We start from the raw sequence: 57,285 nt of genomic DNA, 5'->3' as shown, positions 1-57,285 counted from the left end.
TTAATGGTTGGATCAGCTCGTCATGTTCAACACCGACATTTGAAGTTATCACTAAAGCTTTTAAAGTCATGATTGACTCCTTGCAATGAGGATTGTCTACCACGCTAACAAGCTGACGGATTTGGGTATGTAATAATTTCGCAGGAAACTGTAAGAAGTTTTGACAGAGATGTTATGCGAAAGTTCTAGATTAGAGCGAACTTTTAAAAATCAGCTAGAAAAAGAAAACCCCAACATCCTGTTGGGGTTTTCTTCGTATTTCGTATTTTAGATACAACTCCATGTCATATCTCACGTCCTGATGCAGAAACTTATTGTTATTGTTTTATGTTTCGGAAACTTCCTGTTTCCTGATAACTGTAGATTAGGCCTGTTTGAATAAATTGAATAGCAGCAATTTTCTGCATGTCATGTAAGCCAAAACGTACAAAATTATTCTGTTACCTTTCCAAAGAAAAATCATCTGATTAATTGATTAGAATCAAATGATTATAAAATGGAAGGGAACAGTAAATGAAACAATGCATACAATATTTTCGAACGCCTAGTCTCATCGTTGGCATCCTGATGACAGCCGCATGCCATGCGGAAAACACCACAACTACAGCACAAGATCAAACACCAAGCCAAGCTCAAAAATTGGCACAAATCCAGCAAGGACAGCGCTTTAAAATACAAAAAATCGCTCAATTTAATGAGCCTTGGGCCATACAGCCGCTCTCAGACGGACGTTTATTGCTGACTGAAAGAAAAGGCCAGCTGATCATCTTTAATCCGCAAAACCAGCAGAAAATACAGGTGAAAAACCTTCCCAAAGTTGCCTATGGCGGACAAGGCGGCTTAGGTGATATTGCACTTGATCCGCAGTTTGAAAAAAATCATCAAATATACCTGAGCTATGCAGAAGCAGGACAGGGCGGTTATGGCGCTGTCATCGAAAAAGCCACATTAAACCTCAATGAAGCTGCGCCAAGTTTAAAACAGCGAATAATCATTTGGAGGCAAACTCCAAAAGTAGAAGGTCAAGGCCATTATTCACACCGTATGCAATTTGGAACAGATGGAAAATTATGGGTGAGTTCGGGCGAACGTCAGAAGTTTGATCCTGCACAAGATTTGCAGTCAAATTTGGGTAAAGTGCTGCGCTTAAATAGTGATGGAACGCCTGCTGCAGATAATCCATTTCAGACCCAAGGCGAAGTTGCCAAGCAAGTCTGGAGCTTCGGGCACCGTAATCCTTTAGGCATGGCATTTGATGCAAAACAGCAGCTGTGGGTGGCCGAAATGGGCCCGAAAGGCGGTGATGAGTTAAATCTCGTGCAGCGTGCGAAAAACTATGGCTATCCGCATGTATCGAATGGCGATCATTATGATGATCAACCGATTCCTGATCATCATACTCGGCCTGAATTTGAAGCGCCTGCCATCAGTTGGACACCGGTGATTTCACCGTCAAGTTTGATGTTTTACCAAGGGCAAAAGTTCCCATTGTGGAAAAATAAAGCGCTGATTGGTGGCTTATCTTCAGAAGCGATTGTGATTGTTGATACAGAGCTTAAACCTGTCCAAGAAATACAACGAATTGCCATGCCACAGCGTATTCGAGGACTAATTGAAGCCAAAGACGGCAGTATTTGGGGCATTGAAGATGGAGAAAAGGCATGGTTATTCAAAATTGAGCCTAAATAGTGGCTAAAAAATAAACAAAAAATTCAAAAAATAAAAAAAAGCCCCTACGGGGCTTCTCACATACAGGCCTACACGAATTTTAAATCCGTCAGCTAAGCCGCATAGTGCTCATCGGCATTAAATGCATTGGCTTGAATTTGAATTAATTTACGATTTCCTTGTTCTCCATTCATTCGCCAATGCGCAATTTTAATATTATCCACAATAGCAACATCGCCTTTATGCCACTGTAAAAGCAGGGCATCTTTATACATTGCATCAAAAAATTGCTGCTTTTCGGCATCGTTCCATTCAATTTGTTGACCTTCTAGCGTGTAAATTTCCCAAGTCAGTTGCATGCCATCCGCCGTCGAATCAATTTCAATGTCCCCTCGATTTTCAAAGCAATTTTTCGCGGCCTGATGGGCAAATGGATTGGTATTATTGGCAAAAGCCCATGGCTGAATCACATGCTTTTTTGTATCAGGGTGATGAATCACCAGTGGCGAACGCTGCAAGGTTAGTTTGGCTTTTTTATCTTGTCGAATCTCTAAACTAAACGGGCTCTTTTTCAGCAATAATCGGTCAAATAGTCCCACCTCACGTGCCGAAACATAAGAAAAATGGTTCCATGCGCCGAGATATTTTTCTTGTAGATATTTCGGAAAATTCTCCCAAATTTGCTCTAAGTTATTGAACCCAGTTTCTGCCAAATACGTCGAAGGTTCCTGACAGAATAAGGCGATATAACGCGAGCGTTCTGAGCGCACGCCACCTTCAACATGCGGGCCTTGTACCGAGTTTTCGACTGGACCCAATTGCACTGTGTTGCGGTCGATATAACGACGGTAGTCACCTGCGCCGAGCAATTTCTCGCTGTATTTTCGCATCCATGATGCAACCCAGCTGGGCATATTGGGGTTAAATGCATTCCATGGGGTAAACTGGAAATATTGTTCAATCAGTTGGTTAAATTGTTCGGGTTGCTCGATGTTAAAACCACGAAACAGTAAGATGCCATTTTCATGGATTTGTTGTAAAAGCTCTTGTCGATGCGCGCCAATATATTGTGCAAGATCTTGCGGGCTATTGTGTTCTGGAGCGGCATGAAAAATTCGGGTAAAACTATTCAGTTGTTGCTGTTGCAATTGCATAGGTCATTCTCTAATTTTTTAATTCAATTTTTATTGTTGTCGCCTAATCCCTAAGCGCTGACAGTTCGAGCTGCTGAACTCGCAGCCGTTATTCTGTCTAAATTCTCTGCCGATTATAAGTACAGTTTTACTGTTGCGATGTAAGTATTGTTGATAAATTGCGATTTTTCGACGAATAGAGCGCGATCGTTGAATGAATGACGACATGAAAAAAGCCCTCGACATCCTATCGAGGGCTTTTTAGATTCATTCTAAAGATATGACTCCTGTCATACCGATCAGCGTTCCTGCTGCATGTGCATTATTTATTTTTATTGCAAGACATCCTGTCTCTGTATGTTCTTACTATAGGCGCGTTGCTGTTGAGGCTACAGGCGTAAATACTGCAAGTGCTGTAGGTAAATGCCTACAGCAGAACGTCGCTAAATCCTGCTAGTGTAGTGATCTAAATAACAACAATGAGTTTCGCGCATGCCTGCAACACAAATCGATATACGGATGCAATACAGCATAGAACAAGAGCAACAGCTGATAAATGCTGTCTTTGACGCCATACAACAGAGTTTTCAATTGCCTCGATATGACCGCAATATACGTTTGCAAGTGCATGCGCCACATCGGTTTCAGGTGTTTGATCATTTGACGCAGCCTGAGCGCTTTACGCATATCACCATTGATTGTTTTGCGGGACGAACCTTAGCAACCAAGCGTAAGTTATATCAATTACTGGTGCAAAATTTGGTGGAATTTGGTATTCCAGCAGACCATATCATCATTACCTTACGTGAAAGCCCTCTAGAAAATTGGGGGATTCGAGGTGGTCAAGCCGCCTGTGAAGTTGATTTAGGTTTTCAGGTGGATGTTTAGTCTGTGCAAATACATGGATTGTTGCTTTCATGAAGCCTAAACGAAAAAGCCCCGACATCCTGTCGGGGCTTTTTCGGATTCATTCTAGCGGTATAACTCCTGTCCTACCGTTAAGCTTCCTGCTCATTGTCTTATCATTGTTGTTTTATGTTCAGTGACATCCTGTCGCTGTATGACCTTAATATAAAAGTAATCCAATAACGTGAATAGTGTCTATTATCCGCATCTGATGTAAGCCAAAACGTACAACACCTAAATTATCATTCTGTCCGTCGCGTCAATGTATTGCACAGCATTAAGGCTATCGACCGTTAGATCTATGCATCCATATTATCTAAACCGCTTTTAAAACAGCAGGAAGCTGGTTTTGATGTGATTAAAATCTTCATCAGCGGTGTTACATATTTTTGCGATTAATTGGTTGAATGGTGAACTAATTTATCAGACATTAAAAATTCATAATGAAAAATATACAGGGAATAAGATCGATGCTAAGAATACTTACACAACAACGGACGACATCAAAACTTCAGCTCACATTAGGCTGCGTTATTGCGCTTAGTGCTTCAGCAAGTTGGGCAGCATCTCCACAAGAGATTATGCAAATTGCGGAAAGTCAAAAGCAAAGTTATTTAGAGACCTTGAAAACCTTGGTCAATATTGAATCCGGCAGTAAAGATATTGAGGGTTTGAATCAAATTGCTAAGGTGGTCGCAGAGCAATTAAAAGCCACAGGGGCTGAGGTGAACGTGATTCAGCCCAAAGACATCATGAAACTCGATGGTGCGCCAGATCAGACAGGGCCGATTGTAAAAGCGGTACTGAAAGGCAAAGGTAAAACGAACATTATGTTGTTGGCACATAATGATACGGTGTATCAAAAGGGCCAATTACAAGGTCAACCGTTTCGTATAGATGGTAATAAAGCCTATGGTTTAGGTATTTTGGACGACAAGCAAGGTGTTGCTGCAGTGATTCATGTCTTGGATATGCTGAAACAGCTGAAGTACCAAGATTACGGCACCATTACGGTGTTAATTAATTCAGATGAAGAAATCAGTTCACCCGGCTCGCGCCAATTGATTATGGATACAGCTCAAAATCAGGACGTTGTCCTCTCCTTTGAAACCGGTGGTTTAGAGGGAAGTTTGATGTTAGCCACTAGTGGGATTGGTGCGGCTTATTTAGATATTAAAGGGCGGGGTTCGCATGCGGGGGTAAAACCTGAAGCAGGGGTCAATGCCTTGACAGAACTGGCTTTTCAGATTCAACAATTAGAAAATCTATCCAATCCGAAAACGGGTTTAAAGCTGAATTGGACTGTTGCGACGGCTGGAAAAACCCGAAATGTGATTCCTGACCATGCGACAGCGCAGGCAGATGCTCGTTCCTTAAAACCACAAGATTTTGCTGAGTTGGAAAAAACATTGAAGCAAAAAGTCAAAACCAAAAAATTGGCGGAAAGTCAGGTCGAGGTCAAATTTGAAGTCCGTCGACCACCTTTAGAAGCCAGTCCACAAGCCAAAAAATTGGCCGCGACAGCCCAGCAGATTTACACAAACGAATTAAAGCTGCCGATGAAAGTTGAAACGACCGCTTGGGGTGGTGGTACTGATGCCGCTTTTGCTGGGGTTAGTTCGAGAGCCGCGATCATTGAGGGACTAGGCATGTCAGGTGATGGATTACATTCAGATAAAGCTGAATATATTTTGACAGATTCTATCGTACCGCGTTTGTACTTGGTGACGCGTTTAATTGTGGAGAGTTCTAAAAAGTAATCGTATCCGATTGGGTGAGATCTAATGAGCCATTGCCCTGAGTTTGGTTGTGGCTCATGTTAGAGCTATTCTTATGTAGCATTTGAAATGAAAAAAGCCCCGACATCCTGTCGGGGCTTTTTCGGATTCATTCTAGCGGTATAACTCCTGTCCTACCGTTAAGCTTCCTGCTCATTGTCTTATCATTGTTGTTTTATGTTCAGTGACATCCTGTCGCTGTATGACCTTAATATAAAAGTAATCCAATAACGTGAATAGTGTCTATTATCCGCATCTGATGTAAGCCAAAACGTACAACACCTAAATTATCATTCTGTCCGTCGCGTCAATGTATTGCACAGCATTAAGGCTATCGACCGATAGAACTATTGACCCAAATCGATCTAAACCTGTTTTAAAACAGCGGGAAGCTGGTTTTGATGAGATTAAAATCTTCATCAGCGGTGTTACATATTTTTGCGATTAATTGGTTGAATGGTGAATTAATTTATCAGACATTAAAAATTCATAATGAAAAATATACAGGGAATAAGATCGATGCTAAGAACACTTACACAACAACGGACGACATCAAAACTTCAGCTCGCATTAGGCTGCGTCATTGCGCTTAGTGCTTCAGCAAGTTGGGCAGCATCTCCACAAGAGATTATGCAAGTTGCGGAAAGTCAAAAGCAAAGTTATTTAGAGACCTTGAAAACCTTGGTCAATATTGAATCCGGCAGTAAGGATCTTGAAGGCCTGAATCAAATGGCCAAAGTGGTGGCAGATCAGTTGAAGAATGTCGGTGCTGAAGTGAGTGTGATCGAAAGTACAGATATTTATCGCATGGACGATACACCTGAGAAAATGGGACCAATAGTTAAAGGGGTATTGAAAGGTCAAGGTAAAAGTAAAATCATGATGATCGCGCATATGGATACGGTTTATGAACGGGGAATGCTTAAAAACCAACCGTTTAAAATTGACGGTAATCAGGTCTATGGCTTAGGTATCATTGATGATAAACAAGGGGTAGCTGCAATTTTGCATGTTTTGAATACCCTTAAAAAATTGAATTATAAAGACTATGGCACGATCACTGTTTTGATGAATTCAGATGAGGAAATCAGCTCACCTGCCTCACGTAAGTTGATTACAGAAACAGCACAAGATCAGGATGTGGTGTTGTCTTTTGAAGGGGGCGGTAAAGATGGTAACTTACGTCTGGCAACCAGTGGCATTGGCGCAGCCTATTTAGAAATTAAAGGAAAATCTTCACATGCCGGTGTGAAACCTGAGGCAGGGGTGAATGCACTCACTGAGCTCTCTCACCAAATCGCACAAATGCAAAATCTATCTGATCCTAACACTGGGTTAAAGCTGAATTGGACTGTGGCGGAAGCGGGTAAAACACGCAATGTCATTCCAGAACATGCTGCTGCACAGGCGGATGTCAGAGCACTACGTGTCCAAGACTTTGAGGCCGTGGAAAAAACGTTAAATGAGAAAATCAAAAATAAAAAGTTATCAGATAGCCAAGTCAGTGTGAAATTTGAAGTCCGCCGTCCACCGTTGGCTGTAAATGATGCCTCTAAAAAGTTGGCTGAAAAAGCGCAAGACATCTATAAAAATGAGTTAAACATTCCATTGACTGTTTCTTTGACTCCAACAGGAGGCGGTACTGATGCTGCTTTTGCTGGAGTAAAGTCGAAAGCTGCTGTAATTGAGGGAATGGGATTATCAGGAGATGGGGCTCACTCAAGCAATGCAGAATATATTTTAAAAGACAGTATTATTCCGCGTTTGTATTTGGCAACACGATTAATTGTGGATGTGTCGAAAGCAAGATAATATTCTATATCGCAATGATTAGAAGGAGCCTACCTAGGTGGGCTTCATTATGATTAAGCATACAGAACGAAATGAAAAAGCCCCAACGTCCTGTTGGGGCTTTTTCGTATATTGCTAAGATTCAACTCCTGTCAAATCAATCGCTTCCTGCATGTTCCATTCTTTTTATTCTAGAAACTTCCTGTCTCTGTATGCTTTAACTTTATCGTGGATGATGCATAGCGTATAGCTGCCATCTGCCGAAAATAATCTAAGCCTGAACCTGCAAAAGGCGGCATTTATCACGCGAACGGCAACAATTAAGCACTCACATATTGCAGTAATTTTTTGAAAATCGCTTTAACTGCTTTGTTGTCAAATTCATTCGGTTCGAATTTATCTGCTTGATTGCGCGTGAAAATGTCACGAATTTCGACCACAGCATTACTGTCAATTAAGCCCAATTGGGTTGCCACTTGGCGAATTTGATCAATCGAACGTGAACCATTGGTGCCACCATAGCTAACGTATGCCGCAGGTTTTCCGGCCCATTCTTTACCGAGGTAATCCAATGCATTTTTGAGCGCAGGGCTGTAGCCGTGGTTATATTCAGGGCTAATGAAAATAAATGCGTCACCTTGTGCGATTTTATCTGCCCATGCTTGTTGTTTGGGTTGGTCATAAATCCCGGTTAATGGTGGATGTGCGCCTGCAAAAATAGGCAGATCCCATTCTTTTAAATCGACAATCTCAGTTTCTACGGTACTGTAGTCATAGCTTTCGATTTCTGAAAGTAGCCAGTTGGCAATCTTAATTGCCGTACGGCCTTCGCGGACACTGCCGACAATAATATGAAGTTTCATCGTATTTCCTGTCTTGTTTTAAAGTCTTGCATTAAATTAATATGAATTCGATCTGTTGCATATACAGAAAATGTATCGAGTCGATTGATAGTTATAATAAATAGTGATAAAAAAAGCTCCTGAAGGAGCTTTTTATTTGATGAAACTTAGATCAGTTTCACGCCTTGTTGACCGGCAGGGGTCACTTTGAAAATTTCAACTTCAAAGGTGATATTTTTACCGGCTAGAGGGTGGTTGAAATCCACTTCGGTAATGTCTTCACCCACAGTTTTGATCACCCCATACAGACTTTGTTTGGCTTTATCTTCAAACTCAATCATATGGCCTTCAACAGGACGTTGCTCAAATTTGACAGTATCAAACTTTTGTACGTTTTCTGGGTTCCATGGACCAAAAGCATCTTCAGGAGGAAGGCTCACAGTACGGCGGTCACCTGCACGTAAACCGAATAAAGCTTTCTCAAAACCCGGTAATAAGCTGCCATCACCCATGACAAGGCTGACAGGTTCAGCACGGCTACGGGTATTGTCAATTTCTACGCCATTTTCAATAGCAACAGAAAAGTGAAGGTCTACTTTAGAGCCTTCTTCAATACGAGTTTCCTCGTTAGGATTGATAAAATCAGTCATTTTGCGCTTCCGCACGTTGAATTCGGTGTTTTTCTAAGAAAAATGTATCGATAAGAAGCAGAATCGTGCCTAAAGTAATGGCACTGTCTGCAATATTAAATGCAGGAAAGTGGCTGTTGTTGTAATACACGTGAATGAAATCCACCACATAGCCTAAAGATACGCGGTCAATTAAGTTGCCGATTGCGCCGCCTAAAATCAGGGCAATGGCAATTGGAAGGACTTTCACGTTTTTTGGCATACGCATGAGCCAAAATACAAAAATGACAGACACAAGTCCTGCGAGTGAAGTAAAGAAATAACGTTGCCATCCACCGGCATCGGACAAGAAACTAAAGGCAGCGCCATAGTTATGTAGTAATGTCCAATTTAAAAAGGGCATGACAGGTACAGGATCTGCGTAGTTCAGATGTGTACTTGCAATCCATTTGGTCCATTGATCCAAAATAATGGCAACAATGGATAAGCCCACCCACACTAAATTGTGTGGGTAGAATTGAAAGAAGCCCTTTTTTTCTTGTGGATTAGGCATATTTTCTCTCTTCGCCTTGACCTGTAGGAAGGTTAATAATACAACGAGAACAAAGACCTGGATGTTCGTGATGTGTATTCACATCTGGCAATACATGCCAGCAGCGTGCACATTTTTCACCATCAGCAGCAGAGACTTTGACATTTAAACCATCAAGGTCAGAGGCTTCACCTTGCGTTGCATCAAACTCATTGACAATCACTTGAGAAGTGATGAGGACAAAACGCAGTTCTTCACCGAATTTGTCTAAAACAGCTTTCAGCTCAGCATTGGCCCAAAGTTCAACTTTGGCAGACAAGTTTGAACCCACAGTTTTTGCAGTACGTGCAGCTTCAATAAACTTGTTCACTGCAGATTTAACGGTGATCAAGGTTTGCCATTCAGCTTCAGTCACTAAATTTGCTGTAGAGGCTACAGGAATGTCATACCACTCCGCAGTAAATACATATTTCTCAGATTGCTCTGGAATTAGCGGCCAAGCTTCTTGTGCGGTGAAACTCAAGATTGGAGACATCCAACGAACAAATGCTTGAACCAAGTGATACAACGCAGTTTGCGCAGAATGACGCGCAGCTGAGTCTGCCTTAGTGGTGTACTGACGGTCTTTGATGATGTCTAAATAGAAACCACCCAAGTCATTAATACAGAAGTTGGTCAATGCGCTGGTCACGATATGGAAGTTCATATCTTCATAGGCTTGCTGAATGGTTTTCTGTACTTCCGCAGCACGTTGCAAGATGTATTGATCCAGTGCGATCAATTGATCAACAGGCAACGCATCCGTCGATGGTTTGAAGCCATTCAAGTTAGCCAACAAGAAACGCAATGTGTTACGGATACGGCGGTAACCATCTGATGCACGGCTGAAGATTTCTTTACCCGCAGTCATTTCATAACGGTAGTCTGCAGAGGCGATCCAGAAACGTAGACCATCTGCACCCATGTCTTTGATGATGTCTTGTGGAGTGATCACGTTACCGATCGACTTCGACATTTTGCGGCCTTTTTCGTCAACAACGAAGCCGTGAGTCAATAAGCCTTTGTAAGGTGCGCGGTTATTAATCGCCATAGACGTCAACAATGAAGACTGGAACCAGCCACGATGTTGGTCAGAACCTTCAAGGTACAAGTCAGCAGGGTCTTGCAATTCTTCACGTTCACGGAGTACTGCAAAGTGTGTTGTTCCAGAGTCAAACCAAACGTCTAGAGTGTCACGAACTGCATTGTATTGCTCTGCATCTGCACCGATAAACTCAGACGCATCACGGTTATACCAGCCGTCAATACCTTCTTGTTCAATCAGCTTCGCCACTTCTTCGATCAGCTCAGGCGTACGCGGGTGAAGTTCGTTGGTGTCTTTATGCACGAAGAATGGAATTGGCACGCCCCATGTACGTTGACGTGAGATACACCAGTCTGGACGACCTTCAATCATCGATTGGATACGGTTTTTACCCCAATCCGGTACGAAGCTGATGTCATTTTCAATCGCGTTCAATGCACCTTGGCGTAAACCTTTTGCATCCATGCTGATGAACCATTGCGGTGTTGCACGGAAGATAATCGGTGTTTTATGGCGCCAGCAATGTGGATAGCTATGTTTGATCACCACATGTGCCCAAAGTTTGCCTGCTTCGGTTAAAGCAGCAATGATTTTTGGATTAGCTTTGTAGATGTGTTCGCCTGCAAAAATTGGCGCAGTTGGTAAATACACACCGTTGCCGCCGACTGGATTGTCGACTTTCAGGTTGTACTGTAAGCCAACTTTATAGTCGTCCACACCATGGCCTGGCGCTGTATGTACAGCACCTGTACCACTGCCGTCTGTGACATGCTCACCTAAGATTACTGGTACTTGGCGTTCAGCAATTAACGGATGTTGTAGTACTAGGTTTTCAAGTTTTGCACCAGCAAACTCAGCAATCACTTCAACTGCGTTAAAGCCATAACGCTGCGTTGCAGATTCAACCAATGATTTTGCAAGGATGAAGTTTTGCGCTGCTTTGTCTTCGCCAGTTGCTTTCACCAATTGATATTCAAGCTCAGCATGTAGAGCAACCGCTTGGTTGGCAGGCATAGTCCAAGGCGTGGTTGTCCAGATTACGATATCTGTAGAATCGCTAACTGTAACACCTAGGCGTGCAGATAAATCAGCTAAATCAACAACAGTAAAACCAACGTCAATCGCATCTGATTTTTTGTCTTCGTATTCCACTTCAGCTTCAGCTAAGGCAGAACCACAGTCCAAACACCAGTTGACTGGTTTAAGACCCGGTTCAATATGGCCTGCTTTGGCAATTGCACCGAGCGAACGAACGATGTCTGCTTCTTGTTTGAAGTTCATGGTGAGGTAAGGATTGTCCCAATCACCAAATACACCCATACGCACGAAGTCTTTTTTCTGTAATTCGACTTGGGTGTAGGCATATTCACGGCAGGCTTTACGGAAAGTTGAGGCATCTACTTTTACGCCGACTTTACCGACTTTTTCTTCAACTTTCAGTTCGATTGGAAGACCGTGACAGTCCCAGCCTGGTACATACGGTGCGTCAAAACCGTCCATTACACGACTTTTGATGATGATGTCTTTCAGGACTTTATTCACCGCATGGCCTAAGTGAATTTGGCCATTTGCGTATGGAGGGCCATCATGAAGCACATATTTTTTCTTGCCAATACGCGATGCACGAATCTGCTGATAAATGTTGTCGGCATACCACTCTTCTAACCATTTCGCTTCACGTACTGCGAGATTTGCTTTCATCGCAAATTCAGTACCTGGGAGGTTTAGCGTGGCTTTATAATCCACTGCATTTTCAGGAGTTTGCTTATCGCTCATGCAAGTTGTCTTCCAAATTTATCAGCCCGTTGACTGACGCGTTTTACAATAAATAATCGGGGTTTAAAAGGGGAAATGAGGGTGCTGACCTCGAAACTCAAGGAGCTTTTCGACGTCGTCATCAATTCCGGCTTTCAGTGCTTCAAGCGAAGGGTAGTCCTTTTCGCCATGTAAAAAGTTCAAGAACGTCACCCGCATTAACAGGCCATACAGATTAGCAGAAACATCAGGAAAATGTACTTCTAATCGCCATTCAGGATGTTCCTGTTTAATTGCGGGACGCGTACCAACATGCCCTGCACCAAACAGGGCAAAGGGTGCATAACCTGCAACCCCTAATTTGTCAGCATTTTCGCTTTTTACTTTATCTGTTAAAGATTCGGTTTCACAAATGACATCGACTGCATAAATGCCATTTAAACAAGGTTTATGACGGTTTAAACGCACATTAATGGTAGGAAAATTAATCGTGCGACCGATTTGATCGCCATACTGTACACGACCTGTGATGCTATAAGGACGACCTAAAAGCTTTGCGGCATGGGCAAGGTCGCCTGCTTGTAATGTCTGACGAACCAGTGTTGAACTGACACGTTCGCCATCGACTTCGACATTTTGCAGGGCTGTGACTTGGAAGCCGTATTGGCGTAAAAATTCGCTATTGCCTTGACGGTTTTTGCCAAAGTGGTGATCTTCGCCCAAAACTAAACTTTGTGTATTGAGTTTATTTTTTAAAATATCGGCAAATTCTTCAGCGCTGAGATTACGAAAGGCATTGTCAAATTTCGCCACCACAATATAGTCGACGCCCAGTTCAGTTAAATATTCGACTTTTTCACGTAGTGAACTGATTCGAGGTGGAGCGTCATAAGCTTTAAAGAATTCAAGTGGTTGTGGCTCAAAAATCATCACAGCTGTTTTTAAGTTTTGTTGCTGTGCTATGTCTTTGAGCTGGCTGACCATCGCTTGATGACCCAAATGTACGCCATCAAAATTGCCAATGGTCACGGCAGTTTTGGGGAGTTCTAAGTGGGGCGCTAAAGCATTCAGACGGAGCAGCTTCATGGGCGAATCAATTGTTGAAAATGTTTGAGGGCTATATATTGCCATAATCTTCTGCGTTCGTCTTGTTGTTGTGTTTTTACTCAAGTTTTTTTATGCAGAGATGAATTAGTTATCAGTAAAATAAATTATAAAAATAAATATTAATCAATTTTTCTTATTTAATGGTGTGCTTAAACTATAGACATTCCATTTTGATGAGCATCATGCGATGAAAATGCCATTTTATCAACTTCAGCATAAACAAGACTTGATTCGTCATTTCACCCCAAACTGGTTTACGGTGGTGATGGGCACAGGTGTGGTGGCCCTCATTTTACCATTTATAGCGTTGGCGCCGCAGTGGATGTGGTCCATCGGAGCAGGGTTGTGGCAGATCAGCATCGTGTTGTTCATATTGTTTAGTGGGATGTATCTCAGCCGATGGATCTTGTATCCACAAGAAGCCAAGCAGATTTTCCAGCATCCGGTGATGAGTTTATTTCTTGGGGCAATCCCCATGGCACTGGCAACCCTGATCAATGGCGCATTGAAATTTGGCACCACGCTGTACACTGAGTTTTTGGGCGTAAGTATCATCACATGGGCTGAATATTTATGGTATGTCGATGTGTTGATGGCAATTGCGATTGCATGGTGTGTTCCCTTTCTGATGTTTAGTCGTCAGCAACATGCGCTGCAAGGCATGACCGCAGTATGGTTATTGCCGATAGTGGCTTGCGAGGTGGCTGCCAGTTCAGGCGGTTTATTGTTGGCGCATTTACCTGCACAGGCCCATGCTGTCCATATTTTGCTGGGGAGTTATCTGCTTTGGGGAATCTCAGTATTTCCAGCCTTTGCCATCTTAAGCATCTTGTTGCTGCGTCTGGCTTTACATCAATTGCCAAGCAAGGAGATGGCAATCAGCAGTTGGTTGGCCTTAGGACCGATTGGGACAGGGGCGTTAGCGCTGGTACTTTTGGGAGAGCAAGCCCCTCGTATTTTGACAGCAGTAAATTTGGTTGATTTAGGACAGGTGTTACTTCAAGGCGGTGTGTTTGCAGCCCTTGTTCTACTTGGATTTGGTGTATGGTGGTTTGGAGTCGCTATACTCATCACGCTAAAACATTTACGAGATTTACCCTTTAATCTCGGGTGGTGGGCGATGACGTTTCCATTCGGCGTTTTTAGTTTGGCGGTCATCCATTTGGCGGAACAAACGCAGTTACACGCTATTCAACAGTTCGGTACTTTTTTTGCAGTATTGCTCTGTACGCTTTGGACATTGGTGATGCTGAAAACCATACAAGGGTTTTATCGCGGCAGCTTATTTTTTTCTCCGTGTTTAAAAGCGTATTGTGATGCTCAGCGCGCATCTTAAATGATGTCGGGTGAATGTAAATCCGTTGAAGAAAACTATTGCGCGTTGGCTTTGACGGATTTCAGCAAACAAATATAGAGCTTCTGCAAGCGTGTGATGCAGTTACGTTATTTTGCTATCCAAGCAAAACATTCATGTATAAAATTTGCGCGTATTTTCGAGAGATCAATTGGCTTCGAGATATAAACTTGCTTGAAGTATAGGAACTAGAGCAAGGCATATGGATTAAAACAAAAAAGATAAAAATAAGGATCGAATTATGTGTAATCAAACCAGTTTTTGGGATGATGCCAAAGGATTATTAGAAGAGTGGTACGTCGCTTGTACCTCTAAAGAACTCAAAAAAGATCAACCTTTTTCAGCCACCCTGTATGGTAAAAAAATTGTTCTGTTCCGACAAAAAGATGGAACAGCCGCTGCATTGCTCGATCAATGTGTGCATCGTGGTGTGCCTTTGTCTCAGGGTAAAATGACTGATGGCTGCGTTACATGTCCATATCATGGTTGGTCGTATCAGGGTGATGGCCATGTGGCGCATATTCCCAGTGTCAATGGGCAGTTTTTTCCAGAAAAACCGCATCCCTTTAAACAGCGTAGTTTTGATGTGTGTGAGCAAGATGGGGTGGTATGGATTTATCTCGGTGAAAAGCCCAAACAGGAACGCCCAGAAATATTTAAATTACCGTTTTATGATCAAGCCGGCTGGGTCAGCTATTACATGGTCGGCAGTTATGATGGTGAGATGGGCGCTGTTGCACAAAATATTATGGATGTGACCCATACCATATTTGTGCATGAAGGCTGGTTTCGTTCAGAGTCGGGAAAAGCCGTGGATGCCACCATAGATGTGGGGCCGCGCAAAGTAGTCGTTGACTATCATGACCATGATGCAGATGTTGGCATGATGCCATGGCTGACCAATCCGCATGGTGCTGAACAAGTCCACCGCGACAGTTTTATCGCGCCGAATATTACCTTGGTGGAATACCATTGGGGAGAGCCGTCGGGCATGGTGTTTAATAGTCTGATTAGCCCTGTGGGACCGTATGAGTCAAGGGTTTATACCTGTGTTAGTTATAAATTTCCGATTCCAAAATTGTTGTCTAAGGCATTGATGCCGGCTGTGAATGCCTATACTTGGGTGGTCAACAAACAAGACATTAAAATTTTGTCAGCGCGAAGAGTTGGCATCGAGCATATGCCGATGACCCATTCGCATAGTGTACGAGGGGATATGGCACATATTGCCTTAGAGAAGATTTTAGATGCCTTACGTCACGACCAACAATTGGCACCATCTTTTATTGGCAAACGTCCGATGCAATTTCAAATTTGATAGCAGTTGAATCTGCTTGAGGAGTTTATTTTTCTGAGCAATGTGATTTTTGAAGCTGATTTTTTCTGCGCACGTGCAAATGTATGCTATATGAAGGCATCAATTTGAGGAGACCGCTATGCGTCAGCAAATCGCTTTAATTATGGCACTGCCGAGTGAATCTAAAGGCTTGTTTGAAGCTGCAGGCATTGAAGTGCATTACAGTGGTATTGGTAAAGTCAATGCCGCATTTAAAGCCTTTGATGTGATTCAAAAAACCGGATGTCATACTTTGCTGAATTTGGGCACTGCGGGAAGTTCACATTTTGATGCACATGCTTTGGTTGAAGTGGCTCAATTTGTACAACGGGATATGGATGTATCGCCTTTGGGTTTTGATGTCGGGGTGACCCCGATGGATACCGATCATCCTGCTGAAATTCAGCCAGAGAGCATGTTTAGTCATTTGCCTAAAGGAATTTGTGGTACAGGCGACAGCTTTGAAACTGGGCTGCCGAAAGTACCGTGTAATCTTGTCGATATGGAAGGCTACGCAATCGCTAAAGTATGTAAAAAACTGGGTGTTCGCTTTGTGTCGGTAAAATATATTACCGATGGTGCGAATGACACAGCACATTTGGATTGGGAAGAAAATTTATTATTCGGCGCAAAGAAATTATTGGAATTATATCAAACAGTAAAATAAGGCATTTAGCTAATTTCGGTCGGCGACCATAGAATGCTATGGTCGTATGCCAATTCGACCCAATTCAATTTACTTTTCTGGGCGTGGAATTACACCGTAAAGCATCATATGAACGGTATGTTGAATAATCCGTTGTTGCATACTGCGATTACGTAAGGTTTTTCCAGTGACCATTTCCATTTGGGTTGCAAAGTCAGCATAGTTTTGCGTGATTGCCCAAATGTTCAGAATTAAAAGTTCTGGATCAATATCTTTTGAAATTTTGCCTTGTTCTTGCCAGTTGCTAATGACTTTGGCTTTGCGTTTCACTAATTTTTTTAGTGGGCCTTTTAAAATTTCAAGAATGTGTGGTGCGCCCTGAATGACTTCAAGTGCGAACAAACGTGAGGCTTTCGGTTGCGTACGAGATACTTCAATTTTCTGCAATAGATAATTGGTGATCGCTTCTTCAGGCTCAAGGTCTGCTTCCAACATTTGTAGCGGAGCAAGCCACTTTTGTAGAACCGTTGTCAGAACTTCAACATAAAGCGCTTCTTTATTTTCATAGTAATAGAAAATATTCGATTTATGCATTTCTGCAATCTGTGCGATCTCATCCAAGCTGGCGCCATTGAAGCCATACAGGGAAAAGACATCCAGTGCTGCATTAAGCAACTGGTGGCGTTTCTGGGTACTCTTTTTTTGTTCCATTAGCTCTTTTAAGAAAATGAAAAGGGAATATTGAATTGTACGGCAAATCAACAGATTTGTGCACAATCATCGTTTTTAATTTTATGAATTTTGGCAGTTTATTCTGTTCAATGGTCAAATAAATACGACGAATGCCATAATATTTCAAATAATCATTTTAGGGTGAAATTTAAATAAATCATTATTTTTAGTCATGGATTTATATGATTTGTCGTAATTTTTGTGATGTATTTGTCAACAGGCGATAAATCTACCCTCAATGCTAAACATGGTTTTGTTGCGATATTGTTCTTGAATAGTACAGGAAGTCACACGGTTTAAGTGATGATTTCCTGCACAAGTACAGCTTAAGTGGCCAACACCGCTTGTAAGACTTGTTGTTCAAGTTCAGTAAATTCAATGCCTTTTTTTCGTGGTCGGGCCAAATTGACATTAAATTCTTTGGCAATATGGCCTTTATCAAGCAAGATTATACGGTCTGCCAACTGTACGGCTTCACTCACATCATGCGTGACCAAAATCGCGGTAAACCCTTGTTCAGTCCAGAGTTTTTCAATCAAATTCTGCATATCTAAACGTGTTAAGGCATCGAGCGCACCCAGTGGTTCATCTAGCAGCAAAATGCGTGGTTTATGTGACAAAGCACGTGCCAGTGCAGTACGTTGACGTTGCCCCCCTGATAGCTGTGTTGGCCAAAGCCCCGCTTTGTCTTTTAAACCAACTTTCTCGAGGAGTGCTGTGGCATTGGCATGTTGGTCTTTGCTTAAACCGAGTTGCACATTTTTCTCAATGCTACGCCAAGGCAGGAGGCGAGGGTCTTGGAACATCACACGAATATCATCACTGGTGATGCCTTCACGAATATGACGAGCAGACTTAAATTTAATTTCGCCATAACTCGGTTTTTCTAAGTCGGCGATGAGGCGAAGCAGGGTACTTTTACCACAGCCACTACGACCGACAATCGCCAAGAATTCACCAGGTTGAATATGCAGGTCAAGGTCTTCAAGGACTTTAACATCGCCATAAAATTTGTGTAGTTGTTCAATCAGGATCTCTGCGCCCAACACCGCATGGGGGTTGATATCCTCGACAGAAGAACGCTGAGGTTGGGTTGAGTCGTCTGCATGACGGCTTATGCTTAAATCGGTCATCACATGCTCCTTATTTTTGGTAACCCGAGTGCCAACGGAGTAAATATTTTTCTAAGGCAACAGCCAGTACATCGGCTAATTTACCGAGTAGGGCATACAATAAAATCCCGACCAAGACGATGTCGGTTTGCAGGAACTCGCGTGCGTTCATGGTCATATAACCGATGCCGGCTTGTGCAGAAATGGTTTCTGCCACAATCAACAAAACCCAAACGAGACCGAGTGAAAAACGCAGGCCAACCAAAATAGACGGCATCGCTCCCGGCAGAATGATTTCTTTATACAGTTGCCAGCCACTCAAACCATAGCTTTTGCCCATTTCAATCAGTTGACGGTCTACAGAACGAATACCATGATAGGTATTGATATAAATGGGAAAGAATACGCCAATAGCGACTAAAAAAAGCTTGGCCGATTCATCGATCCCAAACCATAAAATCACCAATGGAATTAGAGCAAGAGCAGGAATATTACGGATCATTTGCAGCGAGGTATCGAGTAGCGTCGATGCTGTTTTTGATGAACCATTTAGCAGCCCTAAAAAAAGACCTAATCCACCCCCAACTAAAAGCCCAACCAAAGCACGACCCGCACTGATTTGGACATGCTTCCACAATTCACCACTGATCAGTAAGTTCCAAAAAGCCACCACGACCGCACTTGGCGCAGGCAAAATGCGACTTTCTAACAGCCCTGTAATAGAGGCAATTTGCCATACAATAATTAATGCAATAGGAAACAACCAAGGTAGCAAACGCTGCCCGAGTTGTGTTCCACGTGAAACCTTCGGTGCTTTGAAGGTTTCAACAGAAACAGTTTTGGACATTAGGCCGGCTCCTGAATCTTTCCAGCTTTTTTATTTTCATCTGGGGTGTAGTTGTTCGCGACGATCTCACCAAATGGGCCTGTTAAGTTAGGTTGAACCAATTTCTGACGCGTTTCCAATGGCAGTAGTGGGAACACCAATTCTGCGAAACGGATCGACTCTTCAAGGTGTGGGTAACCAGAGAAAATAAAGGTGCTAATTCCTAGATCAGCATATTCTTGGATACGTGCGGCTACCGTTTCAGGATCACCAACGAGTGCCGTACCTGCACCACCACGAACCAGGCCAACACCCGCCCATAAGTTTGGCGATACTTCTAATTTGCTACGGTCGCCGTTGTGCAGTTCAGCCATACGGCGTTGACCAACAGAGTCCATGGTTTTGAACTTGGCTTGCGCGGCTGCAATGGTGGCATCGTCGACATATTGGATCAGCTCTTCTGCTGCTTTCCATGCCTCTTCATTGGTTTCGCGCACAATGACATGTAAACGAATGCCATAATTCAGTTCACGTCCTTTGGCTTTGGCTTTTTCACGCACCACTGCAATTTTTTCTTTTACCGCAGCAGGTGGCTCACCCCAAGTTAAATAGGTGTCAACTTGATCTGTCGCGAGTTCAACAGCAGCTTCTGACGAACCGCCAAACCATAGTGGTGGATAAGGTTTTTGTACCGGTGGATAGAGTAATTTGGCGTCGTCTACACTCAAACGTTCGCCATGGAAGGTATAGCTTTCACCAGTATGTGAACGGGTTAAAATTTCACGCCAAATTGTGGTGTATTCCGCGGCAGTTTGGTAACGCGTTGCGTGATCTTCATAGACACCATCACCCTTGAGTTCTTGCTCATCACCGCCTGTAACTAAATTCAGTAAGATACGACCGCCAGATAAACGGTCAAATGTTGCAGCCATACGTGCAGTCAGTGCAGGCGTTGTCACCCCTGGGCGTAGCGCGACTAGAAATTTTAGATTTTTAGTGGCATCAATCAAGCTTGCAGCTGTAAGCCATGGATCTTCACATGAACGACCTGTCGGAATCAGAACGCCTTCATAGCCAAGATTATCCACCGCTACTGCAATTTGCTTCATGTAGGCATGATCGACTTGGCGTGCACCTTTACTTGTTCCTAAGTAGCGACTGTCACCGTGGGTAGGGATAAACCAGAAAATTTTCATGTTCAGTTCCTTGTATTTTTGATGGCTCGGGTATCAATGTGATGAAGGTGTCCAAACTAGCTTTTGGACTTGAATGTTGTTTGGAATCAGTTGGACTTGTTTAAATAAGTCCGCAATATTTTGCTGTGCTTGTATGACCTCGGGTGTCAGTGGGCGCACAGGAGATGGTTTAGATCGGCGAGAAAAGGCTTGCGCAGCAATATTCTTTTGCAGCCCAGTGCTGTTTTGATAAACCTCTAAAGCCACATTTTGGTTCTTCACAATCCACTGATCGGAAGCGTCTAGGGCCTTTAAAAATTTAGCTGGGGCATCAGGGTGCGTTTGAACGACTTTTGGATTTGCCACATAAAATGAATAGGTCTTTGGAAAATCACCAGATTGAATCAGCACTTTAGCCTGAGCATCCAACTCCGCTGCAGATAAAAACGGGTCCCAAATAGCCCATGCATCAATTGATTTTTTATCAAATGCGGCCCGTGCATCTGCTGGTGGAATCCAAATCGGTTGAATGTCATTCCAAGTCAAACCGGCTTTTTCTAAAGTTTTGGCTAATAACTCATGCGCACTCGAGCCTTTTTGTACAGCAACGCGTTTGCCACGTAATTCTTGAATGGTTTTGATTGAGCTATCCGCTGGAATCACGACAGCAAGCGACTGTTCAGGCACCACTTCATAGCCAATATAATTCAGGTCTTTATTGGCAGCTTGGGCAAAAATAGGCGGGGTGTTGCCGACATAGCCATAATCCACCGCACCGACCGCAAGAGCTTCTAACATTTGTGGGCCAGCAGGGAATTCCTTCCATTCAATCTGAGCGCCGGGAAATTGTTGTTCAAAGAGCTTTTGTTCACGGGCAACCAGCAAATTTAATGCTGATTTTTGAAAACCGATAACCAAGGTTTTTACGGTAGTTTCAGTTGGTTTTTCACGATCCTGCTGTGCTGTTTCTTGTTTTTGGCAGGCACTGAGCCCAAGGCCTAAGGTGGCTAAAGTCAGTATGGAAAATGTTCTTAGAATACGCATGGCATCGCCCTTATGCTGTGGTCGGCTTATTTGATAATGGCCGACTCAATATTTAATTTATTTGGAATTAATTTTTCGTTATAAAACGCATCAGCGACTTGCTGCTGCTCTTGTGCCACTTGTGTAGTAATCGGCGTCACTTGATTGCCTAAGCGAGAAATTGATGTTTTAAGTACATCTAGACCTAAGCCGGTTTTGCCTTCGAGTAACTTGGCCGCTTCATCTTGATTTTTTGAGACCCATTGCGTGGTCAAATTCAACTCATTCACCACGGCTTGTAGTACTTTTGGATTTTCCTGAGCAAATTTACGATCGGCCAAATAGAACTGGTAGTTCTTCACCAAGTTTTCACCATTGGCAATGGTGCGAGCATTAAGTTGATGCTCAGCGGCAGAAAGGAACGGGTCCCAAATTACCCATGCATCAACGGCGCCTTTTTCAAAAGCAGCACGTGCATCGGCAGGCGGTAAATACACGACATTGATGTCGCTAAATTTAAGCTGATTGGCTTCCAACAACTTGAGCAACAGGTAATGCACGTTTGAGCCTTTGTTTAAGGCCACACGTTTACCTTTTAAGTCCTGAATACTGTGAATAGCCGAATCTTTTTGCACAATTAAAGCTTCAGCTTTTGGAACAGCAGGTTGGTTGGCAATGTAAACCAAATCGGTTTGAGCGGCTTGAGCAAAGATAGGCGGTGCTTCACCGACTTCACCAAATGACACGCTGCCCACATTGAGGCCTTCAAGCAGCTGTGGACCCGCAGGAAATTCCACCCATTTGATATTTACACCTTGGCTTTTTAAGGCTGTTTCTAAGGTTCCGCGTTCTTTTAAAATTGGCAATAAGCCATATTTTTGGAAGCCGATATTTAAGGTGACATTTTCTTCAGCCTCTTTTTTGCCACAGCCCGACATCATCATGGCACCCACAACCGCTGTAGACAGTACAAGTGTTTTTGTCCAAAGTTTTGCTTTGTGCGTACGCATGTGTTGCTCCTATAAAGGCCTAAAGTTGCAGAACTGTTGATTTATGAACACATAAGCTAAAGAGTTTTCTTTTTCGAAAAAAATAAGAAAACTTAAATTTAAAATCAGGAAAAAAGATAAATAAATATTAGCAAAACTTATGAAAAATTATGATTTTAGAAAAACATATAATGTGTCGAAGCATTATTTTAAGTTATTGAAATTATTTTATTTATTTGGGTTATTTAAATGGTAGATATGGTTATTCTATGGCTTGCAAAGTGATTTGAGGGGATAGCCAAGGGATTCGGCATAACCTTATGCAAAATAATGCTATTCAGCGCATAAAAAAAGCCACTTTAAAGTGACTTTTTACAAACCAATGAGTTTCTTTGGTAGTTATATAAGGCCTGACGGGCATTCGGTAAGTCATCGACACTGACTTGTTCAAAACCTTGTTCAAGGAACCAATGCGCTGTCCGTGTGGTCAAAATAAACAATTGTTCAATACCTAAATCTCGCGCTTTTTCTTCTAAATAATGCAAAATTTGGCTGCCACGATTCGATTTTCGATAACCTGGATGCACAGCCACACATGCGATTTCAGCAGAGCGTTTTTCATTCCCTGTGACAGGAATCGGGTATAACGCAGCGCAAGCCAAAATCGTACCGTCACGTTCAATCACTGCAAATTGTCCAATTTCATTTTCCAGACGTTCGCGTGAGCGATAAACCAAGATGCCTTCTTGTTCGAGAGGGCGTAAGAGATTGATTAAGCCACCCACATCTTGAATATCGGCAGTACGCACTTCTTCATAATGCGCATCCGTGATCATAGTGCCAGAACCGTCACGCGTGAACAGTTCTTCGATCAATGCGCCATCATAGGCATATGAAATAAGATGAACACGGTGTACGCCTTGTAAAGAAGCATCTTTAGCAACGCTTAAATGCAGGGCAATATCGGGATTAGAATCTTGATATTGCAAAATATGCTGATCAAGTTGATGAGGTGTAATTTCGCGTTGTAGCTGCCCATGTTCATTGTGCAAACCGTGTTGTTTGCCCAAGAAAATTAACTTATCCGCTTTTAAACTTATCGCAGTTTTGGTCGCAACTTCTTCAGCCAATAAATTAAACACTTCACCTGTAGTGGAATAACCTGTCGGCCCAAGCACCACAATGTTTTGGCTCTCTAAATGACGTTGAATCGCATCAATATCGACGGAACGAACTTCACCAGACAGTTGAAAATCGATACCGTCACGAATGCCATACGGTTTTGCCGTGACTAAATTACCTGAGACCACATCAATGCGCGCGCCGTACATCGGTGAGTTGGCTAAACCCATAGATAGGAGGGCTTCAATTTGCAGACGAATGGAGCCAACAGCATTCATCACTGCAGGTAAAGATTCGCGTGTGGTAATGCGACGATGATGATGAAATGGTGTCTGGATGCCGCTGCTTTGTAAATTATGATTGATTTGCGGACGGGCACCATGCACCAAAATTAGACGAATACCAAGCGAGTGTAATAAGGCAATATCGTGAATAATGTGTTGAAAATTTTCATGTTGCAGCGCTTCACCATCAAACATGATGACAAAGGTTTTGTTACGATGCGCATTAATATAGGGTGCAGAATGACGGAACCAATGCACATACTGTAAGGTTGTGCTAGAAGATGGTTCAGTGATATTCGTTTGCATGCCTATGCCTGTTTATTCGCTTTGGTATGGATGATTCTAAACAAAAACATATGACAGCGGAAAGCAAATATAAAAAAACACCTGAACAGTGTTCAGGTGTTGGGAAAGGGACTTAAGAGATCGTCGAATGATTAGCCATTCTTAATGCGAATGATGCGATCGGTACGATCATTGACTAGCACGTAGTCACCATTGATTTTGTACCATTGTTGATAACGACCGGTGTTCGGTAAGCGGCGCGCTTCACGATCACTCACTTTGTAGCGGCTTGAATCGAAATAACGAGGAAAGCTTTGACCAACACGCCAATCGCGGCTTGGATTTACACGACGAAAGTCATTACGGTCGTAGCGATTATTGTCATAACGGTTGTTGTTATTCCAATTGCTCGGACGGTGATCTTTATCCCAACGGTTGTCTTGATGTTGGTATGACGGATGGTAACGGCGGTCATCTTGACGATGGTCTGGCGCAGCAATGGCTGCTGTTGTTGCCATCAAAGCCGATACGGAAAGAACTAAACTCGATACGATTTTGTTCATGGGACACCTCTATACATTTCTAATCTGTTTTTCGATGCTTCAAAATTAGCGAGAAAGTTCAGAGAAAGCGTGGGGGCAATATAGTTGAATTGTGAAATGTATGGAGTAAATTTGAAGGTGTGTAAATGATCTGAACGTTAGGCAGCATCAGCTTTTGCGGTTAAACATTAAAAAAACCTCATAAAAAAGCCCAGAGTTGATCTGGGCTTTAAAAATATGGCGAAATTAAATTCAAAACGGCTTACATACCTAAAATTTTCAGAATACTGTTACTATCTGAGTTGACCAATATGTAGTCATTATTGATTTTATACCATTGCTGATTACGCGATGGTTTAGGTAAGTTATGGTCTTTATAATCGACTTTATAACCATTACCACGATAATGCTGTGGCATCACATAGCCCGTTTGCCATTTATGTTGTTGCAAACGTTTGACTCCACGTTGTTCACGCATACGGCGTCGATCTTCAAGATCGTCATCGTCCTGATAACCACGGAAATTACGATCTTTTTTCACTTGACCATATGCATTGCCGCGTGGGCCATCAAAGCCACGTTCATCGTTCTTGAAGTGAGGCGCTGCAGACGTGATGCTGCTTGCTATTAAAGCACTGAAAGAAATAGCCAAAATTGGCAAAATCTTTTTCATGTTCAACCCTCATGAGTAATTTATCTTCAATATCACTACTGTACGCATTAAATGCAGAGAAACTGTGAAGAAAGATGAATATTTCTTTAAATAAAACGAAGAGATTGCGGATATTATGCGATAAATTTCGTGCTGAGAACAATCTTTCCATCTTGAAAGCGATGGTCCGATAATGCGTGCTTTTTATCCTTGCAATTCAGCTTTGATTAAATTTGAGGTCTATTGTAAGCACGATCAAAAACGCCCATCAAGTCTTGATGGGCAAATAGGGTAGAGATACTGGAATGAAAACGGTGGGTAAATTCGGGTTTTAGTACCACTGCTCATTGAGGCATTGGAGTGAATAAATCGCTTGAGCCACAGATTCAGCTTGCTCGGCATCGTCCATTGCAGAGATCAAATTTTCAGTCAGTTGTAAGGTTTCAATTGAACGAATGGTTTCAATTTTACGTGTTTGATCAGCCATTTGGGTCTCCTTGCCGTCGGTCTATGTCATGGCCAACAGTCTATGCTTTTATACCTAATTTGAAAAACCGAATATTATTATAAAAATAATTTAAAAATACGATCAATGGCAAGTTGGGTAATGAAGCTGTCTATTGATCAAAGCTTGTTGAATTTCAAATGCTAATCTAAGAGTTTAAAAAAAGGGCATCAAATGGCCCTTTTTAGTTCTAAATGTGTCACTTGGAACGTAATTAGTATGCGTATTTCAGGTCAGTATAATCCGTTAATGATTTTTGAATATGAGCTTGAATAAATTCATTAATATCTTCAGGTGTCATTGCTGCACCTTGTTTGGTAATCACATGCTCAAACGGTGCTTGATCTTGCGCAATGATGCGATAAACAAAGTTAGTGATCACTTGAAAGCCTGCTTCTTGCTTTTGAATGCAAGTGACATAGAAATAGGCATGCTCAAAGTTTAAGTCAGTATGCGAAAAAATAAATTGTTCAAATAATTTTGCATTTTGACCGACATCTAAGCCCTTTAAATCTTCCACGATACTCGGGTCGAATTTCATGCCATATTTTGCTGAAATCGGTTGACCATCGACCAGTAGGTTAACCATGCCATCCTCAGTTGGAGTCACTGTAATATTGCTAAAGTCAGACATGTATCAATCCAATGTTTTTAAAGAATGCCCCAAGTATCGGCAAATTTGCTAAAAACTCAAGTCGACTTTCGCGTGGACACCGCGAAATCAGTCGGTTAATGATGTCTTGTAGGCATTCAATACATAAAAAAGGAAGCTCGCGCTTCCTTTTTTAAATTGGCTTTAAGCTTATTCATCTTGGGCATCTATGCTGGCACCGGTTAAATGCAAGCTGTCGTCACCCATTAAATATAAATATGCAGGCATGATGCTTTCAGGCGTAGGCAAAGTTTTTGGATCTTCGTCTGGATACGCCTTTGCACGCATGGCAGTACGTGTCGCACCGGGATTAATGCAGTTAAAACGAATATTGGGGTGTTCATTTTCTTTGGCGAACAATGTACTCACGGCTTCAATGGCAATTTTTGAGACCGAGTACGCGCCCCAACGTTCACGGGCTTCACGTCCCACACCCGAACTGGCAAAGACCACTGAGGCATGCTCAGATTTTTGCAGTAATGGCATTAGCTCTTGAGTCAGTACAAAAGGCGCACGAAGGTTCACCGCCATAACATCATCCCAAACATCCACAGGATAATGTTCTAGTTCAGTCCGCTCACCCAAAATCCCTGCATTATGCAAAATGCCGTCTAGGCGTCCAAATTGCTTTTCTAAGGTATCGACCAACAGCTCATAATCACGAGGAGAGGCACTAGACAGTTGTAGCGGTAAAATCGCCGGTTGGGGGGCACCCAATCCTTCAATTTCATCGTAAATCACTTCTAGTTTATTCAGTGTGCGTCCATGTAAAACCACGGTTGCGCCATGTAAGGCATAGCTGAGGGCAGCCGCACGGCCAATACCATCGCCCGCACCTGTAATCAGGATAATGCGATCTTTAAGCAGATCGGGGCGAGGTTGATATTCTGAATATTTCATCCGTACCTCCTCGTTTTATTGTGTTGTGTTCTATCGTTATAAAGTCGCTGTGTTGAGCGTTTTCGGTTTGATGACCAAATCATGAATGACTTCATGCAATTCAGCAACAGTCTTCACTATACAATCTGCATGCCAAGCTGTTAAGTCATCTTTGTGTTGTAAAGGTAAATAGCCATAAGCCGCAAGAATTGTGTACATCTGCGCATTACGACCGGCATCGATATCACGTGGATGATCACCGACATAGATACAGTCTTGAGCATCTAGATGAATGTGCTTGGCTGCTAAATACATCGGTTCTGGGTCTGGCTTGGTTTTACTGACATCGTCTGGGCAAACCAATACCGAGCAGCGCTCATTCAAATTCAACGCTTTGAGCAACGCTTCACTGAGTGAACGCGGCTTATTGGTGACAATGCCCCACGGAATTTGATGTTGTTCTAACTCTGCGAGTAGTGGATACATGCCTTCAAATAGATCGGTATCAACTGCAATATCAGCACCATACAGGTCTAGAAAGCGTTGACGATGTGCCAGAAAGGCAGGATCTTCAACGTCTAACTCTGGATAGACCAGTTTGACCATCGCACGCGCGCCTTCAGATACTTGTACACGAATATCTTCTGCACTGACCACCGCAATGCCTTTGTCACGGCACATGTCTTGAATAATACGAATAAAATCAGCCGCGGTATCAATCAGTGTACCGTCAAGATCAAAGAGTACAGCTTTCATTAGGCTTCTTTCACCGTATGAACCATGTAGTTCACATCCACATTCGGTGCGAGCCAATAGCGTTTGGTGATCGGGTTATAATGTAAACCTGTCATATCTTTGAGTTTTAACTCGGCTTGACGAATATCATGAGCTAATTCTGAAGGTTTAATAAACTTGGAATAATCATGAGTGCCTTTCGCCAACATGCGTAAAACATATTCCGCTCCAATAATCGCAAACAAATACGCTTTAGGATTACGGTTAATGGTCGAGAAGAATACATGACCACCCGGTTTTACCAGTTTTTGACACGCTAAAATAATTGATGCTGGATCAGGTACATGTTCGAGCATTTCCATACAGGTAACGACGTCATATTGACCTGCTTGTTCTTCTGCCAATTGCTCTACAGGTACTTGGCGATATTCAATATTTTGCACATTTTCTTGTTCGGCATGTAGGCGTGCAACATTTAATGGCGCTTCGCCCATGTCGATACCCAATACTTGCGCGCCACGACGTGCCATGCTTTCAGCTAAAATACCGCCGCCACAGCCTACATCTAATACTTTCTTGCCAGTGATACCATTTGAATGCTCATCAATCCAGTTCAAACGCAGGGGATTAATCATGTGCAAAGGGCGGAACTCAGAATGCTGATCCCACCATATGGCTGCGAAAGCTTCAAATTTGGCAATTTCTTGTGGATCAACATTCAATTGCGACATCGGTTGCACCTCAATCAAGTCTTTATATTTTAGAAAAAAGTTTATGGGAGTTAGTGTAGCGCGTCCTGAAAAAAAAGCGATAAAAGCCTTAAAAAAGTTCACAGAATGAAAACGAAATCGACAGATTTGATTTATAGTGTTGCCATAAACTAATCATAATGATTTTGAGGACGATAAGTTCAATGAAAAAATTCCTTTTAGGCACGATTACAACAGCTATTTTGGCTTTTTCTGGCAGTGCGATGGCAGCACAATTTGTCGCGGGGACTGATTACACGGTTATTCCAAAACCGATTAAAGTCGAACGTCCGGGTAAAATCGAAGTTCGTGAGTTCTTTTGGTATGGTTGCCCACATTGCTTTACATTAGAACCACATATGCAAACGTGGTTAAAGCAATTGCCTAAAGACGTTCGTTTTGTGCGTACACCTGCAGCAATGAATCCACTTTGGGAACAAGGCGCACGTGCTTACTATGCATCGGAAGCACTGGGCGTTCGTCAAAAAGCACATTTACAATTGTTCCATGACATTCATGTGGGTCAGAAAAATATCTTAGAACAAGGCGCATTTGCGAAGTTCTACACCCGTTATGGTGTTCCTGAAGCGAAATTTAACAGCACATTTAAATCATTTGCTGTGTCTTCAAAAATTGCTCAAGCGAAAAGCTTAGCGGCTCAATATCAATTGAGCGGCGTGCCTGCGATTACCGTCAATGGTAAATACATCGTACAAGGTGAAGATGCACGTACCGTTGAAATCGTGAAATTCCTTGTTGATAAAGAACGCAAAGCGAAATAACAGATGTCATAAAAAAGCCGCACTCGATGCGGCTTTTTTATGGCGATAAATTTTGCGTTTTAGGTCGATAAATTTTGCGGATCAGCGATTTGAGCCAAAGATCGATCCCAGTGCAAGATGCCACGAAATAAGAGCTGAACTTGGGTCTGAGCTTGGCGGCGAAATTGTTGTAGCACATCAGTACGTTGTGGAAGCTCAACATGTCGATGTAAGTCAATCCACTGCATTGCCCAACTTAAGGCCAATTCAAACAAAATTTGTCCCAATACTTTGAGGTCTTGTTCGGATTGAATATGTTGAGTCGCTTCAACTTGAGCCAGTGCATGGGCCAAATCGGTACTGAGAAAATTAAACTCACGTGTAATGGCTTGTCTTAAGGATGCTGAACCGCCCCAACGCTCTGCAATGAGAAACATCCATGCCTCAGGAAATTGCTCAACGGCATGAAATAAATAATCCAGACTCTGTCGTGTTCGTGCATCTGGTGCTTGAAAGCATTGCTGACTCAGTTGATTGAGAACATTGCGAAGGTGCAGGGCCATTTGGTCGACCAGTTCCAAACCGAGTTCGTCAATGTCTTGAAAATGGCGATAAAACGCAGCAGGAACCAAGCCGACATGACGGGAAATTTCGCGTAAGCTCAGGCTACTGAAAGAACGGCCCGTAGTACTCAATGCAAGCGCTGCATCAAGGATAGCTTTACGACTTTGTTGCTTACGTTCTTCCCGTATCGACATGCAATTCTTCCTGAATTTTGCGTGGCTTCAGTCTAACAAATTTCCTGATGTCGTACGATGGGCCTATCAAAACTTGGATGAATGGATTTTGTAAATGCGCACGAATGCGTCCCGAATCTGGCTGTACCTTCTGTTATAATGTACCGCAATCAATTTTGTCAGATTAAGGACTCATCATGCGTATCGACCAACGAGCATTAGATCAATTACGTGAAGTAAAAATTACCCGTAACTACACACGTTATGCGGAAGGTTCTGTATTGGTTGAATTTGGTCATACAAAAGTTCTTTGTACTGCAAGTGTAGACAACTCAGTGCCACGTTTCCTTAAAGGGAAAGGTCAAGGCTGGGTAACTGCGGAATACGGCATGCTTCCACGTTCTACACATACCCGTAGTGACCGTGAAGCAGCACGTGGTAAACAAAGTGGTCGTACACAAGAAATCCAACGTTTGATCGGTCGTAGCTTACGTGCCATGGTTGATTTGAAAAAATTGGGTGAAAATACCATTAGCATCGACTGTGATGTGATTCAAGCAGATGGCGGTACACGCACAGCATCAATCACAGGTGCAGCTGTTGCTTTGGTCGATGCGATGAATGTCTTGCTTGAAAATAAAAAAATCAAACAAGATCCGCTTAAAGGCTTAGTTGCAGCTGTTTCTGTAGGTATGTATCAAGATGAAGCATTACTTGATCTTTGCTATGAAGAAGATTCAAACTGCCAAACTGACTTAAATGTGGTCATGACACAAGCAGGTGAGTTCATTGAACTTCAAGGCACAGCTGAAGACAAACCATTTACGCGTGCACAGTGTAATGAAATGCTTGAATTGGCTGAAAAAGGCATTCAAGAATTGATCAAAAAACAACAAGAAGCTTTAGGCTGGTAAGTTGTTTGATTCAGTTTAAACTGAATAAAGAGCGCATCTTCGGATGCGTTTTTTTATGCGCTGAATATAGAAAATCCAACAAGAATCGGCTATTAAGTATCGTGTCTTTGACTCAAATTAATAGAATCAGGATGCTTTGAAGGACTAAAAATGAAAAATTGGATGATGTATTTTTGTTTATTCAGCGTATTTTTGATCAGTGGTTGTGATTTTTTGGGGAATCAGGATCAAGAGCGTGAAGGTGGTCATTTTTCTGAACAAAGTGAAAACTCAAAAGATCAGGACGATGATCAAGATGAGCGCGAGCAGCATGAAGACGATGCGGAGCATGAAAAGGACTCTGAACATGAAGATCAACGAGGTGCAAAACAACAGCAAGATGATGATTAAGTCATGCTAGAGGTTAAGCAGAAAAAAGGGTGCGACAGCACCCTTTATTTATGTTTAGAGTAAGCCTAGAGCTTAGGCATTAAAGCGCATCGATAAATCAATCGCTGTCACATCTTTGGTAAGCACACCCATCGAAATATAATCGACCCCTGTCGTTGCCACTTCACGTAAATTTGCAATAGTGATATTGCCTGAGGCTTCAAGTTTGCAGCGACCATTCACATGTTTGACGGCATCAATCATTTGTTGCTGACTAAAGTTATCTAGCATCACAATATCCGCACCTGCTTCCAACGCTTGGTTGAGTTCATCCCAAGTTTCGACTTCAACTTCCACAGGTTTACCCGGAGCAATGGTATGCGCTTTAGCAATAGCTTGGCTAATGCCACCTACTGCCATGATGTGATTTTCTTTAATTAAAAACGCATCAAATAAACCTAAGCGATGGTTTTGACCACCTCCGACAGCAACTGCATATTTTTGTGCAATACGTAGGCCTGGTAAGGTTTTACGGGTATCGAGTAAACGAGTATTCAAACCTTCAAGCTGCTGGACATAGGCAGCAGTTTTAGTCGCTACTGCAGATAATGTTTGTATAAAATTTAAGGCTGGACGCTCAACCGTGAGTAAACTACGCGCAGAACCTGCGAGTTTTAAAAAGGCTTCGCCTGCGGCAACACGGTCACCATCATGTTTCAACCAAGTGACTTGGACAGCGGCATCGTAAGCCTGAATGAGTGCATTAACCCAAGGCTGACCCGCCAAGATCATCTCTTCACGGCTGATAATCGTTGCAGTGGCTTGTTCATCTTCTGGAGTTAACAGGGCTGTAATATCGCCTTCGCCAATATCTTCTTGTAGTGCGTGTTGAATATTGATTTGGATTGATTGTTCAAGCAAAGATTGCGATATGCTCATAAGAAGTTCCGTATCTTTTTAACCCAGGAAAATGTGCGCGTTATATTAGCATTGTTCCTTAAAAATGAGCGATTTTTAACTCCTTTCACAGACTTGAATTGAGATTTCAATGTGAAAGTTTTAGCATTAAACCTTTCAAGTAGGGCTCGGCGTTTTGATCTGCAGCATTGCAGGCCGGCTTAGACACAGGATTTTTTTATGTCACAAGCAACAACATTTCAGGTGCAGGATGGGCAATTGCTAGGTGCGCGTCAAATTCCATCACCGAATTTTAACCAGCGTCCCGCAGATACCGAAATTCAGCTTGTCGTCATTCATAATATTAGTTTGCCACCTTCTCAGTTCGGCGGTGGTTATATCGAACAATTTTTCCAAAATCAGTTGGATTGGTCGAAACATCCTTATTTTCAAACCATTGAAGGTATGGAGGTTTCTACCCATTTATTGATCTTGCGTACAGGTGAAGTACTGCAATTTGTGAATTTTAACGATCGTGCTTGGCATGCAGGGCGTTCTACCTATTTAGCACAAAAAGAATGTAATGATTATTCGATAGGCATTGAACTCGAAGGAAGTGATGATTTACCTTTTGAAGCTGCACAATATGCCGTGCTGACCGAGATCGTGGCGTGTTTACAACAGGTTTATCCAAAAATTCAACAACATATTGCAGGGCATTCAGATATTGCACCGGGACGTAAAACTGATCCGGGTCCATTTTTTGAGTGGAACGCTTTTCGTCAACAGCTGCATCATTTTAAAAACAAATAAACAATACATACTGCGTTTAATAAACCAATGAAATTCCTTGACGAGTTTCATTACAATAGGCGCACTTTCAAAAGTGAGAAATACCGATGGCGCTTTGGCGTTCGACAGTCATTGTCAGTGCAATGACTATGTTGTCCCGTGTATTGGGACTGGTACGGGATATTGTCCTGTTAAATGTATTTGGTGCAGGTAAAGACTTCGATACCTTCGTGGTTGCCTTTCGTATTCCTAACTTTTTTAGGCGCTTATTCGCAGAAGGGGCATTTTCGCAAGCCTTTATTCCTGTATTAACTGAATATAAAACCAGTCGAACCCATGCCGAAGTCCAGATTCTGATTAGCCGTGTTTTTGGCTGTTTAGGTCTGGTGATGACTAGTTTGACGTTCATCGCAATGGTGGCGGCACCTGCCATTATTTATATCTATGCACCGGGTTTCCATGGTGATGCAGACAAGTTTGCGTTAGCTACCGATATGTTCCGCCTAACGATTCCTTACTTACTGTTTATGTCCTTAACGGCATTTGCCAGCAGTATTTTGAACAGTTATGGCTCATTCAGTACACCTGCGTTCGCTCCAGTGTTACTCAATGTTGCGATGATTGCCGGTGCGCTGTGGTTAACCCCTTATATGGCTGAGCCAATTATGGCTTTGGGTTGGTCTGTTGTCGCGGCAGGATTCTTGCAATTGGCGATTCAGATTCCAGAGCTGTGGCGTAAAAAATTACTGATTCCACCGAAAGTTGACTTCAAACACGAAGGTGTTGATCGGATCATGAAGTTGATGCTGCCAGCACTGTTTGGTGTCTCAGTGACGCAGATCAACCTACTGTTGAACACCATTTGGGCGTCTTTTATGCAAGATGGTTCAGTATCATGGCTATATAGTGCTGAACGTATGACCGAGCTACCTTTAGGTTTGATTGGGGTAGCTATTGGTACCGTGATTTTACCGTCATTGTCTGCACGCCATGCTGAACAAGATCAGGACAAATTCCGCCGTATGATTGATTGGGCAGCTAAGGTCATTATCTTGGTGGGTGTGCCTGCCAGTATTGCGCTTTTCATGCTCTCTACACCTATTATTCAGGCCTTATTTGAACGTGGTCAATTTAGCTTTGAAGATACACAGATGACCGCATTGGCATTGCAATGTATGAGTGCCGGTGTGATTTCATTCATGCTCATCAAAGTGTTTGCACCAGGGTTTTATGCGCAACAAGATACCAAAACTCCAGTACGTGTAGGTTTAATGGCGGTCGCAGCCAATGCCATTCTTAATGTGGTGTTTATTGGATTCTTTAAACTGATTGATTGGCATGCTGAGCATATGGCCTTGGCATTGGCATCCTCTGGTTCCGCATTAGTAAATGCAGGGATGCTGTATTTTTATTTACATAAGCGCAATATTTTCCGTTTTGGGGCGCATTGGAAAAAGTTGGTGATTCAGTTTGCGATAGCCAATGCTGTGATGATTGCTGCTCTGTGGTATGGCTTAACATGGTACAACGGTGATGTATCTGCGTGGATGCGTGTCGCGGAAGTGATCATCTTATGTGTGATTGGTGTTGCTGCTTATGGTATCGCCTTAATTGCAACAGGCTTTAGACCACGTCATTTAAAACCATAAAGCTAAAACCACACAACGTAGTAAGTTTACGTGGATGTAAAAAAATAAGAGCACATAGGCTCTTATTTTTTTCATTGACACTCAAGATGATAAAAACGTATGTTTCTTATCCATGAGTCTAAGGGGGGTAATTTGTAGTTTAAAACGACATACAATCCGTCGCCTAAACTTTTCCTCGAGAGAGGAAACCAACAATTGCAAGGATAACTGCAATAACCAAAAGAATAACAGCAAAGTCTTTGGATAAGCCTGCCACACCACCAAAACCTAGCAGACTCGCAATCAATGCAATTACAGCGAAAATAATAGCCCAGCGGAACATAGTTTTATCTCCATGTGATTTTTTATTCTGTATGCCCATTATAAGAGGCTAAAAAAACCTACTATGTAGTCTTTTGTTTATTTAATGTTCAATATTCGGTAACTTAAACAAAGAATTAATGTGCAGGTTCAGTTAATATGCCTGCCACCTTTGTTGCGAGCGAGAAGATGACCGATACTCTACGCCCACATTTTTGGAAAAAGCATGCTTTGACTGAACTCACCCATTTGGAGTGGGAGTCACTCTGTGATGGTTGCGGGCTTTGCTGTTTAATTAAGCTTGAAGATGAAGATACTCATGAGGTTGCCTACACCAAAGTGGCATGCAAACTTTTAGATTGTGAAAAGGCATCTTGCTCCGATTATCCAAATCGTCAATCACATGTTCCAGACTGTATACAGCTGACGCCACATCAGATTCACCAATTTCATTGGCTACCACCGAGCTGTGCTTATCGTAGAATTTCTGAGGGTAAAGATTTACCACGTTGGCATCATCTAGTGACGGGAAATCGTGACAGTATTTTGAAGGCACGAAAGTCTGCCGCAGGGCGTTGCATCAGTGAAGAAGACGTCAACCCTGATGATATTGAAGATTATATTGTACGTTGGGTACGCTAAAGGACACAGATACGCTCTATCTTGGATCTAGAGTTGATCTTGTATCATAGCCAGAAAGTCTTGTTCTGACAGAACCTGAAAACCGTGCTGTTTGAGGAGTGCTGTGGTTACTCCATAGCCTTCAATTTTCGTACGGGTAAAGCTGCCGTCATAAATATAATGGCTGCCGCAAGACGGGCTGCGATCTTTCAAGACAACAACATCAACTTTGTGTAATTGGGCCAATTCTAACATTCGTTGAGCACCTGCAATAAATTCAGCACTAACGTCTGTCCCCAAAACATCTTTAACTTGAGCTGTACCATTGAGCACATCAGTGGCTTGACCATTTTGAATTTCTGCAGGAAAACGTGGACAGCTCAGGCCGCCCATCATTTCTGGGCAGGCCGTAATGACTTGGTGAGTCTGCATCAGTTGGCAAATCGCTTGTTGTGTATTTGATTTGGCATCATAACGAACGGGTTGGCCTGCCAGACAGGCACTGACTAAATACTTCAGTGTCATCGTGTCATGCTCCACAAGTTTTAGTGACTCAAAAGTTCCATCGCATGGTCATAACTGAGCGGACGATAAAAGTAAAAACCTTGTCCAGTATGACAATTACATTCTTTTAAGGTATCGACCTGTTCCGGTTTCTCTATACCTTCGACTAATATATTCAGGGAAACACTCGCACCAATTTGTGTAATCGCTTTGACAATGGCAAGTGCTGAACAGTCGGTATGCATGCGTTCCACAAAATTACGGTCTATCTTAATACAGTCGACAGGGTAATTACTCAAACGTGTTAATGATGAATGACCTGTACCAAAATCATCTAGAGAAATGTGTATGCCATGCTCTTTTAATAAATGGAGAGCGCGAATCACATAATTTGAGCCACGTTCTGACAGGCTTTGCTCGGTAATTTCGACCTCAATAATGTCTGGTGATATACCAAACTGCTTTAAGCGATTCAGTAGTTTTTCCGCATAATCATCACGTAAAAATTCGACAGGTGCAGCATTTATTGAAATCGGTAGCGGTTGCAGTCCAAGTTCAATCCATTTTTGAATATCTTGAAAGATTTTAATTTGCATTGTTTCACTAATGCGTGAAGCCAATTCATAATCTTGAAATGCAGCAAAAATTTGAGAAGGTAATTGTAATTGTTGGTCTTTATCATACCAACGTAACAACGCTTCAAAGCCGATAACTTGACTGTCAGACAGACGAACTTTGGGTTGATAAAACGGAATAATTTGATTGGACTTAATCAAGCTGCGTGCAAGCGTTAATTGGCGAGTAGTATTTTCAAGGGTTTTGAACATAGTATGGTTGAACATTCGTACACCACCACGACCACTGCTTTTTAAATCATTTAGCGCAATATCAGCACATTTAAGTAAATTGGAGGTATTTTGTGCATCGCGAGGGTAGATCGCACAGCCAATACTCATACCAATATTGATAATTTGCCCATTATAGAAAATGGGCATGTCCATTTGCTGACAGGCGATGCTGGCAAAATTCTGTAATTGTTGTTGCGATTTTAAATTTGGAATAGAAATGGCAAATTCATCGCCACCTAAACGTGAAACTACAATATTTGTATCAAAACATTGCTGAAAACGCTGCCCAAGGGTATGCAGTAAATGGTCTCCTGCACTATGACCTAAGGTGTCGTTAATATGCTTAAAATAATCTAGATCGATTAATAACAAACCCAGTTGTTGCTGATGTTCTCGCGCCACTTTTAATTGGCTTTTAAATACTCGACTAAACGCACGGCGGTTTAATAAACCTGTTAAATCATCTCGTTCAATGATGCGTTGAAGTTTATTTTCTGCAAGTCGCTGTATCGTAATATCACGTGATACACAGAGGATTTCTTTGACTTGGCCATATTCGTTGAATACTGGGCTGAGCATATTATCCCAATAAGCCAAGGGTTCATCTGCTACTTGGCTCATGCCAACAAAGCGAGATATTTTACCTTCTTTGGCTTCGGCAAAAGCATTCAAACACGCGTCACGGACTTCTTCAGGCAGTAATTTATGCCAAGACATACCAAACTCAGTTTCAGTTAGAGGTACGCCCAGAGCTAAACATCCCGCGCGGTTCATATGCAGAACATGACCGTCTAGACTTAATAATTTTATACAGTCGACACTGGCATCTAACATTTGATTACGACTATTCAGTTTTTCTCGTAATTCAGCGCATTGATTATCTTGTAATTGTATATTCTTGGCTTGGGGCATTTTTTGAAATAAATTTATAGGTAGATCAATGCCTTGTTGAACTTGAACGATTCGCTTTTGCTTTGTTGATTGCTTCATACAATCTGTCCAATTGGGTCAGGCAAGTCTAAAATGGGATATCTTGCCGATGATACTTTAATTTGATCAATAAGGGCTAGGATGTCTTGTTACATTATAGTTAACATTCGCCTAAGCTTTTTTACATGCAAGATACTTAAATAACGACATTAAACCACCCTCCTAAATTGAATACCGAATAAAGCAAAGATTCTGCCAAGGCAGTGTTAGAATAGAAAAAACGTCCCCAATTGCCGGAAACGAAATAATAAGATGTCAGACAGCCAAATTCCTCTTCCTGAACGCATGCGTCCTCATGATTTATCGCAAATTATTGGACAAGATCACCTTCTGGGTGAAGATGCACCGTTACGCCAGATGATTGACCAAGGGCATTTGCCATCGATTATTTTTTGGGGACCTCCGGGTGTAGGTAAAACCACGATTGCATTGTTGTTGGCGCAGGCTGTTGACCGACCATTTATTAGTTTATCTGCGCTCAATACTGGGGTGAAAGAGTTACGTGAAATCATCGCCGATGGTGGAGATTTATTGACACCTGTGGTGTTTATTGATGAAATTCATCGTTTTAATAAGTCACAACAAGATGCATTACTGAATGCAGTTGAAAAGGGCAAAATTACCCTGATTGGTGCAACCACAGAAAACCCTTCATTTGAAGTTAATAATGCCTTATTGTCGCGTTGTCAGGTGTATACCTTAAATGCTCTGGATAATGACGCAATTCAGCGCTTATTGGATCAAGCCATTCAGCAAGATTCGTTTTTAAAAGAGCGTTATATTCAAATCAAAGAATATGAAGCTTTATTTCAATTTGCCGCAGGTGACGCTCGTAAAGCATTAAATCTTTTAGATTTAATCGCCAGTACGTTTGAGCCAGACTTAGAGAATATCATTAACAATGCGGTGGTAGTCAAAGTTGCGCAGCAAAATATTGCACGCTATGACAAATCGGGCGAACAGCATTATGATCTAGTTTCGGCTTTTATTAAGTCGATTCGAGGCAGTGATCCAGATGCCGCTTTGTATTGGATGGCTCGAATGCTCAAAGGTGGTGAAGATCCTGTTTTTATTGCCCGTCGTATGTTGATTGCGGCATCTGAAGATATTGGCAACTCAAATCCAAATGCTTTACTGTTGGCTGGAGAATGTTTCCGATCTGTGCAGGCAATTGGTATGCCTGAATGTCGAATCATTTTGGGGCAATGTGCGGTGTATTTGGCAACCAGTGCTAAAAGTAACAGTACTTATTTGGCCATCAACAAAGCCTTAGATTTGGCAGAAAAAACCTCGAATCTACCTGTGCCACTACATTTGAGAAATGCACCAACCAAATTGATGAAAGAGCAAGGCTATGGCGTGGACTATTTATATCCACATAATTATCCTGAGCATTTTGTCATGCAGGATTATATGCCGCCTGAACTGAAAGGCACTAAGCTGTATGAGTCTGCACGTAATAAACGTGAAGTTGAAGGTGAGCGTTTGCAGCAACGACGTTGGATGCAACAACAACAGCAGTAATAATTTGAATGATCATAATGGGAAGGCGCTTCGGCGCCCTTTTTTATGTCTATTTCATGCAAAAAAAAGCCCAACTCAAGGCGAGTTGGGCTGAAAAAATAGGATGTCTTTGGGGGAGATACATCCTAGAGGGTAGATGGAAAATCTGGTCGGCATACACATTGGAGAAGTATAGATCCTGGTGCTGCCTGATATGTAGCTATCTTAGTGTGAACGTGGGTAAATGTGAAACAGAGGATTTTTATGGTTAACATTTGTTTTTTCGATCATGGATTAATCGAGTAATATTTCATTAAAAAACCGAGCTAAAGAGCTCGGTTTTTATAATCGATGGACGATTTAGATATCAGAAAGGTCGATACCTAAACGTGCAGCAACTTCTTCATAAGCTTCAACTACACCGCCTAAACCTTGACGGAAACGGTCTTTGTCGAGTTTTTTCTTAGTGTCTTTGTCCCATAGACGGCAGCCGTCTGGAGAGAATTCGTCACCTAGTACGATACGGTCGTGGAACACGCCAAATTCAAGTTTAAAGTCAACAAGCAGCATGTTGCCTGCATCGAATAGACCTTTAAGTACTTCGTTTACTTTATAAGTCAATTCTTTCATTTGAGCGAGTTGTTCTGCAGTCGCCCAACCTAATGCAATCGCTTGTGATTCATTCACCATTGGGTCGCCTAACGCATCGTCTTTGAAGAACAATTCGAAAGTTGGCGGAGTAAGTTCTTTACCTTCTTCAACGCCTAAACGACGGCAAAGTGAACCTGCTGCATAGTTACGAATTACGCACTCTACAGGAACCATGGTTAATTTTTTCACTAAAACTTCAGTTGGAGAAAGAAGTTTTTCGAAATGAGTTTCGATACCAGCCGCAGCCAATTTTTCCATGATAAAGGCGTTAAAACGGTTGTTCACCTTACCTTTGCGATCCAGTTGTTCAATTTTTTCACCGTTGAATGCAGAAGCATCGTCACGGAAAACTAGGATGAGGTGGTCAGAACTATCTGTTTCATAAACAGATTTCGCTTTACCAGTATAGAGCAAGGTTTGTTTTAACATGAGGGAACCTTTTTCGAGAAAAAATGCCTAGTACGACTAGGCTGGCCAATTTTGGTAAATCTGAGCTAACAGATCTGCAGCTTTTTCTTTGTCTGCAAAACTGTTATCGGCATTGAACACAGCGATGTTATTGCTTGAACCTACAGAAGAAAGTCTTAAGACATAGGTCTGCTGATCGACCTTGACGGTTACTTCGTAACGGTTTTTGCTCTGACCAACAATGGTATGGTTAAGGCTGCTGAGGGTAGCAAGTGTGTATTGCCAAATTGTAGCAGAATTTCCTTCAACTTTGATCAGTGGATTTTGATTTCCATCCACCAATAGTTGAGGGCGGCTAATATTTGTACTGTCTGTTGAGGAATCTGCGACGACATTATTTTTTTCCGCGGCTGGACGCGGAAGGGCATAGCGATTGCCGCGCTTATTTTCAAGCTTTGGTGCATGCTCAATTGCTAGTGGGTCAACTGATGGAGCAGGATACAAAGGCGTTGCAGGACGAACCATTGACCCTTCAGGGTATTTCAGCGGTTCAACATCTGTGGTTTGTTTATAGTCCAGTGTGCCATTATTAAAGGCAAGTGAACTACAACCGGCTAATGTAAATACTGAAAGTGCCAGGCTAAGTCCTAAACGTAATTGCATGATGTTTGCTCTTCTTTATTTGATAACGCCCGCAGTGATGAGTGCTTCACGAAGCGGAGTACGATATTGTTCTGCAAGGGGTGTTAATGGTAAGCGAATGCCTGTTTCAATCAGGTTCATCTCATGAAGTGCCCATTTCACAGGAATTGGGTTCGATTCGCAAAATAAAATTTGATGTAAATTTGCAACAGTATTGTTTTGTTGCTCGGCTTGGACTGCGTCACCCGCCAAAGCGCTTGCACACACTTCGCTCATTTCTTTTGGCGCCACGTTCGCAGTAACCGAAATGTTGCCTTTAGCACCTAAACCCATTAACTGATAAGCCGTTGCATCATCACCTGAGTACACCACCATATCTTTGCCTTTAAGGCCTTCAATGAGTTCTTGACCACGAGGAACATCGCCAGTGGCGTCTTTAATGCCCACGATTTGTGGAATATCAGCAAGACGGATCACGGTGTCGTTGTGCATGTCTACACCGGTTCGGCCAGGTACATTGTACAAAATTTGAGGTAAATCAACAGCTTCAGCAATCGCTTTGTAGTGTTGATACAGGCCTTCTTGGGTAGGTTTGTTATAGTATGGTGTAACTAATAATGCCGCATCTGCACCTAATTCTTTGGCTTCTTTGGTGAGTTCAATTGCTTCGTGGGTTGAGTTTGCACCTGTGCCGGCAATAATTGGAATGCGTTTGTTCGCCACACGGATGATTTCTTTGATCACCTGAGTGTGTTCGGCCATGCTCAAGGTAGAAGCTTCACCTGTAGTCCCTACAGCAACAATACTGTTAGTGCCTTGCTTTATATGCCACTCAACCAGCTTCTCGAGGCTCTTCCAATCTACGCTGCCATCTTCAAACATTGGGGTGACGATTGCGACAATTGAACCTTGAATGGTCTGAGCTTGCTGAGTCATTTTGAAAAGCTATCCTATTTGTCCATCCGACAAGATGAAATATTGATTTCTGGATGGTTTCGAATTTTGATTTGTAGCATGTTCATTGGGCTATACCCAAATTGAATAATGCTTACGCAAATTATGACTGATCAAACGCATAAGAACAATATGCTTTGGTCAAAGCCATAAAATTCTTTATACAAATCAAACTTAAAACAATCAAGTGTAAAATAGCGGTTTTTTTGCAGCCTGAAAATTGTTCAGCAAGGGCTGAATCTTGAAAATGTGTTATTCAATCGAGAGGGTTGGCATGGTTGATGGGATTGATTAAATCATCAGCAAAAGGTTGATCTATGTGTATTCCGTGCTTTTTAATCAGAATTTAAGATTAAATAACAATGACTAAAGATTTAAAAACTATATCAATTCGCTCGGGTTTTATTACAAATGATTGTTAAAAACTTGGGTAATAATCTTTTTTATATCTAATAGAAATAGACATGTTTTTATGAGTGTTTAAAAAGATCGCTTGATTTGACTGTTCATTGCACGATTCATATTTTTTTATTTTAAATTTTTAATTGTTTTTACGACTTTGTGACTTAAAGCACAAAAACTATTACACCATGCACGTAATCCAATTTTGGACGAAAGGCTTCAACTTATTGGTAGTTATATCCTTTATAAGGCTCAGCGATGATGCGACTTAATTTGAACGCTGATGACAACAAGGATTCTCCAATGGAAAAGTCAGATAACAAGCATGCTATTGTCACGGTAGCAATCTGCTTCCTTATTGCCGTAATCGAAGGTCTGGATATTCAGGCTGCAGGTATTGCAGCAGCAGGGATTCGTGAATATTTCGGGCTGGATAGCTCGCAGCTAGGGGTGTTTTTTAGTGCCGGTATTTTAGGATTATTACCTGGTGCTTTGTTGGGTGGTCGGATTGCAGACCGAATGGGCCGTAAAAAAGTATTAATTTGGTCTACGGGGATGTTCGCCATCTTTACCTTATGTACGGTATGGGTAAATAGCTTCCATAGCTTACTCGCTGTACGTTTTCTTGCAGGTGCAGGTTTAGGTGCAGCAATGCCAATTTTAATTACCTTGGCATCTGAAGCAGTAACGCCACAAAATCGTGGTCGTGCAGTCGGTTTGATGTACTGTGGTATGCCTGTGGGTGCGGCAATCTTGTCATTAGTTGCAATGACGGACTTCGGTGCAAACTGGAAAAATATTTTCTATTTAGGCGGTTTATTACCGATTGTTGTGATTCCATTGATGATTTGGTTCCTGCCCGAATCGCGTGAATTCTTGAAAGCCAAAGATCAAGCGGTTCAAGCGACCGCCAATGGCGAAGTGCAACAAGGTGCTTTCAAAAACCTCTTTAACACAGAAAACCGTTTACGTACTTTCTCAATTTGGGTGAGCTACTTCTTCACCTTGATGGTGGTGTACATCATGTTGAGCTGGTTACCGTCGTTGTTCACCGAACTCGGTTTCACTCGTAAAGATGGTGCAACTGCGCAGTTCTACTTCATGGTGAGTGCAACCATTGGTACGATCATTTTAGGTATGTTGACTGACCGTTGGAAGAAAGCTTATGTGATCATTTTGATGTACGGCGGTATTTTGGCAGGTCTATTTGCGCTGAATGGTGCAGGTTCATTGACCCAAATGTACATGGCGTCAGCTTTAGTCGGTGCATTCGTGATTGGTTGCCAAGGTGTATTGTATGCCTTCGGTGGTATCGTGTATCCAACACAGTTACGTGGTACGGGTGTTGGTGTAGCTTCAGCCGTTGGTCGTGTCGGTGCAATGTTAGGCCCTGCAATTGCGGGTCAGTTATTGGCAGCAGGTTTTGGTGCGGCAGGGGTGATTACCGCGGCAATTCCATGTATCGCAATCTCTGCAATATTTATGTTGTTATTGGTACGTCGTATTCCATCATAAGGAACATGTTATATCAAAAAAAGCCCGCATCATGCGGGCTTTTTTATGGCGACAATAGAAGTCGCACTAATGCTTTAAGCCAAGATAAATAAACGTATTTTATGTAAAAATGCAGCAGAATGAGAAAATAAAAAATCAACGTAGAGGGGCTATGTCAGCAAGAAAACTGATCGCAATTTTTAAAGTTGATCAACGTGAATTCAGTTTGTATCTACATCAATACGAACTGATCTTGGAACTCAAACCTGTATTTCAAAGAAATCGCCAACAGCCGAGAAAAAATGCGTGGTTAGCCTTTGCCGATGAACCTACCCTAGAAGATGTTGCTGAAAATATTAATGCATTTGAGGTCATGCAACAGACACGCAGCCATTTATTAAAATATATCTTTCAACATCAACCGCGATATTTTTATTTTCATGATTCGACTCGGCGAAAAGCCCGTATTTACCCACGCTTTGCACAACGTTTGGTTGAGCATTTGCCCAAGTATCGGTATTGTCAGGAAGGACAGTCATTTTATTTTTACGCACAGGACTGAATACTAAGGCTTTTAAAATATGAGCGAATCAGTAGAGTCGCCGAAAATGCATGACAACGGATGGAGAGATATGCAAAAAAATACAGCGCTGATTGTGGTTGATGTACAAAATGGTTTTACCCCGGGTGGTCAGTTGGCTGTTGCCAATGCCGATCAAATTATTCCAGGGATTAATCAACTGGGGCAATACTTTACGAATATTGTGCTGACTCAAGATTGGCATCCAGCCGACCATATCTCTTTTGCTGAAAATCATCCTGAGCATGCACCTTATGACAGCATAGAGCTGAATTATGGAACGCAAGTATTGTGGCCGACGCATTGTGTACAAGGTACACAGGATGCCGAATTGCATCCTGATTTAAATTTACCAACGGCGCAGCTGATTATCCGTAAAGGTTTTCATCAGCATATCGACAGCTACTCTGCTTTTATGGAAGCGGATCAGAAAACCTCAACAGGTTTAGCGGGCTATTTGCGCGAACGCGGTATTGATACAGTCTTTGTGGTGGGGATCGCCACGGATTTCTGTGTTGCATGGACGGCAATGGATGCACGTAAGCTTGGTTTTGAAACTTTTGTGATTGCTGATTTGACCAAAGGGATCGATTTACAGGGTTCTTTACAGCATGCATGGCAAGACATGTTGGCGAATGGGGTGAAGCGTATTTACCTGAAAGATATTGTGCAGCAGCATGCACAGGCATTATCTTTGGCATGACCCAGTGGGCTCAGTTGAGAAAAGGCACAAGGGTGTGCCTTTTTTTGTCCCTGTTTTTAAATGGAAGATGCCTATGTCGGCTTTCTTAAAATTCACTCAATTTGTGCAGAAAACATTTGCGATTTGGGTGGTGCTGTTTGCAGCGCTCGCCATGTTTTTTCCCGATGTATTTGTTTGGTTAAAAGCATATATCCCATGGATGCTAGGCATCATTATGTTGGGTATGGGCATGACCATGACACTGCAAGATTTTAAAAGTGTATTGCAAAGTCCGAAAGCTGTGATGATCGGGGTTTTGGCACAGTTTATTGTGATGCCGGGATTGGCTTTTTTCTTGTGTAAATTATTACAACTGCCGACAGAAATCGCGATCGGGGTCATTCTTGTCGGTTGCTGTCCGGGTGGAACGGCCTCTAATGTCATCACCTATATGGCAAAAGGTAATACCGCATTATCTGTTGCCTGTACCTCTGTTTCGACATTACTCGCACCGGTTTTAACCCCTGCGATTTTCTATTTGCTGGCAAGCCAATGGATTGAAATTAATGCGGCATCGATGTTGGTTTCAATTTTACAAGTGGTTTTATTTCCGATCATTGTGGGGTTAATGATTCGAACTGTATTTAAGCACCGAGTGGATGCCTATATACAGGTCATGCCATTGGTTTCTGTTGTGGCAATTGTGGCGATTGTGGCGGCAATCATTGCGGGTAGCCGAACACAGATTTTGCAATCAGGTTTACTGATTCTTGGGGTAGTGGCCTTACATAATGGCTTGGGCTATCTATTGGGTTTTTGGGCCAGCCGACTGTTTAAATTGCCCTATGCAGACTGTAAAGCAGTGTCGATTGAAGTCGGGATGCAAAACTCAGGTTTGGGTGTGGCATTGGCGGCGACCCATTTTGCCGCTTCACCTCTGACCGCTGTGCCGAGTGCGATTTTTAGTTTGTGGCACAATATTTCGGGTCCTGCACTGGCAACCTATTGGGCAGCGCGGACGAGTGAGCCCAAAGCATCGGAACAAGACAAGCCTGTGCAATAAACAAAAAACAATTCAGTAAAATAGAGGGCAATGTCCCTCTATTTTTTATGTCGAAAATAAATTTTACGATTTGATGAACACGGCTTTAGGGAATTGCATGCTTTTTTAATTGATTAATGCTATTTGTAACATAAGTGTCATCTCCGCTGCCTAACATGCCGGCAACCACTTTAGATATAGACTGTTTCAAACAGCATTGAGAGGGTATGCAACATTTTCAGCATTCATCAGAGACCTATTATAATCGTGAATTGTCACTTTTAGATTTTAATCGGCGGGTCTTGGCTCAGGCACTCGATTCAAGTTTACCTTTACTTGAACGCTTGAATTTTCTAATCATTTTTTCACGCAATTTAGATGAATTCTTTGAAATCCGCATTGCGGGGCTAATGAAACAACGAGATTTGAATGCGATTGCACGGACGCCAGATGCCATTCCGACTGAAGTGGTCTTAGATGAACTTTCCCAAGTGATTCATGACACGGTTGCAGAGCAATACCAGACCCTCAATCATGCTGTATTGCCTGCATTACAAAGTGAAGGCATTCGCTTTATTCAATTTAAAGATATTTTAGAAAAACATCGGGCGTGGATTAGCCATTATTTTAGTAAAGAAGTTCAACCAGTCTTAACACCAATTAGCTTAGATCCATCGCATCCGTTTCCACGCTTGGTCAATAAAAGCCTCAACTTTATTGTGAGTCTAGAAGGCAAAGATGCCTTTGGTCGTGCCATTGAAATGGCAATTGTGCCTGCGCCACGCTCATTGCCGCGTTTAATCAAAATGCCCGCCGAGGTTGAAGGCAGTGCAGAGACACAAATTTTCCTGACCGCCATTATTCAGCAACACATCAATGACCTATTTCCGGGGATGAAAGCGACGGGCTGTTATGCCTTTCGAGTGACACGCAATGCAGATTTAGTTCTGGCTGAAGATGTGGATGACTTGGCGGTGGCATTAAAAGATGAATTGTCTTCACGGCGTTTTGGTCGGGCAGTTCGCTTAGAAATTGAAGATGATTGTCCGCAAAGCATTATTGATTATTTGTTAGATGAATTTGATTTGAGTGAGCAGGAGCTCTATCGCATTGACGGCCCGATCAATTTATCGCGTCTCAGTACCAGTTTTAATCGACCTGAACTGAAATATCCGTTCTATACACCGATTATTCCTAAAGTTTTTCGTAAACAAACCGCGATTTTTGATGTATTAAAAACACAAGATGTGTTGTTACATCATCCGTTTGACTCCTTTCAACCGGTCATCAACTTATTACGTGAAGCTGCAAAAGACCCTCAGGTATTAGCCATTAAGCAAACGCTCTATCGTAGTGGGCCAGATTCGGACATCGTACAAGTTTTAGCGGAGGCGGCACGCAACGGCAAGGAAGTAACCGCCGTCATCGAACTTCGGGCGCGGTTTGATGAAGAATCCAATATTACCGTGGCCAATATATTGCAAGAAGCTGGGGCTGTCGTGGTGTATGGCATTGTGGGCTATAAAACCCATGCCAAGATGATTTTGATTGTGCGCCGTGAAAATAATCAGCTGTTACGCTACGCCCATTTGGGAACAGGCAATTACCACGCAGGCAATGCGCGGATGTATACCGATTATGGCCTGATGACGACGCATCCCGATATTTGCGAAGATGTGCATCGTATGTTTCAGGAATTGACCGGTATGGGCAAGATGGCAAAGCTGAAAGCCTTACTGCATGCACCCTTTACCCTGCATACTGAATTGCTGAAACTGATTGAACAGGAAATTGTTGCTGCACAAGCGGGAAAATACGCAAGAATTATTGTGAAGGTCAATGCACTCACGGAACCGCAACTGATTGCTGCTTTGTATCGTGCATCGCAAGCAGGGGTATCTGTAGATTTAATTATCCGTTCGATTTGTTGTTTGATTCCTCAGGTCAAAGGGATGTCTGAGAATATTCATGTGAGATCTATCGTTGGACGCTTCTTAGAGCATACTCGAGTGTATTATTTTGAGCATGCAGGCGAAAAACGATTGTACTGTGCCAGTGCTGATTGGATGGGACGTAACTTATTTTCACGGGTCGAAACCTGTTTTCCCATTTTGGAAAGCCGTTTGAAAAAACGCATTATGAAAGATTGTTTACTTAACTATTTGGAAGATAATCAAAATGCATGGGAAATGCAGTCGAATGGGCAATGGGAGAAAGTCGCGGTTGAAGCAGGTACCGAACCGCATAACGCGCAAAAATATTTGATTGCACAGAAAATTTCGACTGTTTAAGACAAAAAATCCCGACTTAAGTCGGGATTTTTGATTTCGCTCAAACCTTTACGAGGCTTTTGACTGTTTGGATTTTAAAATTTCAGTTCTGAAGTTTTGAGCCAATTCAGCGGCATCACTGTCCATCCCATTGAGCATAAATGCATGACGAGTGAGCACATTGGTCGGATTTGGCAAACTGACCAATTGGAAATGATCTGAAATCTCTTTGAGCAAAGTTGTCGGCACATGAATGGCACTTTCTTTAGCAACCAATTGTTGGACTAAACGTTCAGCCGCTTGCACAGAAGACAATTGCATGGCTTCGACAGAGCTTGAAATCGCGCTACGGGTTTGTAAAACGAAACGTTTTTCTTCACGGTAGCGTTTATATAAAACATCTGAAAGCAATTGGAATACTGAGCTGATCATGGTGAGGCAACGCAGCGCATCTGGAGTGTCAGCGGTCATGCTGATGGTTGCGCCATGTTCATCAAACTTATGTACCGTACTGATGTCAGAACTGTTCAATTTATAATGTTGAACACAGAGTTCTGTAGTTTTATTTAAGAAAATTTGGCAGAGATTAAAATACGGCACAGACACGGTTTTGTTGACGCTATCGAGCAGCTGTTTCGGATCATAAAATTGAATATTTAATGCCAAGCTGTTGCTGTCGAGAACCACTGGTTTCATGTCTTTATGCTGTTTTGCTTTGGCTTGCGCATTTTGCTGCGCTTGAGCAATCGCCACAGCGGCATTATGTTTTTCTTGTTCTAAAGCCTGCGCTAGCGTTTGAATTTCATGTTTTAGACGTGATTCATTGTTGATTCGCGCTAAATATTCAGTACGACTAGGGCGAGCAATGGCACGATACGCTAACCACAACAAGCCATGTAGGAATAATGAAAATAGAATCGCGGCCCATTGCGTACGTAAGATTTCACCAATACTTGGTTTAATTAAGGTGATTTCAACCGTTCCGACTTTCTTTTCGTTTTGCAGCGCATCACGAACAAAGATTTCACCGTCACGGGTTTTGGTCAAACCGCCTGTAGCCAAGACTTGATTATTGGCATTTAAGATGCGGATGGAAGCCACGCTCGGGTTGGTTGCATAGCGGTCAGCAAGTAAGGCTAATGATACGGTATTGGCCGGCTCAAGCTCAGATAGGCTGTCTGTAACCAATTGACTGGTCATCAGTTGTCCCTGACTGGCACGGTTTTCGTTCAGTTGGTGGGTTGTTGCCAATACCAATAAAAAGGTATGCAAAGCAAAACAAACTACTAATAGGCTAGCAAATAGCCCTTGTCTAGGCGCATTCAACGTAAACTTCCAAGGCAATTCTATTCAATTTAGATTATGATTCTTACATTAGTTGTAGCTCAGACCCGAGTCAATTCATGCGAGAAATCATTCTTATATCACTTTTAGGACCTGACCAACCTAATCAATTTACACGATTAATGCAGGTTTTGTCCGCACATTCCTTACAGATTTTAGATGTCGGACAAGCAGTCATCCACAATCAGCTGACTTTAGGTATTGTTGTTTCGTCGGAAGACCAGACTGCGACAGCATTAGCCATGAAGGAGATGTTGATTTTAGCACATGATATTGGCTTAACTGTGCGCTTTAAACCAATCTCTACAACAGAATATCAACAATGGGTAAATGAGGGAGGCCGCACACGCTATATCGTTACGGCACTTGCGCCAGAATTACAGGCGTCTCATTTACAGGCAGTTACAAATATTGTGTCGAGCCAAGGCTTCAATATTGAAACTGTGACTCGTTTATCTGGCCGTCCAGAGTTAGATGGATCGAGCGAAGGTCCGCGCCGTGCCTGTGTTCAATTTGGTTTAAAAGGCCAAATGTTGGATGCCACTGCGATGCGTGCAGCATGTTTACGTTTATCTACTGAACTAGGGGTAGATGTTGCCGTTCAAGAAGACAATGCTTACCGTCGTAATCGTCGTTTAGTCTGCTTTGATATGGACTCAACGCTGATTGAGCAAGAAGTGATTGACGAATTGGCGATTGAAGCGGGTGTCGGCGCTCAAGTGGCTGAAATCACTGAACGTGCTATGCAAGGGGAACTCGATTTCCAACAAAGTTTCCGTGCACGTGTGGCACTGCTCAAAGGTATGGATGCTTCGGTATTACCTAAAATTGCAGAACGTCTGACTGTCACAGAAGGTGCGGAACGTCTGATTTCAACGCTGAAATCACTGGGCTATCGCACGGCTATTTTGTCAGGTGGTTTTCAGTATTTTGCCGAATATCTACAAGCAAAACTGGGTATCGATGAAGTCCATGCCAATGTACTGGACGTCCAAGATGGCGCGGTAACCGGTGAAGTGAAAGGCCATATTGTGGATGGTGCCCGCAAAGCCTACTTGTTGACTCAAATCGCTGAAGAAATGGGGATTTCATTAGAACAAGCTATTGCAGTCGGTGATGGTGCGAATGACTTACCTATGTTGTCTTTAGCCGGCTTAGGCGTTGCCTTCCGTGCGAAACCTTTGGTGCGTCAAAATGCTAATCAAGCCATTTCAAGCGTGGGTCTAGATGGTGTTCTTTACCTGCTTGGGGTGCATGATAAAGATTTAAATCGTGCTTAAAAGCATTTAATTCATACTAAAAAACGTAGCCAAAAGGCTGCGTTTTTTATGCCAAGAATTCAGCTCCTCCGATGAGCGGTAGAAGAAAATTGTCGATAAAAACAACGATTAACAGCATTCGAAAAATTAATTTTTTTAGCCTAAAACCAGCTGTTTTTTTTGTAATGACACTCGAAACGAGATGCCATCATTGTTCCAGAAATTCTTTAAAAAGAAAAAATGTAATGACAAAATAATGTTGCGACAAGGTGTGTCGCATTAACAAAAAACGAGACTTTTTTTATGCAAAAAACTCAGCATAATGCTTGCAAGAGATTGAGATCGACCAAATCTATTTACTGAAGATACAGTAGTGAGACGGCTCAGCATCCTGTAAGACAAGAGATGTCAGTTGTCAAATGACGGAGGTTTTTATGTTAACAGCGAATTTAGCAACAATCGTTGGCCTGAGCTTGGTATCGGCGGCTGTGATTGCTGTTTTCTTCTCGCCTTATCGTCGCTGGTTAAGTTTTATGCTGGCGGGGATGCTGGTGTGGGGACTCATTGAAGTGATTCGATTTGGTACACAAACCATGTTCGAATTATCAGTGACTTATAGTTATTTAACGGCATTAATGGCCGCAATGGTGGTATTCACTTTAGTATTGTTACGTGAAGACCGCCGTGCAGAGCGTGCGATGGCAAAGCGCCAATGTATAGAGCACACGCCTGTATATGATGAAGAACAGCAATGTTCGAGCCGATAAGTGCCAGAACAAAATTTCAATGAAAATGCGCCTAAGGGCGCATTTTTTTATGAACGCATTAGTCCGATTTGAGATACAAAGCCTTACTTCTCAAAAGCCAAGTTATGGTAGGATGAAACCAGTCAATTTTCCAACAATTACAATAGGCTTTAAGTCATGAAACTATCATCAATTCCTGTCGTAAAACTACCTTTAGTTGATGTCAGTACGGATCCACTTGATTTACTCGTGGCAGGTTTAGCGCTTCGTATGAAACAGCTTGCACGTACTAGCCCTAAATTCATTGAATTGGTTCATGAACGTCAATTCCGCATTCAAATCGGTACAGATTTGGGTGTTGCACGTCAAATTATTGTAAATAATGGACAGATTGATACTGTTTCAGGCGATGCTGAAAAAGCAGACTTTATTTTGCAATTTGCGGACAGTGAACAGGGCGTGAAAACCCTAATGAAAGGTGACCCAACTGCATTCATGACGGGTATGCAAAATGGCAGTATTAAAATGGAAGGTGATTTTGGGCTTTTGGTTTGGTTTAACCAAGTGGCGAAGTTGATTCCACCTAAACTTCCAAAACCTGTTAAAGAAAAAATCAAAATCGCACGTGCGTTTATTAAAGAAAAAACAGGAAAATAATTTTAATTTTCGTTGAAAATTAACGTTTTTTTGGTAAAAATACCCCCACTTTTTAGGGGGTATTTTTATGAAAAAATTAATTACGTCGAGTTTAATTGCTGCATCACTTACTTTGACAGGTTGTGCAAGTATCATTTCTGGATCGACTCAAACTTTAACCTTTAAGTCAGTTCCTGATGAAGCATCGATTTCAATTACAAATAAAGCGGGGGAAAAGGTACATACAGGTATCACACCTGCAACTGTAACTTTAAAACGCGGTACAGGATATTTTAAACCAGCAGCTTATGAAGTAACGTTCAAAAAAGATGGTTTTCAAACAAAAACTGTGCAGGTAACAGGGACAGTAAATGGTTGGTATGTAGCCAATATTATTTTTGGTGGATTAATTGGTTTATTAATTGTTGATCCAGCTACTGGTGCAATGTATACATTGAATCCCGCTGATGTAAATGCTGTTTTAGACGCAAATCAAACAACAACGTCAAAGAAAAATGATCAGTCATTAACAGTCATGCTTGTGAAAGATATCCCTGTGGAAGTAATGCAACGTGCAAAACTGATTACAACCATTTAAGACCGTATTATTCTAGCTTGTGAAAAGCCCTCTTTTGAGGGCTTTTTTTAATGCTTCAGTTGTTATTCAACTTCTAAATTAAAGGTCACTGGCCCATCATTAACTAAATGCACTTTCATGTCGGCAGCAAAGATACCTGTTTGTACATGGTCATATTGGCGCTTAGTGTAATCGACCAGCTGTTCATACAGTGCTTTGGCATCGCTTGGCGGCATGGCAGGGCCAAAATCAGGGCGCAGGCCTTTTTGCGTTTGTGCCATTAGAGTAAATTGAGACACCAAGAGGATACCGCCGCCAGCTTGACTGACATTCCAGCCCATCTTGCCTTGTTCATCATCAAAAAAACGGTATTTCAAGATCTTATCGATCAGTTTTTTGCCCTTTTCTAAATCGTCAGCTTTACCAAGTCCTAAAAACACTAAAATACCGTGATTGATTTCACCCGTGATCTCACCATCGACCACCACTTTGGCTTCCAAAACACGTTGTAACAAGGCCCGCATAACTTCTTCCGAGTAGAAAATTGAACATAGGGCAGGGATTGTAGCAAAGACAGCGTTCTTTCGAGGCGATGTGTAGAAATTTTTGGGCTCAAACATTTGAAAATGAACTGTATATTTTTTATAAATCTAATAATACGATTGAATTTATAAAAATAATCTGTTTTATCTATTTATTAAATATCAGTATCTTTGCGGAGCAGGAAAGGTATTTAACAGAGAGATTAAGACGATGTTTAAGCGTTCTTTATTGGTTGCGATGTTAGCAACAGCAACAGCGGCGACTCAAGCAGCGCCATTAACCAAAGACAATGGTGCACCAGTAGGCGATAACCAAAACTCGATTACTGCGGGTCCAAATGGTTCAGTTCTACTTCAAGACGTACAATTGGTTCAAAAATTACAACGTTTTGGTCGTGAGCGTATTCCTGAGCGTGTGGTACATGCCCGTGGTACAGGTGCTTATGGTGAATTCGTTGCAACTAAAGATTTATCTGATCTCACCATTGCTTCATTGTTCAAAGCAGGTACTAAGACTCCAGTTTTCTTACGTTTCTCGACTGTAATTCATGGTAAAGGTTCTCCAGAAACTTTACGTGACCCGCACGGTTTTGCGATCAAGTTCTATACACAAGAAGGCAACTGGGACTTAGTGGGTAACCAAACTCCAGTCTTCTTCATCCGTGATGCGATCAAATTCCCAGACTTCATCCATGCCATGAAGCCTAGCCCAATCAACAACGTTCAAGACGCAAACCGCGTATTTGATTTCTTGTCTAGCCAGCCATGGGCAACCAACATGTTGACTTATGTGTATGGTAACCAAGGCGTGCCTACCAGCTACCGCGAACAAGACGGCTTTGGTGTACATGCGTACAAGCTTTATAACGACAAAGGCGAATACAAATACGTTAAATTCAACTTCCGCTCTAAACAAGGCGTGAAAGGTCTGAACGTTAAAGAAGCTGCTGAGCAACAAGGTAAAGATTTTAATCACTTGACTAACGATCTTTATAACAACATCAACGCTGGTAAATTCCCGAAATGGGATCTTTATATCCAAGTGTTAGATCCTAAAGATCTCAACAGCTTTGATTTTGACCCGCTTGATCCAACAAAAATCTGGCCGACGAACCTAGTTCCAGAAACTAAAGTCGGTACGTTAACGCTGAACCGTATGCCGAAAAACTTCTTCCAGGAAACGGAACAAGTGGCATTGGCTCCAGGTAACTTAGTCCCAGGTATCGAGCCATCAGAAGACCGTCTGCTGCAAGGCCGTATCTTCTCTTACTCAGATACACAAATGTACCGTTTAGGTGCGAACCACCAACAAATTCCAGTCAACCGTCCATTAGTTGCTGTAAACAACAACAACCAAGATGGTTACATGAATGTTGGCGGCACTTCATCAAATGTGAACTACGAGCCAAGCCGTATTGAGCCAAAACTAGCGACTGCGAAAGCGCGTGCGGTTGAAACACCGCTTTCTAGCACAGTTCAGCAAAAAGGCGTGAAAGAGCAAAACTTCAAACAGGCGGGTGAGCTTTATCGTTCATACTCTGCGAAAGAGAAAGAAAACTTAATCATGAACTTGGCTGCTGACCTTGGCAACGTGAAAGATTCAGAAACGAAACACATCATGTTGTCTTACTTCTATAAAGCAGATGCAGACTACGGTACACGTATGACTAAAGCAGTAAACGGTAATCTTGCAACTGTAAAAGCTAAAGCAGCACAACTGAAAGACTAATTTCGATCAGTCTGAAGGATTGGTAACTAGGGTCTAGAACGTTACCTCAAAAAAGTCCTATGAAGCTCCATACCTTTCCTGCACCCTAGGGGGAGTTTCATAGGCACTCCTTAAATATTCATTTTTATGAAATGAATCATTTCTAATTCAATTCTACATTCGATTTCTGTTGGAGTTCATCATGAAAGTTATGCAGCATTTGACTTTAGCCAGTCTTCTTGCGTTTGGTTCCGCATTCGCAAACGTGGCAATCGCGGAAGATATCTCCCCCGCTAAAGCGTCTGCAAGCGATCAGATGACCTCACAACAGGAATTGATTGCAATATTTTTTGCCGCAGCCAAAACTGGCAATGAAGAAGTGATTAATGAGTTTCTCAAGCATGGTTTTCCAGTCGATGTACGCAATGCCTCGGGTTTTACACCGCTGATGATGGCGACCTATTATGGTCATCAAAATATTGTAACTCGCTTGTTGGAACATGGTGCAGACCGCTGCGCACGTGACAATAAAGGCAACACTGCATTGATGGGTGCCATGTTTAAATTAGAATGGGCGATTGCAAAGCAATTACGCCAAGTGGATTGCGATGCAAATGCCAAAAAAACGGGGCAAAAGACTGCAGAACAGTTTGCACGTGAATTTGGTCAAGAAGAAAAATATCGACAGTTACTCAAAAAATAATGAGCTTGATCGCGCTCAGCTTCAGCAAAAAAATTGAAAAAAGTCGATGAATCGCGGTGATTTATAAGTTATTCCACTAAATCAATCGGCTTTTTATCAATAAAGTATGCTTTAATGCAAAGAGTTGATAAAAACTGAAAGTCTTTATGTCCCCAATCATCCAATCCTTATTAGACACAGATCTGTATAAATTCACCATGCTTCAGGTGGTGTTACACAAATTTCCGCAAACCCATAGTGTGTATCACTTTCGTTGCCGTAACTTGGATGATACAGCCTATCCACTGGTTGAAATTTTGGATGATTTAAACATGCAGCTCGACATGCTTTGTCAGTTGAAGTTTAAAGATGATGAATTGCAGTATTTACGCAGTTTACGTTTTATTAAAAGCGATTTTGTTGATTATCTTGAATTATTTCAGCTTAAACGCCGTTTTATTAAAGCGGGTATTGATGATGAAGGTCGACTCGACATTTGGGTAGAAGGCCCAATGGTTCAAGCGATGATGTTTGAAATCTTTGTTTTAGCCATCGTCAATGAATTATATTTCCAACGTATTCGTACACCAGAAGTTTTAGCCGAAGGTGAGCGCCGTTTACAACATAAGGTTGCCTTGCTGAAGCAGTATGAAGCACGGCAAAATCCAAATGATCCACCATTCTTGGTCTCTGATTTTGGCACGCGTCGTCGTTATAGTTATGCATGGCAAAAGCATGTAATTGAAGAATTAAATCAGGCTTCACCGTATATTTTCCGCGGTACAAGTAATGTTCTGATTGCCAAAGACTTGAACATTACTCCAATTGGTACGATGGCGCATGAGTTCCTACAAGCATTCCAAGCGCTTGATGTTCGTCTACGTAACTTCCAGAAGTCTGCGCTAGAAACATGGGTGCAGGAATACCGCGGTGACTTAGGAATAGCCTTAACGGACGT

Annotated in this window: 58 protein-coding genes (2 of these 58 cut by a window edge); 27 read left to right on the top strand and 31 right to left on the bottom strand. The window is 42.2% G+C overall.

The annotated features are described in order from the left end of the window. Positions 1-70, bottom strand: partial view of a type 1 glutamine amidotransferase domain-containing protein gene (locus tag FTU13_RS09410; RefSeq protein ID WP_180127509.1) — the 5' end (the start) only. Its footprint begins 524 nt before the window's first position; the window shows 70 of its 594 coding nt (coding positions 1-70); it begins with the start codon at positions 68-70; its stop codon lies beyond the left edge, outside the window. Between the two features lie 443 nt (positions 71-513). On the opposite strand from FTU13_RS09410, the gene FTU13_RS09405 reads away from it, so the two are divergent. Further along, positions 514-1,689: a PQQ-dependent sugar dehydrogenase gene (locus FTU13_RS09405; RefSeq protein ID WP_373423839.1), complete on the top strand. Its 1,176-nt coding sequence runs from the start codon at positions 514-516 to the stop codon at positions 1,687-1,689. A gap of 92 nt (positions 1,690-1,781) precedes the next feature. On the opposite strand, the gene FTU13_RS09400 is transcribed toward FTU13_RS09405, so the two are convergent. Then, entirely contained in the window at positions 1,782-2,822 is a 1,041-nt protein-coding gene (locus tag FTU13_RS09400; RefSeq protein WP_180127507.1) for a TauD/TfdA family dioxygenase, read from the bottom strand. 259 nt (positions 2,823-3,081) lie between these two features. Between FTU13_RS09400 and FTU13_RS09395 the strand changes: the two genes are divergently transcribed. From FTU13_RS09395 to FTU13_RS09380, 4 genes are all read left to right on the top strand, one after another. Next, positions 3,082-3,258, top strand: a complete 177-nt coding sequence (locus tag FTU13_RS09395; RefSeq protein ID WP_171263829.1) for a hypothetical protein — start codon at positions 3,082-3,084, stop codon at positions 3,256-3,258. Positions 3,259-3,293: 35 nt separating this feature from the next. Beyond that, positions 3,294-3,689 carry a tautomerase family protein gene (locus FTU13_RS09390; RefSeq protein WP_180127504.1) on the top strand — a complete coding sequence of 132 codons (396 nt, stop codon included), beginning with the start codon at positions 3,294-3,296 and terminating at the stop codon, positions 3,687-3,689. Positions 3,690-4,177: 488 nt separating this feature from the next. Further along, positions 4,178-5,467, top strand: coding sequence for a glutamate carboxypeptidase (locus FTU13_RS09385; protein WP_180101710.1), 1,290 nt, complete (start codon positions 4,178-4,180; stop codon positions 5,465-5,467). 537 nt (positions 5,468-6,004) lie between these two features. Beyond that, positions 6,005-7,297 (top strand): glutamate carboxypeptidase, encoded by a 1,293-nt coding sequence (locus FTU13_RS09380; RefSeq protein WP_180127502.1) that lies wholly within the window; start codon positions 6,005-6,007, stop codon positions 7,295-7,297. A 299-nt stretch (positions 7,298-7,596) separates the two neighbouring features. Here FTU13_RS09380 and FTU13_RS09375 read toward each other — a convergent pair whose 3' ends face one another. The 5 genes from FTU13_RS09375 to ribF form a co-directional block, all read right to left on the bottom strand. Beyond that, on the bottom strand, positions 7,597-8,139 hold the full coding sequence (locus FTU13_RS09375) for an NADPH-dependent FMN reductase (protein WP_180078495.1): 543 nt from the start codon (positions 8,137-8,139) through the stop codon (positions 7,597-7,599). Positions 8,140-8,285: 146 nt separating this feature from the next. Beyond that, complete coding sequence (locus tag FTU13_RS09370) at positions 8,286-8,768, bottom strand: peptidylprolyl isomerase (protein ID WP_078190656.1); 483 nt, start codon at positions 8,766-8,768, stop codon at positions 8,286-8,288. After that, the gene (gene lspA / locus FTU13_RS09365) at positions 8,761-9,300 is read right to left on the bottom strand and encodes a signal peptidase II (protein WP_078190655.1); all 540 of its coding nucleotides are present in this window, start codon (positions 9,298-9,300) and stop codon (positions 8,761-8,763) included. The genes FTU13_RS09370 and lspA overlap by 8 nt, the downstream gene beginning before the upstream one ends. Beyond that, complete coding sequence (gene ileS, locus FTU13_RS09360; RefSeq protein WP_180127501.1) at positions 9,293-12,139, bottom strand: isoleucine--tRNA ligase; 2,847 nt, start codon at positions 12,137-12,139, stop codon at positions 9,293-9,295. Before ileS ends, lspA begins: the two co-directional genes overlap by 8 nt. Positions 12,140-12,202: 63 nt before the next feature. Then, on the bottom strand, positions 12,203-13,204 hold the full coding sequence (gene ribF, locus FTU13_RS09355) for a riboflavin biosynthesis protein RibF (RefSeq protein ID WP_180127499.1): 1,002 nt from the start codon (positions 13,202-13,204) through the stop codon (positions 12,203-12,205). A gap of 208 nt (positions 13,205-13,412) precedes the next feature. On the opposite strand from ribF, the gene FTU13_RS09350 reads away from it, so the two are divergent. The 3 genes from FTU13_RS09350 (at position 13,413) to FTU13_RS09340 (ending at position 16,582) form a co-directional block, all read left to right on the top strand. Next, on the top strand, positions 13,413-14,561 hold the full coding sequence (locus FTU13_RS09350; RefSeq protein ID WP_180127497.1) for a TDT family transporter: 1,149 nt from the start codon (positions 13,413-13,415) through the stop codon (positions 14,559-14,561). A gap of 259 nt (positions 14,562-14,820) precedes the next feature. Continuing rightward, entirely contained in the window at positions 14,821-15,897 is a 1,077-nt protein-coding gene (locus FTU13_RS09345) for an aromatic ring-hydroxylating dioxygenase subunit alpha (protein ID WP_180024673.1), read from the top strand. 118 nt (positions 15,898-16,015) lie between these two features. Next, positions 16,016-16,582: a 5'-nucleosidase gene (locus tag FTU13_RS09340; RefSeq protein ID WP_078190650.1), complete on the top strand. Its 567-nt coding sequence runs from the start codon at positions 16,016-16,018 to the stop codon at positions 16,580-16,582. 69 nt (positions 16,583-16,651) lie between these two features. On the opposite strand, the gene FTU13_RS09335 is transcribed toward FTU13_RS09340, so the two are convergent. From FTU13_RS09335 to ubiG, 14 genes are all read right to left on the bottom strand, one after another. Further along, positions 16,652-17,272 (bottom strand): TetR/AcrR family transcriptional regulator, encoded by a 621-nt coding sequence (locus FTU13_RS09335; RefSeq protein ID WP_078190649.1) that lies wholly within the window; start codon positions 17,270-17,272, stop codon positions 16,652-16,654. A 347-nt stretch (positions 17,273-17,619) separates the two neighbouring features. Continuing rightward, entirely contained in the window at positions 17,620-18,426 is an 807-nt protein-coding gene (locus FTU13_RS09330) for an ABC transporter ATP-binding protein (RefSeq protein ID WP_180127495.1), read from the bottom strand. A gap of 10 nt (positions 18,427-18,436) precedes the next feature. Continuing rightward, on the bottom strand, positions 18,437-19,252 hold the full coding sequence (ssuC, locus tag FTU13_RS09325; protein ID WP_180127493.1) for an aliphatic sulfonate ABC transporter permease SsuC: 816 nt from the start codon (positions 19,250-19,252) through the stop codon (positions 18,437-18,439). Further along, complete coding sequence (gene ssuD, locus FTU13_RS09320) at positions 19,252-20,427, bottom strand: FMNH2-dependent alkanesulfonate monooxygenase (protein WP_180127491.1); 1,176 nt, start codon at positions 20,425-20,427, stop codon at positions 19,252-19,254. The genes ssuC and ssuD overlap by 1 nt, the downstream gene beginning before the upstream one ends. Positions 20,428-20,460: 33 nt before the next feature. After that, positions 20,461-21,450, bottom strand: coding sequence for an aliphatic sulfonate ABC transporter substrate-binding protein (locus FTU13_RS09315; RefSeq protein ID WP_180127489.1), 990 nt, complete (start codon positions 21,448-21,450; stop codon positions 20,461-20,463). A gap of 26 nt (positions 21,451-21,476) precedes the next feature. Beyond that, positions 21,477-22,439: a sulfonate ABC transporter substrate-binding protein gene (locus tag FTU13_RS09310; protein ID WP_180127488.1), complete on the bottom strand. Its 963-nt coding sequence runs from the start codon at positions 22,437-22,439 to the stop codon at positions 21,477-21,479. Between the two features lie 338 nt (positions 22,440-22,777). Beyond that, a complete protein-coding gene (gene argA / locus FTU13_RS09305) occupies positions 22,778-24,130 on the bottom strand; it encodes an amino-acid N-acetyltransferase (RefSeq protein WP_111886026.1) in 1,353 nt (450 codons plus the stop codon). A 131-nt stretch (positions 24,131-24,261) separates the two neighbouring features. Next, complete coding sequence (locus FTU13_RS09300; RefSeq protein WP_168379728.1) at positions 24,262-24,672, bottom strand: RcnB family protein; 411 nt, start codon at positions 24,670-24,672, stop codon at positions 24,262-24,264. 241 nt (positions 24,673-24,913) lie between these two features. Continuing rightward, entirely contained in the window at positions 24,914-25,324 is a 411-nt protein-coding gene (locus tag FTU13_RS09295; RefSeq protein WP_180127486.1) for an RcnB family protein, read from the bottom strand. Between the two features lie 310 nt (positions 25,325-25,634). Beyond that, positions 25,635-25,790: a hypothetical protein gene (locus FTU13_RS09290; protein ID WP_180008593.1), complete on the bottom strand. Its 156-nt coding sequence runs from the start codon at positions 25,788-25,790 to the stop codon at positions 25,635-25,637. A gap of 232 nt (positions 25,791-26,022) precedes the next feature. Next, positions 26,023-26,442, bottom strand: coding sequence for a hypothetical protein (locus FTU13_RS09285; RefSeq protein WP_180127484.1), 420 nt, complete (start codon positions 26,440-26,442; stop codon positions 26,023-26,025). A gap of 168 nt (positions 26,443-26,610) precedes the next feature. Continuing rightward, positions 26,611-27,360 (bottom strand): YciK family oxidoreductase, encoded by a 750-nt coding sequence (locus FTU13_RS09280; RefSeq protein ID WP_078190639.1) that lies wholly within the window; start codon positions 27,358-27,360, stop codon positions 26,611-26,613. A 36-nt stretch (positions 27,361-27,396) separates the two neighbouring features. After that, positions 27,397-28,095, bottom strand: a complete 699-nt coding sequence (locus FTU13_RS09275) for an HAD family hydrolase (protein WP_180127482.1) — start codon at positions 28,093-28,095, stop codon at positions 27,397-27,399. Beyond that, complete coding sequence (ubiG, locus tag FTU13_RS09270; RefSeq protein WP_078190637.1) at positions 28,095-28,805, bottom strand: bifunctional 2-polyprenyl-6-hydroxyphenol methylase/3-demethylubiquinol 3-O-methyltransferase UbiG; 711 nt, start codon at positions 28,803-28,805, stop codon at positions 28,095-28,097. Before ubiG ends, FTU13_RS09275 begins: the two co-directional genes overlap by 1 nt. 182 nt (positions 28,806-28,987) lie before the next feature. On the opposite strand from ubiG, the gene FTU13_RS09265 reads away from it, so the two are divergent. Further along, entirely contained in the window at positions 28,988-29,605 is a 618-nt protein-coding gene (locus FTU13_RS09265) for a thiol:disulfide interchange protein DsbA/DsbL (RefSeq protein ID WP_111885097.1), read from the top strand. A 59-nt stretch (positions 29,606-29,664) separates the two neighbouring features. Here the strand turns inward: FTU13_RS09265 and FTU13_RS09260 are convergent, their stop codons facing one another. Continuing rightward, on the bottom strand, positions 29,665-30,342 hold the full coding sequence (locus tag FTU13_RS09260; RefSeq protein WP_180127480.1) for a TetR family transcriptional regulator: 678 nt from the start codon (positions 30,340-30,342) through the stop codon (positions 29,665-29,667). A gap of 176 nt (positions 30,343-30,518) precedes the next feature. Between FTU13_RS09260 and rph the strand changes: the two genes are divergently transcribed. Next, a complete protein-coding gene (gene rph / locus FTU13_RS09255; protein WP_111885099.1) occupies positions 30,519-31,235 on the top strand; it encodes a ribonuclease PH in 717 nt (238 codons plus the stop codon). 150 nt (positions 31,236-31,385) lie between these two features. Next, a complete protein-coding gene (locus FTU13_RS09250) occupies positions 31,386-31,625 on the top strand; it encodes a hypothetical protein (RefSeq protein WP_180127478.1) in 240 nt (79 codons plus the stop codon). 72 nt (positions 31,626-31,697) lie between these two features. Here FTU13_RS09250 and nadC read toward each other — a convergent pair whose 3' ends face one another. Beyond that, positions 31,698-32,543 carry a carboxylating nicotinate-nucleotide diphosphorylase gene (gene nadC / locus FTU13_RS09245; protein ID WP_180127476.1) on the bottom strand — a complete coding sequence of 282 codons (846 nt, stop codon included), beginning with the start codon at positions 32,541-32,543 and terminating at the stop codon, positions 31,698-31,700. Between the two features lie 198 nt (positions 32,544-32,741). Between nadC and ampD the strand changes: the two genes are divergently transcribed. Together ampD and murJ are read left to right on the top strand one after the other, a co-directional pair. After that, entirely contained in the window at positions 32,742-33,314 is a 573-nt protein-coding gene (gene ampD / locus FTU13_RS09240; protein WP_180127473.1) for a 1,6-anhydro-N-acetylmuramyl-L-alanine amidase AmpD, read from the top strand. An 86-nt stretch (positions 33,315-33,400) separates the two neighbouring features. Next, positions 33,401-34,942, top strand: coding sequence for a murein biosynthesis integral membrane protein MurJ (gene murJ / locus FTU13_RS09235; RefSeq protein WP_180092649.1), 1,542 nt, complete (start codon positions 33,401-33,403; stop codon positions 34,940-34,942). 163 nt (positions 34,943-35,105) lie between these two features. Here murJ and FTU13_RS09230 read toward each other — a convergent pair whose 3' ends face one another. Beyond that, positions 35,106-35,264: a DUF1328 domain-containing protein gene (locus FTU13_RS09230; protein ID WP_005006601.1), complete on the bottom strand. Its 159-nt coding sequence runs from the start codon at positions 35,262-35,264 to the stop codon at positions 35,106-35,108. Between the two features lie 167 nt (positions 35,265-35,431). Between FTU13_RS09230 and FTU13_RS09225 the strand changes: the two genes are divergently transcribed. Beyond that, positions 35,432-35,884 carry a YcgN family cysteine cluster protein gene (locus FTU13_RS09225; RefSeq protein WP_180036044.1) on the top strand — a complete coding sequence of 151 codons (453 nt, stop codon included), beginning with the start codon at positions 35,432-35,434 and terminating at the stop codon, positions 35,882-35,884. Between the two features lie 27 nt (positions 35,885-35,911). Here the strand turns inward: FTU13_RS09225 and FTU13_RS09220 are convergent, their stop codons facing one another. Together FTU13_RS09220 and FTU13_RS09215 are read right to left on the bottom strand one after the other, a co-directional pair. Further along, positions 35,912-36,388: a DUF523 domain-containing protein gene (locus FTU13_RS09220; RefSeq protein ID WP_078193265.1), complete on the bottom strand. Its 477-nt coding sequence runs from the start codon at positions 36,386-36,388 to the stop codon at positions 35,912-35,914. Positions 36,389-36,408: 20 nt separating this feature from the next. After that, positions 36,409-38,205, bottom strand: a complete 1,797-nt coding sequence (locus FTU13_RS09215; protein ID WP_180127471.1) for an EAL domain-containing protein — start codon at positions 38,203-38,205, stop codon at positions 36,409-36,411. A gap of 252 nt (positions 38,206-38,457) precedes the next feature. On the opposite strand from FTU13_RS09215, the gene FTU13_RS09210 reads away from it, so the two are divergent. Then, complete coding sequence (locus FTU13_RS09210; protein WP_180127470.1) at positions 38,458-39,729, top strand: replication-associated recombination protein A; 1,272 nt, start codon at positions 38,458-38,460, stop codon at positions 39,727-39,729. A 339-nt stretch (positions 39,730-40,068) separates the two neighbouring features. Here FTU13_RS09210 and purC read toward each other — a convergent pair whose 3' ends face one another. Genes purC through dapA form a run of 3 tightly spaced genes read right to left on the bottom strand, consistent with a single transcriptional unit; the run spans position 40,069 to position 42,345 of the window. Beyond that, a complete protein-coding gene (purC, locus tag FTU13_RS09205) occupies positions 40,069-40,788 on the bottom strand; it encodes a phosphoribosylaminoimidazolesuccinocarboxamide synthase (RefSeq protein ID WP_078190626.1) in 720 nt (239 codons plus the stop codon). Between the two features lie 36 nt (positions 40,789-40,824). Next, the gene (locus FTU13_RS09200) at positions 40,825-41,430 is read right to left on the bottom strand and encodes a lipoprotein-34 precursor (NlpB) (RefSeq protein ID WP_078193263.1); all 606 of its coding nucleotides are present in this window, start codon (positions 41,428-41,430) and stop codon (positions 40,825-40,827) included. A 15-nt stretch (positions 41,431-41,445) separates the two neighbouring features. After that, a complete protein-coding gene (gene dapA / locus FTU13_RS09195) occupies positions 41,446-42,345 on the bottom strand; it encodes a 4-hydroxy-tetrahydrodipicolinate synthase (RefSeq protein ID WP_078193262.1) in 900 nt (299 codons plus the stop codon). A 723-nt stretch (positions 42,346-43,068) separates the two neighbouring features. Between dapA and mhpT the strand changes: the two genes are divergently transcribed. The 5 genes from mhpT to ppk1 all read left to right on the top strand — a co-directional run bounded on the left by mhpT (position 43,069) and on the right by ppk1 (position 48,854). Continuing rightward, a complete protein-coding gene (gene mhpT / locus FTU13_RS09190; protein WP_078193261.1) occupies positions 43,069-44,280 on the top strand; it encodes a 3-(3-hydroxy-phenyl)propionate transporter MhpT in 1,212 nt (403 codons plus the stop codon). A 151-nt stretch (positions 44,281-44,431) separates the two neighbouring features. Continuing rightward, positions 44,432-44,821, top strand: a complete 390-nt coding sequence (locus FTU13_RS09185) for a hypothetical protein (protein ID WP_078193260.1) — start codon at positions 44,432-44,434, stop codon at positions 44,819-44,821. Between the two features lie 70 nt (positions 44,822-44,891). Further along, positions 44,892-45,542, top strand: coding sequence for a bifunctional nicotinamidase/pyrazinamidase (gene pncA, locus FTU13_RS09180; protein WP_180022346.1), 651 nt, complete (start codon positions 44,892-44,894; stop codon positions 45,540-45,542). 73 nt (positions 45,543-45,615) lie between these two features. Continuing rightward, entirely contained in the window at positions 45,616-46,584 is a 969-nt protein-coding gene (locus FTU13_RS09175; RefSeq protein ID WP_078190620.1) for a bile acid:sodium symporter family protein, read from the top strand. A gap of 206 nt (positions 46,585-46,790) precedes the next feature. Further along, positions 46,791-48,854, top strand: a complete 2,064-nt coding sequence (gene ppk1, locus FTU13_RS09170) for a polyphosphate kinase 1 (RefSeq protein WP_180127468.1) — start codon at positions 46,791-46,793, stop codon at positions 48,852-48,854. A gap of 48 nt (positions 48,855-48,902) precedes the next feature. On the opposite strand, the gene FTU13_RS09165 is transcribed toward ppk1, so the two are convergent. Next, positions 48,903-50,159 carry a hypothetical protein gene (locus tag FTU13_RS09165; protein WP_078190618.1) on the bottom strand — a complete coding sequence of 419 codons (1,257 nt, stop codon included), beginning with the start codon at positions 50,157-50,159 and terminating at the stop codon, positions 48,903-48,905. A 77-nt stretch (positions 50,160-50,236) separates the two neighbouring features. On the opposite strand from FTU13_RS09165, the gene serB reads away from it, so the two are divergent. The 4 genes from serB to FTU13_RS09145 all read left to right on the top strand — a co-directional run bounded on the left by serB (position 50,237) and on the right by FTU13_RS09145 (position 53,416). Beyond that, positions 50,237-51,457 carry a phosphoserine phosphatase SerB gene (serB, locus tag FTU13_RS09160; RefSeq protein ID WP_078190617.1) on the top strand — a complete coding sequence of 407 codons (1,221 nt, stop codon included), beginning with the start codon at positions 50,237-50,239 and terminating at the stop codon, positions 51,455-51,457. A gap of 413 nt (positions 51,458-51,870) precedes the next feature. Then, a complete protein-coding gene (gene aciT, locus FTU13_RS09155) occupies positions 51,871-52,203 on the top strand; it encodes an AciT family ciprofloxacin tolerance protein (RefSeq protein WP_078190616.1) in 333 nt (110 codons plus the stop codon). A gap of 156 nt (positions 52,204-52,359) precedes the next feature. Next, a complete protein-coding gene (locus FTU13_RS09150; RefSeq protein ID WP_078190615.1) occupies positions 52,360-52,839 on the top strand; it encodes an SCP2 sterol-binding domain-containing protein in 480 nt (159 codons plus the stop codon). 67 nt (positions 52,840-52,906) lie between these two features. Then, positions 52,907-53,416 carry a hypothetical protein gene (locus FTU13_RS09145; RefSeq protein WP_180127466.1) on the top strand — a complete coding sequence of 170 codons (510 nt, stop codon included), beginning with the start codon at positions 52,907-52,909 and terminating at the stop codon, positions 53,414-53,416. Between the two features lie 62 nt (positions 53,417-53,478). Here FTU13_RS09145 and dtd read toward each other — a convergent pair whose 3' ends face one another. After that, positions 53,479-53,919 (bottom strand): D-aminoacyl-tRNA deacylase, encoded by a 441-nt coding sequence (dtd, locus tag FTU13_RS09140; RefSeq protein WP_180036027.1) that lies wholly within the window; start codon positions 53,917-53,919, stop codon positions 53,479-53,481. 229 nt (positions 53,920-54,148) lie between these two features. Here dtd and FTU13_RS09135 point away from each other — a divergent pair, with 229 nt between their 5' ends. The 3 genes from FTU13_RS09135 to pncB all read left to right on the top strand — a co-directional run. Beyond that, positions 54,149-55,666 carry a catalase gene (locus FTU13_RS09135; RefSeq protein WP_180127464.1) on the top strand — a complete coding sequence of 506 codons (1,518 nt, stop codon included), beginning with the start codon at positions 54,149-54,151 and terminating at the stop codon, positions 55,664-55,666. 181 nt (positions 55,667-55,847) lie between these two features. Beyond that, positions 55,848-56,348 (top strand): ankyrin repeat domain-containing protein, encoded by a 501-nt coding sequence (locus tag FTU13_RS09130; protein ID WP_078190612.1) that lies wholly within the window; start codon positions 55,848-55,850, stop codon positions 56,346-56,348. A gap of 146 nt (positions 56,349-56,494) precedes the next feature. Further along, positions 56,495-57,285: the 5' portion of a nicotinate phosphoribosyltransferase gene (gene pncB, locus FTU13_RS09125; protein ID WP_180127462.1), read on the top strand. Its footprint extends 418 nt past the window's final position; only the first 791 of its 1,209 coding nucleotides appear in the window; it begins with the start codon at positions 56,495-56,497; the stop codon falls past the right edge of the window.

The organism is Acinetobacter sp. YH12064, from assembly GCF_013419735.1.
GTDB lineage: Bacteria > Pseudomonadota > Gammaproteobacteria > Pseudomonadales > Moraxellaceae > Acinetobacter > Acinetobacter amyesii.
Note: the sequence above shows the minus strand (reverse complement) of the source record. Positions and strands in the feature narration are given on the sequence as shown.

What these genes read in the sequence shown, in the direction of transcription:
- FTU13_RS09405 (WP_373423839.1), top strand. Translation starts at nt 514, where the DNA reads ATGAAACAATGCATACAATATTTTCGAACGCCTAGTCTCATCGTTGGC.
- FTU13_RS09400 (WP_180127507.1), bottom strand. Translation starts at nt 2,822, where the DNA reads ATGCAATTGCAACAGCAACAACTGAATAGTTTTACCCGAATTTTTCAT.
- FTU13_RS09395 (WP_171263829.1), top strand. Translation starts at nt 3,082, where the DNA reads ATGACTCCTGTCATACCGATCAGCGTTCCTGCTGCATGTGCATTATTT.
- FTU13_RS09390 (WP_180127504.1), top strand. Translation starts at nt 3,294, where the DNA reads ATGCCTGCAACACAAATCGATATACGGATGCAATACAGCATAGAACAA.
- FTU13_RS09385 (WP_180101710.1), top strand. Translation starts at nt 4,178, where the DNA reads ATGCTAAGAATACTTACACAACAACGGACGACATCAAAACTTCAGCTC.
- FTU13_RS09380 (WP_180127502.1), top strand. Translation starts at nt 6,005, where the DNA reads ATGCTAAGAACACTTACACAACAACGGACGACATCAAAACTTCAGCTC.
- FTU13_RS09375 (WP_180078495.1), bottom strand. Translation starts at nt 8,139, where the DNA reads ATGAAACTTCATATTATTGTCGGCAGTGTCCGCGAAGGCCGTACGGCA.
- FTU13_RS09370 (WP_078190656.1), bottom strand. Translation starts at nt 8,768, where the DNA reads ATGACTGATTTTATCAATCCTAACGAGGAAACTCGTATTGAAGAAGGC.
- lspA (WP_078190655.1), bottom strand. Translation starts at nt 9,300, where the DNA reads ATGCCTAATCCACAAGAAAAAAAGGGCTTCTTTCAATTCTACCCACAC.
- ileS (WP_180127501.1), bottom strand. Translation starts at nt 12,139, where the DNA reads ATGAGCGATAAGCAAACTCCTGAAAATGCAGTGGATTATAAAGCCACG.
- ribF (WP_180127499.1), bottom strand. Translation starts at nt 13,204, where the DNA reads ATGAAGCTGCTCCGTCTGAATGCTTTAGCGCCCCACTTAGAACTCCCC.
- FTU13_RS09350 (WP_180127497.1), top strand. Translation starts at nt 13,413, where the DNA reads ATGAAAATGCCATTTTATCAACTTCAGCATAAACAAGACTTGATTCGT.
- FTU13_RS09345 (WP_180024673.1), top strand. Translation starts at nt 14,821, where the DNA reads ATGTGTAATCAAACCAGTTTTTGGGATGATGCCAAAGGATTATTAGAA.
- FTU13_RS09340 (WP_078190650.1), top strand. Translation starts at nt 16,016, where the DNA reads ATGCGTCAGCAAATCGCTTTAATTATGGCACTGCCGAGTGAATCTAAA.
- FTU13_RS09335 (WP_078190649.1), bottom strand. Translation starts at nt 17,272, where the DNA reads ATGGAACAAAAAAAGAGTACCCAGAAACGCCACCAGTTGCTTAATGCA.
- FTU13_RS09330 (WP_180127495.1), bottom strand. Translation starts at nt 18,426, where the DNA reads ATGACCGATTTAAGCATAAGCCGTCATGCAGACGACTCAACCCAACCT.
- ssuC (WP_180127493.1), bottom strand. Translation starts at nt 19,252, where the DNA reads ATGTCCAAAACTGTTTCTGTTGAAACCTTCAAAGCACCGAAGGTTTCA.
- ssuD (WP_180127491.1), bottom strand. Translation starts at nt 20,427, where the DNA reads ATGAAAATTTTCTGGTTTATCCCTACCCACGGTGACAGTCGCTACTTA.
- FTU13_RS09315 (WP_180127489.1), bottom strand. Translation starts at nt 21,450, where the DNA reads ATGCGTATTCTAAGAACATTTTCCATACTGACTTTAGCCACCTTAGGC.
- FTU13_RS09310 (WP_180127488.1), bottom strand. Translation starts at nt 22,439, where the DNA reads ATGCGTACGCACAAAGCAAAACTTTGGACAAAAACACTTGTACTGTCT.
- argA (WP_111886026.1), bottom strand. Translation starts at nt 24,130, where the DNA reads ATGCAAACGAATATCACTGAACCATCTTCTAGCACAACCTTACAGTAT.
- FTU13_RS09300 (WP_168379728.1), bottom strand. Translation starts at nt 24,672, where the DNA reads ATGAACAAAATCGTATCGAGTTTAGTTCTTTCCGTATCGGCTTTGATG.
- FTU13_RS09295 (WP_180127486.1), bottom strand. Translation starts at nt 25,324, where the DNA reads ATGAAAAAGATTTTGCCAATTTTGGCTATTTCTTTCAGTGCTTTAATA.
- FTU13_RS09290 (WP_180008593.1), bottom strand. Translation starts at nt 25,790, where the DNA reads ATGGCTGATCAAACACGTAAAATTGAAACCATTCGTTCAATTGAAACC.
- FTU13_RS09285 (WP_180127484.1), bottom strand. Translation starts at nt 26,442, where the DNA reads ATGTCTGACTTTAGCAATATTACAGTGACTCCAACTGAGGATGGCATG.
- FTU13_RS09280 (WP_078190639.1), bottom strand. Translation starts at nt 27,360, where the DNA reads ATGAAATATTCAGAATATCAACCTCGCCCCGATCTGCTTAAAGATCGC.
- FTU13_RS09275 (WP_180127482.1), bottom strand. Translation starts at nt 28,095, where the DNA reads ATGAAAGCTGTACTCTTTGATCTTGACGGTACACTGATTGATACCGCG.
- ubiG (WP_078190637.1), bottom strand. Translation starts at nt 28,805, where the DNA reads ATGTCGCAATTGAATGTTGATCCACAAGAAATTGCCAAATTTGAAGCT.
- FTU13_RS09265 (WP_111885097.1), top strand. Translation starts at nt 28,988, where the DNA reads ATGAAAAAATTCCTTTTAGGCACGATTACAACAGCTATTTTGGCTTTT.
- FTU13_RS09260 (WP_180127480.1), bottom strand. Translation starts at nt 30,342, where the DNA reads ATGTCGATACGGGAAGAACGTAAGCAACAAAGTCGTAAAGCTATCCTT.
- rph (WP_111885099.1), top strand. Translation starts at nt 30,519, where the DNA reads ATGCGTATCGACCAACGAGCATTAGATCAATTACGTGAAGTAAAAATT.
- FTU13_RS09250 (WP_180127478.1), top strand. Translation starts at nt 31,386, where the DNA reads ATGAAAAATTGGATGATGTATTTTTGTTTATTCAGCGTATTTTTGATC.
- nadC (WP_180127476.1), bottom strand. Translation starts at nt 32,543, where the DNA reads ATGAGCATATCGCAATCTTTGCTTGAACAATCAATCCAAATCAATATT.
- ampD (WP_180127473.1), top strand. Translation starts at nt 32,742, where the DNA reads ATGTCACAAGCAACAACATTTCAGGTGCAGGATGGGCAATTGCTAGGT.
- murJ (WP_180092649.1), top strand. Translation starts at nt 33,401, where the DNA reads ATGGCGCTTTGGCGTTCGACAGTCATTGTCAGTGCAATGACTATGTTG.
- FTU13_RS09230 (WP_005006601.1), bottom strand. Translation starts at nt 35,264, where the DNA reads ATGTTCCGCTGGGCTATTATTTTCGCTGTAATTGCATTGATTGCGAGT.
- FTU13_RS09225 (WP_180036044.1), top strand. Translation starts at nt 35,432, where the DNA reads ATGACCGATACTCTACGCCCACATTTTTGGAAAAAGCATGCTTTGACT.
- FTU13_RS09220 (WP_078193265.1), bottom strand. Translation starts at nt 36,388, where the DNA reads ATGACACTGAAGTATTTAGTCAGTGCCTGTCTGGCAGGCCAACCCGTT.
- FTU13_RS09215 (WP_180127471.1), bottom strand. Translation starts at nt 38,205, where the DNA reads ATGAAGCAATCAACAAAGCAAAAGCGAATCGTTCAAGTTCAACAAGGC.
- FTU13_RS09210 (WP_180127470.1), top strand. Translation starts at nt 38,458, where the DNA reads ATGTCAGACAGCCAAATTCCTCTTCCTGAACGCATGCGTCCTCATGAT.
- purC (WP_078190626.1), bottom strand. Translation starts at nt 40,788, where the DNA reads ATGTTAAAACAAACCTTGCTCTATACTGGTAAAGCGAAATCTGTTTAT.
- FTU13_RS09200 (WP_078193263.1), bottom strand. Translation starts at nt 41,430, where the DNA reads ATGCAATTACGTTTAGGACTTAGCCTGGCACTTTCAGTATTTACATTA.
- dapA (WP_078193262.1), bottom strand. Translation starts at nt 42,345, where the DNA reads ATGACTCAGCAAGCTCAGACCATTCAAGGTTCAATTGTCGCAATCGTC.
- mhpT (WP_078193261.1), top strand. Translation starts at nt 43,069, where the DNA reads ATGGAAAAGTCAGATAACAAGCATGCTATTGTCACGGTAGCAATCTGC.
- FTU13_RS09185 (WP_078193260.1), top strand. Translation starts at nt 44,432, where the DNA reads ATGTCAGCAAGAAAACTGATCGCAATTTTTAAAGTTGATCAACGTGAA.
- pncA (WP_180022346.1), top strand. Translation starts at nt 44,892, where the DNA reads ATGCAAAAAAATACAGCGCTGATTGTGGTTGATGTACAAAATGGTTTT.
- FTU13_RS09175 (WP_078190620.1), top strand. Translation starts at nt 45,616, where the DNA reads ATGTCGGCTTTCTTAAAATTCACTCAATTTGTGCAGAAAACATTTGCG.
- ppk1 (WP_180127468.1), top strand. Translation starts at nt 46,791, where the DNA reads ATGCAACATTTTCAGCATTCATCAGAGACCTATTATAATCGTGAATTG.
- serB (WP_078190617.1), top strand. Translation starts at nt 50,237, where the DNA reads ATGCGAGAAATCATTCTTATATCACTTTTAGGACCTGACCAACCTAAT.
- aciT (WP_078190616.1), top strand. Translation starts at nt 51,871, where the DNA reads ATGTTAACAGCGAATTTAGCAACAATCGTTGGCCTGAGCTTGGTATCG.
- FTU13_RS09150 (WP_078190615.1), top strand. Translation starts at nt 52,360, where the DNA reads ATGAAACTATCATCAATTCCTGTCGTAAAACTACCTTTAGTTGATGTC.
- FTU13_RS09145 (WP_180127466.1), top strand. Translation starts at nt 52,907, where the DNA reads ATGAAAAAATTAATTACGTCGAGTTTAATTGCTGCATCACTTACTTTG.
- dtd (WP_180036027.1), bottom strand. Translation starts at nt 53,919, where the DNA reads ATGCGGGCCTTGTTACAACGTGTTTTGGAAGCCAAAGTGGTGGTCGAT.
- FTU13_RS09135 (WP_180127464.1), top strand. Translation starts at nt 54,149, where the DNA reads ATGTTTAAGCGTTCTTTATTGGTTGCGATGTTAGCAACAGCAACAGCG.
- FTU13_RS09130 (WP_078190612.1), top strand. Translation starts at nt 55,848, where the DNA reads ATGAAAGTTATGCAGCATTTGACTTTAGCCAGTCTTCTTGCGTTTGGT.